Genomic DNA, 56,692 nt, shown 5'->3' with positions numbered 1-56,692 from the left:
TGACCCGGCGCGCGACCCGCACCGACCGTGCGGCACAGGCGCTGGCGGACCTGACGGACTCCGGTCCGCTGGCCGAGTCCGTCGCCGGTACCTCCCGAGGCGGGCGGACGGGCGGCGGCTTCCTCGCCCCGGTCCTCGCCCTCGTCGGCGGGACGATCCTGGTCGTGGACGCGCTGGTCAACGGCGGCACCTGGACGTTCGTCGGCGCGGCCGTCCTCTACGCCTTCCTCGGCGGACTCGCCGTCCGGTCCCCGCTCAAGGGCCCCCTGGACTGGCTGGTGCCGCCCTTCTTCCGGATCGCGGAGTACTGCACGGTCCTGGTCCTCGCGGTCAAGGCGGACGTCGCAGGCGCCATCCCGGCGGCATTCGGGCTGGTCGCAGCGGTCGCCTACCATCACTACGACACGGTGTACCGCATCAAGGGCGGCACCGGAGCCCCGCCGAACTGGCTGGTGCGGGCGGTCGGCGGCCACGAGGGCCGCACGCTGGTGGTGGCCGTTCTCGCCGCCCTGTCGACGACGCTCGACTTCCCTCTCGCACTCACGGTCATGGCCGTGGTCATCGCCTTGGTGGTGCTCGCCGAGAGCATCCGTTTCTGGGTCTCCTCGGGAGCACCCGCCGTACACGACGAAGGAGAACCCGCATGATCGGCCTGGTTTTGGCGGCGGGCGCCGGACGGCGTCTGCGTCCCTACACCGACACGCTGCCCAAGGCCCTCGTGCCCGTGGACGGCGACACCACGATCCTCGACCTCACCCTCGGCAACTTCGCGGAGATCGGCCTCACCGACGTCGCGATCATCGTCGGCTACCGGAAGGAAGCCGTCTACGACCGCAAGGCCGCCCTGGAGGCCAGGTACGGCCTCACCATCACCCTGATCGACAACGACAAGGCCGAGGAGTGGAACAACGCCTACTCCCTGTGGTGCGGCCGCGACTCGATCCGGCACACGGTGATCCTCGCCAACGGCGACACCGTGCACCCCGTCTCCGTCGAGAAGACGCTGCTCGCCGCCCGGGGCGACGGCAAGAAGATCATCCTGGCGCTGGACACGGTGAAGCAGCTCGCCGACGAGGAGATGAAGGTGATCGTCGACCCCGCCAAGGGCGTCAGCAAGATCACCAAGCTGATGGACCCGGCGACGGCGACCGGTGAGTACATCGGCGTCACCCTCATCGAGGGCGAGGCCGCCGACGAGCTGGCCGACGCGCTGAAGACCACCTTCGAGCGGGACCCCGACCTCTACTACGAGGACGGCTACCAGGAGCTCGTCAACCGGGGCTTCCAGATCGACGTGGCCCCCATCGGCGACGTGAAGTGGGTCGAGATCGACAACCACGACGACCTCGCCAAGGGCCGGGAGATCGCGTGCCAGTACTGACCCGCCTGATCCCCTCCCCGCTGACCGTCGACATCTCCCGGGGCGCCCTGGACGATCTCGCCGGTCTCCTCGCGGACCAGCGGATCTCCGGCTCGGGCTGCCTCGCCATCGCCATCAGCGGCGGCTCGGGCCAGGCCCTGCGCGAGCGCCTCGCCCCCGACCTGCCGGACGCCGACTGGTACCCGGTCGCCGACGGCACCATCGACTCGGCGGTCAAGCTCGCCGACGACATCAAGGGCAAGCAGCGCTACGACGCGGTCGTCGGCCTCGGCGGCGGCAAGATCATCGACGTCGCGAAGTACGCGGCGGCCCGCGTCGGCCTGCCCATGGTCGCGGTCGCCACCAACCTCGCCCACGACGGCCTCTGCTCCCCGGTCGCCACCCTGGACAACGACAACGGGCGCGGCTCCTACGGGGTTCCCACCCCGATCGCCGTCGTCATCGACCTCGACGTGATCCGCGAGGCCCCCGACCGTTTCGTACGGTCCGGAATCGGCGACGCCGTCTCCAACATCTCCTGCGTCGCCGACTGGGAACTCGCCCACGAGGTCCACGGCGACCCCATCGACGGCCTCGCCGCCGCCATGGCCCGCCAGGCGGGCGAAGCGGTGCTCCGCCACCCCGGCACCATCCGCGACGACGCCTTCCTCAAGGTGCTCGCCGAGGGCCTGGTCCTCACCGGCATCTCCATGACCGTGGCGGGCGACAGCCGCCCCGCGTCCGGTGCCTGCCACGAGATCAGCCACGCCTTCGACCTGCTCTTCCCCAAGCGCTCCGCGCTCCACGGCGAGCAGGTCGCCATCGGCGCCGCCTTCGCGATGCACCTGCGCGGCGCGGCCGAGGACGCCGCGCTCTTCGCCGACGTACTGCGCAGGCACGAACTGCCCGTACTGCCCGGCGACATCGGCTTCACCGTCGACGAGTTCGTCCAGGCCGTCGAGTACGCCCCCCAGACCCGTCCGGGACGCTTCACGATCCTGGAACACCTCGACCTGTCCGCAGACCAGATCAGGGACGCTTACGCCGACTATGTCAAGACGACCATCAGTAGCTGAACTCCGTCCCGTCGTTCACCCCGCGGGCGTCAAGGACCGGCGCAGCGGCGAGCACTGGGGCGGCCGCCTGTACATGCGCGAGATCTCCCTGCGCGTCGACCGTTACCTGGTCAATACCCGCATCACCCCCAATCAGCTGACGTACGTGATGACGGTGTGCGGCGTGCTGGCCGCGCCGGCGCTTCTCGTGCCCGGCATCTGGGGCGCGGTGCTCGGCGTCGTCGCCGTACAGCTCTACCTCCTCCTCGACTGCGTCGACGGCGAGGTCGCCCGCTGGAAGAAGCAGTTCTCGCTCAACGGCGTCTACCTCGACCGCGTCGGCGCGTATCTGACGGACGCCGCCGTGCTCGTCGGCGTCGGCCTGCGCGCCGCGGACATCTGGGGCACCGGACGCATCGACTGGCTGTGGGCCTTCCTCGGCACCCTGGCCGCCCTCGGCGCGATCCTGATCAAGGCGGAGACCGACCTCGTCGCCGTCGCCCGTCACCAGGGCGGCAAGCCGCCGGTCGCGGAGTCGGCGAGCGTGCCGCGCTCCTCCAAGATGGCGCTGGCCCGCAAGCTGGCGTCCATGCTCCAGTTCCACCGGCTGATCCTCGGCATCGAGGCGACGCTGCTGATCCTGGTCCTCGCGGTCTTCGACGCGGTCCGCGACGACCTGTTCTTCACCCGGCTCGGCGTCGCCGTCTTCGCGGGCATCGCCATGCTCCAGACGCTGCTGCACCTGGTGTCCATCCTCGCCTCCAGCAGGCTGAAGTGAGCGCCGCCCAGGGGCACGGCTCCCTCAAGGTGGGCGCGGTCATCATCACGATGGGCACCCGCCCGGACGACCTGAACGCCCTGATCGACTCCGTCCGCAAGCAGGACGGCGACCCGGTCGACATCGTGGTCGTCGGCAACGGCGCCCCCGTCACCGGCGTCCCCGGCGACGTACGCACCGTGGACCTGCCCGAGAACCTCGGCATCCCCGGCGGCCGCAACGTCGGCATCGAGGCATTCGGACCCTCCGGTTCCGACGTCGACATCCTGCTCTTCCTCGACGACGACGGCCTCCTGCCGAACACCGACACCGCCGAGCTGTGCCGCAAGGCGTTCGAGGCAGACCGCAGGCTCGGCATCATCAGCTTCCGCATCGCCGACCAGGACACCGGCGTCACCCAGCGCCGCCACGTCCCCCGGCTGCGGGCCTCCGACCCGATGCGCTCCTCCCGCGTGACGACCTTCCTCGGCGGGGCGAACGCCGCCCGTACGAAGGTCTTCGCGGAGGTCGGCGGACTCCCGGACGCGTTCTTCTACGCCCACGAGGAGACCGACCTCGCCTGGCGGGCGCTCGACGCGGGCTGGATGATCGACTACCGCGCGGACATGGTCCTGTACCACCCCACCACCTCGCCCGCCCGGCACGCGACGTACCACCGGATGGTGGCCCGCAACCGGGTCTGGCTGGCCCGCCGCAACCTGCCCGCACCCCTGGTGCCGGTCTACGTCGGCGTCTGGCTGCTGCTCACCCTCGCCCGGCGCCCCTCGGGGGAGGCGCTCAAGGCGTGGTTCGGCGGTTTCAAGGAAGGCTGGAAGACCCCCGCGGGTCCTCGCCGCCCCATGAAGTGGCGTACGGTATGGCGGCTGACCCGTCTGGGCCGACCACCCGTCATCTGACAGGCTCGGAACAGCCCTCCCGGGACGGCAAGCATCGGGTTTTGTCTCCCGGGACCCGGATACCCGCGCGCCAGCGCCCACCGGTTCGCGCATCTTTGAAGACGAAAGTTTCCACTTGTGAGTGACACTTCCCAAGACGGAGCGGTCGCTATGAGCGCCCCTCCCTCTCCCGACGAGGGACTGACCCCGGCGCAGCTCGCCGCCAAGTACCACCTCTCGGTGAGCGGCGCCCGGCCCGGACTGCGCGAGTACGTCCAGCAGCTGTGGGGGCGGCGCCACTTCATCATGGCGTTCTCCTCGGCCAAGCTGGCGGCCCAGTACAGCCAGGCCAAGCTGGGCCAGCTGTGGCAGGTGGCGACCCCACTGCTGAACGCGCTGGTCTACTTCCTGATCTTCGGGCTGATCCTGGACGCGGGACGGGGGATGGACAAGGGCGTCTACATCCCGTTCCTGGTCACCGGCATCTTCGTGTTCACCTTCACCCAGAGCTCGGTGATGGCGGGCGTGCGGGCGATCTCCGGCAACCTCGGTCTGGTGCGCGCGCTGCACTTCCCGCGCGCTTCGCTGCCGATCTCGTTCTCGCTCCAGCAGCTCCAGCAGCTCCTGTACTCGATGATCGTGCTGTTGCTGATCGTGATGGCCTTCGGCAACTTCCCGACCTGGTCGTGGCTGCTGCTGATCCCGGCGCTGGTGCTCCAGTTCATGTTCAACACGGGCCTCGCCCTGATCATGGCGAGGATGGGGTCCAAGACCCCTGACCTGGCACAGCTGATGCCGTTCATCATGCGCACCTGGATGTACGCCTCGGGCGTCATGTTCAGCATCCCGGTCATGCTGAAGGACAAGCCCGCGTGGATCGCCGACACCCTCCAGTGGAACCCGGCGGCCGTCTACATGGACCTGATGCGCTTCGCGCTGATCGACGGGTACGGGTCGGAGAACCTGCCGCCGCACGTCTGGGCGGCCGCGGCGGCCTGGGCGGTTCTCTTCGGGGTGCTCGGCTTCGTGTACTTCTGGAAGTCTGAGGAGCGTTACGGCCGTGGCTGAGGACATCAACGACAGCACCGAGGGGCGCGTCCCCACGGTCATCGCCGACGACGTGCACATCGTCTACCGGGTGAACACCGGCGGCGGCGGCAAGGGCGGCGCGACCGCCGCCCTCAACCGCATCCTGCGCGGCAAGAAGACCGACCAGGTGCGCGGCGTACGCAAGGTGCACGCCGTGCGCGGGGTGTCCTTCACGGCGTACCGGGGCGAGGCCATCGGTCTGATCGGCTCCAACGGTTCCGGCAAGTCGACCCTGCTGCGCGCCATCGCCGGGCTGCTGCCCGCCGAGAGCGGCAAGGTCTACACCGACGGCCAGCCCTCGCTCCTCGGTGTCAACGCGGCGCTGATGAACGACCTGACCGGTGAGCGCAACGTGATCCTCGGCGGACTCGCCATGGGCATGTCGCGCGAGCAGATCCGCCAGCGCTACCAGAGCATCGTCGACTTCTCCGGAATCAACGAGAAGGGCGACTTCATCACCCTTCCCATGCGGACCTACTCCTCCGGCATGGCGGCGCGCCTGCGCTTCTCCATCGCGGCGGCCAAGGACCACGACGTCCTGATGATCGACGAGGCGCTGGCCACCGGTGACCGGAAGTTCCAGATCCGCTCGGAGCAGAGGATCCGCGAGCTCCGCAAGGAGGCAGGCACGGTCTTCCTGGTCAGCCACAGCAACAAGTCGATCAGGGACACCTGCGACCGCGTCCTGTGGCTGGAGAAGGGCGAGCTCCTGATGGACGGCCCCACCGAAGAGGTCGTCAAGGCGTACGAGAAGGAGACCGGCAAGTAGCCGGGCTCTGCCCGAGCCGCCGTCAGGGCCCCCGCCGGAACCGGCGGGGGCCCTGACGCTGTGTACACGGGTGAAGGACGACGCCGGGGGTCTCACGGGGCATCAGATTTCGGCCGATCCGCCAACTGGCCGAGCCCCGGGGAAGGTTGGTCCCGATTGGAGTGTTGTTGTAATGCGCGCAACACCCCGCGGAGATGCTTCGCGTTGTACAACGTAAGCTGTACCGGTGCTGATTCGCGGCAAGTGGGGCGATACCCCCTCGGGGCCCCGCCTCAGAGCACTCTCCGCTGTCGGATGACGGGCGGCGTGTCCGAAATGGGATGTTTTGAGTCGGCAGTGTAGAACGGGAGGTGTGACGGCAATGGCAATGGAATATCTCCAGGTCCGAGATGCTTTCGCCGTCCTCGTCGAGGGCGGTCGGCGATGACCGGAGTACGGGAGGCGCACCCCGGCGCCCCTGGGCGCAGCACCCTCGACAAGGCCGCGGACGAGAACTTCCCCGTGGCCCCCTTCTTCCTGCCGCGCGCCTGGCGCGACGACCTCATGGCCGTCTACGGGTACGCCCGCCTCGTCGACGACATCGGCGACGGCGACCTGGCCCCCGGCGGCCGGGACGCCGAACTCCTCGGTCTCGACAAGGAGCAGACAGACGACCGGCTCGCGATGCTCGACGCCTTCGAGGCCGACCTGCACCGCGTGTTCGACTCCACGCCCCGGCACCCCCTGCTGGTGGCACTCCAGCCCACCGTCCGCCGCCGCGGCCTCACCCCCGAGCCCTTCCTCGGACTGATCGAGGCCAACCGCCAGGACCAGACGGTCACGCGCTACGAGACGTACGAGGACCTCCTCGCCTACTGCGAGAAGTCCGCCAACCCCGTCGGCCGCCTCGTCCTCGCCCTCACTGGCACCACCAGCCCCGAACGCGTCCGCCGCTCCGACGCCGTCTGCACGGCGCTCCAGATCGTCGAGCACCTCCAGGACGTGGCCGAGGACCTGGCCCGTGACCGGATCTACCTCCCGGCCGAAGACATGCGGCGCTTCCACGTGTCCGAAAAGGACCTTGCCGCGCCGAGCGCCAACTCCTCAGTGCGCTCACTGGTCGCATTCGAAGCAGAACGCGCCTCCCGCCTCCTGAATGAAGGACCCCCGCTCGTGGGTAGCGTGCACGGCAGACTGAAGCTTCTGCTGGCCGGTTTCGTCGCCGGTGGCCGCGCCGCCCTCAAGGCGGTTCACGCCGCCGGATTCGACGTACTCCCTGGACCGCCCAAGCCCACCAAGCTCAGTCTGCTGCGCGAAGTGGGAGCGACTCTGCGAAGAGAGGGGTGAGCCGGACCATGGAGGGACTCGAAGAGACGCCTGCGCCGGTACTCGCCGCGTACAGCTACTGCGAGGCGGTGACCGGACAGCAGGCGCGCAACTTCGCGTACGGCATCCGGCTGCTGCCCACCGACAAGCGCAACGCGATGTCCGCGCTCTACGCCTTCTCCCGGCGCGTGGACGACATCGGCGACGGCACGCTGCCGCCGGAGGTCAAGGAGAAGCGCCTGGGGGAGACCCGGGCGCTGCTCGCCCGGATCAGCGCCGGGGACATCGAGGAGGACGACACCGACCCGGTGGCCGTCGCACTCACCGATGCCGCCCGCCGCTTCCCGATCCCGCTCGACGGGCTCGACGAGCTGATCGACGGCGTCCTGATGGACGTTCACGAGGCGACCTACGAGACCTGGGACGACCTCAAGGTCTACTGCCGGTGCGTCGCCGGAGCCATCGGACGGCTGTCGCTCGGCGTGTTCGGCACACCGTCCGGCGCACGGGACGCCGATCGCGCCCCGGAGTACGCCGATACGCTCGGCCTCGCTCTCCAGCTCACCAACATCCTGCGCGACGTCCGCGAGGACGCGGGCAACGGACGCACCTACCTGCCCGCCGAGGACCTCGCCAAGTTCGGCTGCGCGGACGGCTTCCACAGCTCCACCCCGCCTCCCGGCTCCGACTTCGCCGGACTCGTCCACTTCGAAGTGCGGCGCGCCCGCGCCCTGTTCGCCGAGGGCTACCGGCTGCTGCCCCACCTCGACCGGCGCAGCGGTGCCTGCGTCGCGGCCATGGCGGGCATCTACCGCAGGCTCCTGGACCGTATCGAACGCGATCCCGAGGCCGTTCTGCGCGGCCGTGTGTCGCTGCCCGGACGTGAGAAGGCGTACGTCGCCGTGCGCGGACTCTCCGGGCTCGACGCGCGTCACATCTCCCGGCAGACCGCCAGGAGGCGTCCTTGAAAGGGGCGGGAAGAGCGTTTCACGTGAAACATTCGAATTCGGTGTGCATGCCGTGCACGGCATGGAACGAGCGAAAGCCGCAGAATTCGCGGAATTCGTCGAACCGGTGCGCAACCCTCCACCGGCCTGACGCGTCCCTGACTGCAACGGCCACGTCGGCGTTCTGCACGGCACATCGCTCGGGGGAGGGTGCATGACTCACGACACCATGCCGCCCACGCCCACCGCGGTCGTCGTCGGCGGCGGCCTCGCGGGTGTCACCGCCGCCCTCGAACTCGCGGGCGCGGGCGTACGCGTCACCCTGCTCGAAGGCAGGCCCCGGCTCGGCGGCCTCGCGTTCTCCTTCCAGCGCGGCGATCTGACGGTCGACAACGGACAGCACGTGTACCTGCGCTGCTGCACCGCCTACCGGTGGTTCCTGGACCGCGTCGACGCGGCCGAACTCGCTCCGTTGCAGCGCCGGTTGGACGTCCCCGTGCTCGACGTCGGCGACCCGCGCGGCCCCCGGCTCGGACGGCTGCGGCGCACCGCGCTGCCCGTACCGCTGCACCTGGCCGCCAGCCTCGCCACGTACCCGCACCTCTCGATCGCCGAACGGGCCTCCGTCGGGCGGGCCGCGCTCGCGCTCAAGGGGCTCGACCCGGCCGATCCGGCGCTGGACGACATCGACTTCGCGACCTGGCTGACCGAGCACGGACAGTCGCAGCGCACCATCGAGGCGCTCTGGGACCTGGTCGGCGTCGCCACCCTCAACGTGCGCGCACCACAGGCATCGCTGGGGCTCGCCGCCAAGGTCTTCAAGACCGGGCTGCTCTCCGACCCGGGCGCCGCCGACATCGGCTGGGCCCACGTCCCGCTCGGCGACCTGCACGACGTCCGCGCCCGCAAGGCCCTCGACTCCGCCGGAGTGCGGACCGAACTGCGCGTCAAGGCCGACTCCCTGACCCGTACGAGGAAGGGCGGCTGGGTCGTCGAGGCGGGCGGGGAGCAGATCGCCGCCGACGCCGTCGTCCTCGCCGTGCCGCAGAAGGAAACGCACGCGCTGCTGCCCAAGGGGGCGCTGGACGGACAGGACCGGATCAAGGAGATCGGCGTCTCGCCCATCCTCAACGTCCACGTCGTCTACGACCGCAAGGTGCTGCGCAAGCCCTTCTTCGCCGCACTCGGCACCCCCGTCCAGTGGGTCTTCGACCGCACCGACGCCTCCGGGCTGACCGGCGGCGGCCAGTACCTGGCGCTCTCGCAGTCCGACGCGGCCGACGAGATCGACGCCCCGGTCGCGGAGCTGAGGGCGCGCTACCTCCCCGAACTGGAGCGGATGCTGCCCGCCACGCGCGGTGCGGAGGTACGGGACTTCTTCGTCACCCGGGAGCGCACCGCGACGTTCGCCCCCACACCCGGCGTCGGGCGCCTGCGCCCCGGTACGCGCACCCGTGCGCCGGGTCTCTACCTGGCCGGTGCATGGACCGCCACCGGGTGGCCCGCGACCATGGAGGGCGCCGTGCGCAGCGGACTCACCGCAGCGCAGGCCGCGCTCTCCACACTCGGCCGCCCTTATGAACTTCCGCCACTGGAGGCGGCATGAGCATCAGTTATGGAACAAGAGGAGAGCCTGTGACCCCGGCGAACCCGGCTGTCGACACCGTGGACATCGCGGCGCTGTTGGAGCGCGGCAGGGCCATGTCCGCCCCGGTGCTGCGTGCCGCCGTGGACCGGCTCGCGCCGCCCATGGACACCGTCGCGGCCTACCACTTCGGGTGGATCGACGCCCAGGGGCGTCCCTCCGACGGCGACGGCGGCAAGGCCGTCCGCCCGGCCCTCGCCCTGCTGTCCGCGGAAGCCGCGGGCGCCACCCCCGAGGTCGGCGTGGCCGGCGCGGTGGCCGTGGAACTCGTGCACAACTTCTCGCTGCTGCACGACGACCTGATGGACGGCGACGAGCAGCGCCGCCACCGCGACACCGTGTGGAAGGTGCACGGCCCGGCCCTGGCGATCCTCGTCGGTGACGCCCTCTTCGCGCTCGCCAACGAACTCCTCCTGGAGATCGGCACCGTCGAGGCGGGGCGCGCGACGCGACGCCTCACCACCGCCACCCGCAAGCTGATCGACGGCCAGGCCCAGGACATCTCCTTCGAGCACCGCGACCGGGTCACCGTCGAGGAGTGCCTGGAGATGGAGGGCAACAAGACCGGAGCCCTGCTGGCCTGCGCCGTCTCCATCGGCGCGGTCCTCGGCGGCGCCGACGACAAGACCGCCGACACCCTGGAGGCGTACGGCTACCACCTCGGCCTCGCCTTCCAGGCCGTCGACGACCTGCTCGGCATCTGGGGCGACCCCGACTCGACGGGCAAGCAGACGTGGAGCGACCTGCGCCAGCGCAAGAAGTCGCTGCCGGTCGTCGCCGCGCTCGCCGCGGGCGGTCCCGCATCCGAGAAGCTCGGTGAACTGCTCGCGGCGGACGCCGAGTCCCAGGACTTCGACACCTTCTCCGAGGAGGAGTTCGCCATGCGGGCGGCCCTCATCGAGGAAGCGGGCGGACGCGAGTGGACCGCTCAGGAGGCCCGCCGCCAGCACGCGGTCGCCATCGAGGCGCTGCACGGTGTCGACATGCCGGAGCACGTGCGGGCGCAGCTCACCGCGCTCGCCGACTTCGTGGTCGTACGAAAGAGGTGACGGCCGCCCGGCGTATATCCGGTCCCGCTGGGGGCTAGCCCCAGACCCCCAGCAGTCGCCGTCCGGGCCGCCTTCAACGGTGGCCCGGACGACGGAAACCCCAGCACAGCAGAAGTCCAACTGCACGTAAGGGGAAACCATGACAGCGACGACCGACGGAAGCACCGGGTCTGTGGACCCCGGAGCGACTTCGGCCAGCCAGACCACCACGAGCACTACTTCTCCGCATACTCCTCCTTCTTCTCCTTCTCCTGCCTCTACGACTTCCCGGACGAGCACCACCACCGTCGCGCCCGACGTCCTCGACGCCGCACGGCGGGCCACGGAACGGGCGGTCGGTCATCTGCTCGACCGGCAGGACGCCCAGGGCTGGTGGAAGGGCGACCTGGAAACCAATGTGTCCATGGACGCCGAAGACCTCCTGCTGAGGCAGTTCCTTGGCATCCAGGACGAGAGGACCGTCCAGGCCGCCGCCCTCTTCATCCGGGGCGAGCAGCGGGAGGACGGAACCTGGGCGACTTTCAACGGCGGGCCCGGAGACCTCTCCGCCACCGTCGAGGCGTACGTCGCGCTGCGGCTGGCGGGCGACCTCCCCGAAGATCCGCACATGATCCGGGCCGCCGCCTGGGTACGGGCCAGGGGCGGGATCGCCGCGAGCCGGGTCTTCACCCGGATCTGGCTGGCCCTCTTCGGCTGGTGGAAGTGGGACGACCTCCCCGAACTGCCGCCCGAGTTGATCTTTTTCCCCAAGTGGGTTCCTCTCAATATCTACGACTTCGGCTGTTGGGCACGGCAGACGATCGTGCCGTTGACGGTGGTCTCCGCGAAGCGCCCGGTGCGGCCCGCGCCCTTCGCGCTGGACGAACTGCACACCGATCCGCGTGATCCGAATCCACCCAAACGCCTTGCCTCGCCCGCCAGTTGGGACGGGCTCTTCCAGCGTCTCGACAAGGCGCTGCACGTCTACCACCGGTTCGCCCCGCCGCCGCTGCGGCGCACCGCGATGAAGTCGGCGGCCCGCTGGATCATCGAGCGGCAGGAGAACGACGGCTGCTGGGGCGGCATCCAGCCGCCCGCCGTGTACTCGCTGATCGCCCTCCATCTGCTCGGCTACGACCTCGAACACCCCGTGATGAAGGCGGGGTTGGAGTCGCTGGACCGGTTCGCGATCTGGCGCGAGGACGGGGCCCGCATGATCGAGGCATGCCAGTCCCCGGTCTGGGACACCTGTCTGGCCACCATCGCGCTGGCCGACGCGGGGCTGCCCGGCGACCACCCGGCACTGGTCAAGGCCGCCGACTGGATGCTCGCCGAGGAGATCGTGCGCCCCGGCGACTGGGCGGTGCGCAGGCCCGGGCTCCCGCCGGGGGGCTGGGCGTTCGAGTTCCACAACGACAACTATCCCGACATCGACGACACCGCCGAGGTCATCCTCGCCCTGCGACGCGTCCAGCACCCGGACCGCGAGCGGATAGAGGGAGCCATCGCCCGCGGTGTGCGCTGGAACCTCGGCATGCAGTCCAAGAACGGCGCCTGGGGTGCCTTCGACGCCGACAACACCAGCGCCTTCCCCAACCGGCTGCCGTTCTGCGACTTCGGTGAGGTCATCGACCCGCCGTCCGCCGACGTCACCGCCCACGTGGTGGAGATGCTGGCCGTCGAGGGCAAGGCCCACCACCCGCGCACCCGGCGCGGCATCACCTGGCTGCTCGCCGAACAGGAGGACAACGGGGCCTGGTTCGGGCGGTGGGGCGTCAACTACGTCTACGGCACGGGCTCCGTGGTGCCCGCACTCACCGCTGCGGGGCTGCCCGGCTCGCACCCCGCGATCCGCCGCGCGGTGGCCTGGCTGGAGTCCGTGCAGAACGACGACGGAGGCTGGGGCGAGGACCTGCGCTCGTACAAGGAGCCGGACTGGGTCGGGCACGGGGCGTCCACCGCCTCGCAGACCGCCTGGGCGCTCCTCGCGCTGATCGCGGCCGGGGAGAGCGACTCCAAGGCCACCGAGCGGGGCATCGCCTGGCTCGCGGAGACCCAGCTGCCGGACGGCTCCTGGGACGAGCCGTACTTCACCGGCACCGGATTCCCCTGGGACTTCTCCATCAACTACCACCTCTACCGGCAGGTGTTCCCGCTCACCGCACTGGGCCGGTACGTCCACGGGGAGCCCGTGTTCCCCACCGCCAGGCCCTGACGGGGCCGCCGCACCACCCCACGGTCCGCACCGGACCACCGTCCACGCCCGCTCAAGGGGGCTGAATTGACCCGAACCCCGGGTTCAGCTGGACCCGGCAGTACCAAGCCGCTGCTGATCGCCTGCGCGCTCGGCATCGAACGCCTCGCCCTGCGCGGCGGCGACCGCAGCGGTGCGGCAGGACCCGTCCTCGTACTCCGTACCGGAATGGGCCCGGAAGCCGCCGACTACGCCATCGCCCGCACTCTCACCGAGGAGGGTCCGGCCAGGGACGCGGCGGTCATCGCGTCCGGATTCTGTGCCGGGCTCGCCGCGGGCATGCACCCCGGCGATCTCGTCGTCGCCACCGAGACCCGCGACCGCCGCGGCAACACGGTCTGTACGGACGTGGAGCTGCTGGCCGACGCGGTAGCCAGAGCGCTGCCGGAACGGGTGGTCCACACCGGGCCACTGGCCGGCAGCGACCACGTCGTGCGCGGGACGGCCGAGCGGGCCGTGCTGCGTGCGGAGGGCGCGATCGGCGTGGACATGGAGTCCGCGGCGACCCTCGCAGGCGCCCTGCGGGCCGGACCGAGGCCCGTTGCCGCCGTCCGGGTGGTCGTGGACGCACCCGAGCACGAGCTCCTGCGGCTCGGCACCATCGGCGGAGGAATATCGGCTTTCCGTGTACTCCGCCACGTTCTTCCGGCGTTCTACGAATGGCACCGTTCTTTGCTGCTCCCCAGGAGGTGAGCCAGATGGCAATGCCGCTCCGTCAGACCATCAGGGTCGGGACATACCTGCTCGAACAGAAGGTCCGCAAGCGGGAGAAGTTCCCGCTGATCGTCGAGCTGGAACCGCTCTTCGCGTGCAACCTCAAGTGCGAGGGCTGCGGCAAGATCCAGCATCCGGCCGGAGTGCTCAAGCAGCGCATGCCGGTGGCGCAGGCCGTGGGGGCGGTGCTCGAATCGGGCGCCCCGATGGTCTCCATCGCCGGTGGCGAACCGCTGATGCACCCTCAGATCGATGAGATCGTCCGGCAGTTGGTGGCGAAGAGGAAGTACGTGTTCCTCTGCACCAACGCCATGCTGCTGCGCAAGAAGATCGAGAAGTTCACACCCTCGCCGTACTTCGCCTTCGCGGTCCACATCGACGGGCTGCGCGAGCGGCACGACGAGTCGGTGGCCAAGGAGGGCGTGTTCGACGAGGCGGTGGAGGCGATCAAGGAGGCCAAGCGGCGCGGCTTCCGGGTGACCACCAACTCGACCTTCTTCAACACCGACACCCCCCAGACCATCATCGAGGTGCTCAACTTCCTCAATGACGAGCTGAAGGTGGACGAGATGATGATCTCGCCCGCCTACGCCTACGAGAAGGCCCCCGACCAGGAGCACTTCCTGGGCGTCGAGCAGACCAGGGAGCTCTTCCGCAAGGCGTTCGCCGGGGGGAACCGGAGGAAGTGGAGGCTGAACCACTCGCCGCTCTTCCTGGACTTCCTGGAGGGCAAGGCCGACTTCCCGTGCACCGCGTGGGCGATCCCGAACTACTCCCTGTTCGGGTGGCAGCGGCCCTGCTACCTGATGAGCGACGGGTACGTCCCGACGTACCGGCAGCTCGTCGAGGAGACCGACTGGGACAAGTACGGGCGCGGCAAGGACCCCAGGTGCGCGAACTGCATGGCGCACTGCGGCTACGAGCCGACGGCCGTCCTCGCCACGATGGGCTCCCTCAAAGAGTCCATCCGCGCCGCCCGCGAGACCGTCGCCGGAAACCGCGGGTGATGTGATGACCGCCGGAGTGCCAGTGCAACTGGGGCTCCCCGCGCTGCCGGCCCGACCGCTGGCGATGCGCCGCACCTCGCGGCGCATCCAGGTCGGGCCGGTGGCGGTCGGCGGGGACGCGCCCGTGTCCGTGCAGTCCATGACCACGACCCGTACGTCCGACATCGGTGCCACGCTCCAGCAGATCGCCGAACTGACCGCCACGGGCTGCCAGATCGTACGGGTGGCCTGCCCGACGCAGGACGACGCGGACGCGCTCGCCACGATCGCGAAGAAGTCACAGATCCCGGTGATCGCGGACATCCACTTCCAGCCCAAGTACGTGTTCGCCGCGATCGACGCCGGGTGTGCGGCGGTCCGGGTGAACCCGGGCAACATCAAACAGTTCGACGACAAGGTCGGCGAGATCGCCCGCGCGGCCTCGGACGCGGGCACGCCCATCAGGATCGGCGTGAACGCGGGATCGCTGGACCGGCGGCTGCTCGCCACGTACGGCCGGGCCACCCCGGAGGCGCTCGCGGAGTCGGCCCTGTGGGAGGCGTCGCTCTTCGAGGAGCACGGCTTCCGGAACATCAAGATCTCGGTGAAGCACAACGACCCTGTCGTCATGGTGCATGCCTACCGGCTCCTGGCGGCGCGGTGCGACTATCCGCTGCACCTGGGCGTCACCGAGGCGGGCCCCGCGTTCCAGGGGACGATCAAGTCGGCGGTGGCCTTCGGGGCGCTGCTCAGCGAGGGCATCGGCGACACCATCCGGGTCTCGCTGTCCGCGCCGCCCGTGGAGGAGGTCAAGGTCGGACTCCAGATCCTCCAGTCGCTGGGACTGCGGGAGCGGACCCTCGAAATCGTGTCGTGCCCGTCGTGCGGGCGGGCGCAGGTCGACGTGTACAAGCTGGCGGACGAGGTGACGGCGGGACTCGACGGCATGGAGGTGCCGCTGCGGGTCGCCGTGATGGGCTGCGTGGTCAACGGGCCCGGTGAGGCGCGCGAGGCGGATTTGGGGGTCGCTTCGGGCAATGGGAAGGGTCAGATCTTCGTGAAGGGGGAAGTCGTCAAGACCGTCCCCGAGTCGAAGATCGTCGAGACCCTGATCGAAGAGGCGATGAAGATCGCCGAGAGCATGGAGGACGCCGGAGTGCCCTCGGGCCGCCCCGACGTCACGGTGAGCTGAACAGTCATCCGAGAGGGGGCCGAACGTGGCGATCTTGGAAGGTATCCGGGGTCCGCGGGACCTGAAGGCGCTGGACGAACCAGAACTCGTCGAACTGGCCGAGGAAATCCGGCAGTTCCTGATCCAAGCGGTGGCCAGGACCGGGGGCCATCTCGGCCCCAATCTCGGCGTGGTGGAGCTGACCATCGCGCTGCACCGCGTCTTCGAGTCACCGGTCGACCGGATCCTCTGGGACACCGGCCACCAGTCGTACGTGCACAAGCTCCTGACGGGACGTCAGGACTTCTCGAAGCTGCGCGGCAAGGGCGGGCTGTCCGGCTATCCGTCGCGCGAGGAGTCCGTGCACGACGTCATCGAGAACTCGCACGCGTCCACCGTGCTCGGCTGGGCGGACGGGCTCGCCAAGGCCAACGAGGTGCTGGACAGGCCCGACCACGTCGTCGCGGTGATCGGCGACGGGGCGCTGACCGGCGGCATGGCGTGGGAGGCGCTCAACAACATCGCCGCCGCCAAGGACCGGCCGCTGATCATCGTCGTCAACGACAACGAGAGGTCCTACGCGCCGACCATCGGCGGTCTCGCCAACCACCTCGCGACGTTGCGTACGACGGACGGCTACGAGCGCTTCCTGTCCTGGGGCAAGGAGGTGCTCCAGCGCACCCCGGTCGTCGGACAGCCGCTGTACGAGTCACTGCACGGCGCGAAGAAGGGGTTCAAGGACGCCTTCGCACCGCAGGGCATGTTCGAGGACCTCGGGCTCAAGTACGTCGGTCCGATCGACGGGCACGACGTCGCGGCGGTGGAGTCCGCGCTGCGCCGGGCCAAGCGCTTCCACGGCCCCGTACTGGTGCACTGCCTCACCCAGAAGGGGCGCGGGTACGCCTTCGCCGAGCAGGACGAGGCCGACCGCTTCCACGCGGTGGGCGCCATGGACCCGCTGACCTGCGAGCCGCTGAGCCCCTCCAACGGTCCCTCCTGGACCTCGGTGTTCGGCGACGAGATGGTGAAGGTGGGGGCCGAGCGACGGGACGTGGTGGCGCTGACGGCGGCGATGCTGCATCCGGTGGGGCTGACCAAGTTCGCCGAGGCGTATCCCGACCGGGTGTGGGACGTCGGGATCGCGGAGCAGCACGGCGCGGTGTCGGCGGCGGGGCTTGCGACCGGCGGACTGCATCCTGTGTTCGCGGTGTATGCGACATTCCTCAATCGTGCCTTCGATCAGGTTCTGATGGACGTCGCCCTCCACAAGTGCGGTGTGACGTTCGTACTGGACCGGGCCGGGGTCACCGGAGCCGACGGGCCCTCGCACAACGGCATGTGGGACATGTCGATCCTCCAGGTCGTACCAGGGCTGCGGATCGCCGCCCCGCGCGACGCCGAGCAGTTGCGGGCACAGCTCCGGGAGGCCGTCGCGGTGGACGACGCGCCGACCGTGGTGCGTTTCCCGAAGGAGTCGGTCGGACCCGAGTACCCCACCCTGGACCGGATCGGAGGACTCGACGTACTGCACCGGGACGACGACCCGCAGGTGCTCCTGGTGTCCGTGGGGGCGCTCGCCGGGGTCGCCCTGGAGACCGCGAAGCTGCTGGGGGAGCGCGGCATCGGGTGCACCGTCGTCGACCCGCGCTGGGTCAAGCCCGTCGATCCGGCGCTCGCCCCGCTCGCCGCCCTGCACTCCCTCGTCGCCGTCGTCGAGGACAACTCCCGCGCCGGAGGCGTCGGTTCCGCGATCGGGCAGGCGTTGCAGGACGCCTCCGTCGACGTACCGCTGCGCACGTTCGGCATCCCGGAACAGTTCCTCGCGCACGCCAAGCGCGGCGAGGTGCTGGCCGACATCGGGCTCACGCCCGTCGAGATCGCCGGCCGGATCGGCGCGGCCACGATCCCGTACGAGACCGGCACAACGGAACAGAAGGAGAACTGACGGAATGACCGAAGACGCGCCCGAGGCTCTCGCGGCTGCCGCGGACACGCCCGCCAAGGGATTCGACCTGGCGGGGCTGCTCGCCGCACGCGGCGGGGAACGGTACGAGCTGCACGCCCGGCACCTCAACCACCAGCTCCCGCGCATGCTCCACACCATCGGCTTCGACCGGGTGTACGAGCGGGCCGAGGGCGCGTACTTCTGGGACGCCGAAGGCAACGACTACCTCGACATGCTCGCCGGATTCGGGGTGATGGGCCTCGGCCGCCACCACCCCGTCGTCCGCAAGGCGCTGCACGACGTGCTCGACGCCTCCCTCGCCGACCTCACCCGCTTCGACTGCCAGCCGCTGCCGGGACTGCTCGCCGAGAAGCTGCTGAGCCACAGCCCGCACCTGGACCGGGTGTTCTTCGGCAACAGCGGTACGGAAGCGGTCGAGACCGCGCTGAAGTTCGCCCGGTACGCGACCGGCAAGCCGCGCGTCCTGTACTGCGCGCACGCCTTCCACGGGCTCACCACGGGCTCGCTGTCGGTGAACGGCGAGAAGGGGTTCCGGGACGGATTCGCCCCGCTGCTGCCCGACACCGCGATCGAACTCGGTGATCTGGACGCGTTGGAAAGGGAGCTGAAGCGCGGCGACGTCGCCGGGTTCGTCGTCGAACCCATCCAGGGCAAGGGCGTCCTGGAATCCCCGCCCGGGTTCCTGCGCGCCGCCCAGGAACTGCTGCACCGGCACAAGGCGCTGCTCATCGCCGACGAGGTGCAGACCGGCCTCGGGCGGACCGGCGACTTCTACGCGTACCAGCACGAGGCGGGCGTCGAGCCGGACCTGCTGTGCGTGGCCAAGGCGCTCTCGGGCGGGTACGTGCCGGTCGGGGCGACCCTCGGCAAGGACTGGATCTTCAAGAAGGTCTACTCGTCCATGGACCGGGTGCTGGTCCACTCGGCCAGCTTCGGATCCAACGCCCAGGCCATGGCCGCCGGGCTCGCCGTGCTCTCCGTGATGGAGGACGAGCAGGTCGTGGCCAATGCGCGGCGGACGGGAGAGCTGCTGAAGTCGCGGCTGGCGGCCCTGATCGGGAAGTACGAGCTGCTGCACGACGTACGCGGGCGCGGGCTCATGATCGGCATCGAGTTCGGGCGGCCGTCCTCGCTGAAGCTGCGCAGCCGGTGGACGATGCTCCAGGCGGCCCGCAAGGGGCTGTTCGCGCAGATGGTCGTCGTACCGCTGCTCCAGAAGCACCGGATCCTGACGCAGGTGTCCGGCGACCACCTGGAAGTGATCAAGCTGATTCCGCCGCTGACGGTGGGGGAGAAGGAGGTCGACCGCTTCGTGGCGGCCTTCACCGCCGTGATGGACGACGCACACGGCGGCGGTGGTCTGATGTGGGACTTCGGCAGGACACTGGTGAAGCAGGCGGTCGCGAACCGCTGAGCCGTTGTGAAGCGGGCAGTCGCGAACCGCTGAGCTGTTTCCGGAGTCCGCCGAACCCCTTCCGGATGCTTTTGCCTCTGAGGCAAGAAGTTTGCCCCAGGGGCAAAGGGTCTGGCTCAATGGAGGCATGACGCCACGCCTCGAAGAGGCGGCCGAGGGCCCGGTGTACATGCCCTCCGTCGCTCCCCACCTGCGAGAACTCCGCCGCACCAGCGGATTCACGCTGGAGGCCGCGGCCCGCCGCGCCGGACTCTCGCCCGCGCACCTCTCCCGCCTGGAGACCGGCCAACGCCAGCCCTCGCTGCCGATGCTGCTCGCCCTGGCCCGTATCTACGGTACGACGGTCTCCGAGGTGCTCGGCGAGACCGTCGCCGACCCGAACGCCGTCATTCGCGCCGGGGAGATGACCGCCCGCGAGGCCGACGGCTGGACGTACCGGCAGGTCGGGAGTCACGGCCGGGCCATGCAGGCGCTGCGCGTCAACGTGCCGCACGCGGCCCAGCAGGATCTCGTACGGGTGCATCCCGGCGAGGAGTGGCTGTACGTGCTCAAGGGGCGCCTGCGGCTCGTGCTCGGGGAGCGCGTGCACACCCTGGACGAGGGCGACAGCGCCCACTTCGACTCGCTCACCCCGCACCGGATCACCGCGGTGACGCCGGACGGGGCCGAGCTGCTTTTCCTCCACACACTGATGCAGAGCACCGTCGCCGGGCTCTGCCTGCCCCAGGAGTCATGAGATGACGGAGTTCGCCGCCCGGCCGCAGGGACTCGCCTCGGCCCAGGGGCTCGGCCAGCCGCAGGGACTCGTGAAGGCCCCGGGGCCCGCGCCCGCGCAGAAGCTCACCGCGTCGCAGACCGCCGCCATGAGCGCGATCGCCCTCGCCGCCGAGGAGGCGGCCCGCACCGACCGGCCCGGCTCGGCCAAGGGCGCCGAGTGGCAGGACGGCGCGGGCAAGGCCGGGCCGGACGGATTCGTCGCGGACAAGGCACCGCACGGGCTCGTGGTGCGGGTCTTCCTCTACGTGGTGGTCGGGCACATCATCGCGGCGTTCATCTTCCTGCTCTTCACGCTGGGCGACGCCTGAGGGCAGACGGCTACTCGGTCAGGCGCTCACGCAGTGCCGCGCGGACCTCGGGGGAGAGTCGCAGGCCCTGTTCCAGGTAGGCGTCCGTGGTGCCCCAGGTCTCCTCGATGGTGTCGAAGGCCGCGTCCAGGTACTCCACGCGGGCATCGAAGAGCGGTGCGAGCAGGCTCATGACCTCGGCGTTCATCGCCTCGGGGGAGTCGCTGCCGCGACGCACCCTGTACCGGCGGTGCGGGTCGTTGGACTTCACGTAGTCCGCGCGGATCGCGTCCGGCTCCACGCCCACGGCCAGCAGCGTCACAGCGATCGCCAGACCCGCCCGGTCCTTGCCCGCCGCACAGTGCATCAGTGCCGGAACGCTGTCCTCCGCGAGCGCGTGCAGTACCCGGCTGTGCTCCGCCGTCCGCTCCGCGATCATGCGGCGGTACGAATCCGTCATGCGGGCCGCGGCCTTGCCGTCGGCGAGGACCTCGCGCAGCTGGTCGATGTTCCCGTCGCGCACCATCCGCCAGAACTCCGTGCCGTCCGCCGGGTCGCTCAGCGGGATGTTCACGTTCCGTACGCCCGTCAGCTCGACGTCCGGACCCTCCAGCCGCTGGTCCGCCGCATTGCGGAAGTCGAAGACCGTGTGGAGGGCGAGGGCGTCGAAGAACGCCGTGTCCGTCTCGGTGGCGTGCGCCAGGTGGCCGCTGCGGAAGAGCCGTCCGTAACGTGTCCGCCCGCCGTCGACGGTCGGCAGGCCGCCCACGTCGCGGAAGTTCCGTACACCTGCGAGATCCGGCTCGGCCGACGGCGATGCCTGCTGCGTCACGAGTGCTCCTCAAGGTCGTTCACCGACGCGGGCACGTCGGCGGACACTGGCCGACAATACGACAGACGTACGCCGATCCACCCCGAAATGGGGGCCCCGGGCAACCAACTCGGGGGATGCGGGAGGGCGAGTGAGCAGAATCATAGGGACGGCAGTGACTTCTGCTGCCGAAGCGTCAAACGGCAGGCCAGAGGCGGGAGATGGCGTCCGGGACGGTTGCTCGCGACCGGGAGAATCGTGGAGAAGGGGTGTCCGGGAGAAGGAGAAGGCGGGAACGGCTTGTTCAGGCGGTCCGCACTCGCTTACGGTCACCGTCAATCCGGGTGGACCGCCGAATCCTGCCACCGCTCGGAGTCCGCACCCACTTTCTTCGTGTGGCAGGAGCGGGGGACCCAGGTAGTACGCCGGACCCGGAGGACGAAAGTCCGCCGGTACGGCTTGGGGTGAAGCAGCGCTCCCACCGGAGCGAGGCCGGGCAGCTCCAGCCCGAACCCGACAGCTCACCTCGCAGGCGCCGGAGAGGAATCCGTCATGCCTGCAAAGGGTAAGCACCGCCGCCCGAAGCCCAGTTCCTCGCTCACCCGCGGCTTCGTCGCCGCCGGTACGGGCGGTGCGGCACTGGCCCTTCCGCTCATCGGCGCCACCGGGGCGCACGCCGTGGACAAGGGTGCGGCGCCTGTCGCGCTGCCGCAGGAGGCGCCGAAGGCGCAGATTCCGCAGCAGCGGACGGCCCCGCAGGCGCAGCAGCCGCAGAAGGCCGCGCCGCAGACCGACACCCGTACGTACTCCGTGGTGAGCGGCGACAGCCTGTCGAAGATCGCGGCGGACGAGGACGTGCGCGGCGGCTGGCAGAAGGTCTACAGCGACAACGAGAAGGTCGTCGGTGAGGATCCGTCGCTGATCTTCCCCGGCATGAAGCTCACCCTCGGCGGCAAGGCCCCGGCCGGGTCCGGCTCCTCGGCCTCCGCCGCCTCCGACCGGCAGGCGTCCGCCCCCGTCGCGCAGCAGCAGAAGACCGAGCGCGTGGAGCGTACGGAACAGCGCGCGGAGCAGCGGGCCGAGAAGCGCGTGGAGAAGAAGGCCGAGTCCCGGCGGACCGAGCGCCAGCAGTCCAAGAGCTCCGGCTTCTCCGCGCCCGTCCCCTCGGGCGTCTCCACCCCGTACCGCGCCTCCGGCGGCAGCTGGTCCAGCGGTTACCACACGGGTGTCGACTTCCGCGCGTCCTCCGGCACCCCGGTCAAGGCCGTCGGCGCGGGCACCGTGGTCTCCGCCGGTTGGGGCGGCGCGTACGGCAACGAGGTCGTCATCCGGCACAACGACGGCCGTTACTCGCAGTACGCGCACCTCTCCGTGCTGAACGTCCGCTCCGGCCAGGGCGTCTCCGGCGGCCAGCAGATCGGCTACTCCGGCTCCACCGGAAACTCCACGGGACCGCACCTCCACTTCGAGATCCGCACCGGTCCGGGCTACGGCTCCGACATCGACCCGCTGGGCTACCTGCGCAGCAACGGCGTCCCGCTCTAAAAGGGAACGGCCACCGGTCCCCAACGGATCGGACACCGGCTCGGCCCCCCGTCCGGCGTACTCGCCCCCGCACCCCTCCCGGTGCGGGGGCGAGCCCCGTTCCGGGACGGGGTGCGGCCCGCTCAGGAGGCGTCACCTGCGTATTCCGGGTTGGATGAATCTTGACCGGTGGCATATATCACGCCCCGTCAACCCCTCCCTACGGTGGCGTAGGTCACTTGCGAAAGTGAAGGATGTGTCGACGTGGCAGACGATTCGAGTTCATTCAGCGCAGGCACCATCGGGTCGTACGCGGCGATCGGGGACAGCTTCACCGAAGGGGTCGGAGACCCTGGTCCCGACGGCGCGTTCACCGGGTGGGCCGACCGGCTCGCCGTCCTTCTGGACGACCGGGTACCCGAACACACCTTCCGATACGCAAACCTTGCCGTACGCGGCAAACTCCTCGACCAGATCGTGGCCGAGCAGGTCCCCCGCGCCAAGGAACTGGCCCCCGACCTGGTCAGCTTCTGTGCGGGCGGCAACGACATCATCCGGCCCGGCACCGACCCCGACGACGTCGCCGAACGGTTCGAGAAGGCCGTCGCCGACCTCCACTCGGCGGTCGGCACGGTCATGGTGACCACCGGCTTCGACACCCGGGGCGTCCCGGTGCTGCGCCATCTGCGCGGCAAGGTCGCCACCTATTCGGCGCACGTACGGGCCATCGCCGACCGGTACGACTGCCCGGTCCTGGACCTGTGGTCGCTGAAGTCCGTGCAGGACCGGCGCGCCTGGGACTCCGACCGGCTGCACCTCTCTCCCGAGGGGCACACCCGGGTCGCGCTGCGGGCCGGTCAGGTCCTGGGCCTGGAGATTCCCGCCGACCCCGACCAGGCGTGGCCGCCGATGGCACCGCGCGGGCGGCTCGAAGCGCGGCGCGACAACATCGACTGGGCGCGCGAGCACCTGGTGCCGTGGATCGGCCGACGGCTGCGCGGCGAGAGCTCCGGCGACCACGTCGAGGCGAAACGGCCGGACCTCCTGCCGCTCTGATCCCTGCCGCCCGTGGGGGATCGGGGCAGGCCGGTGTTGCCGAGAAGAGGAAGAGCCGCTGGTCGTACCGGACTCCGGCTCCCTGTGGCTCTCCACCTCGGCGCCGATTGTCAGACCCCACCCGTAGCGTTCTGGACATGGTCGTCACAGGGGGTGGCGGTCCGGGAGGGGGAGAGCTGTGCACTGGCATGGGGACGTTCTGATCGTGCCGTTGGAGAAGAAGGCGGTGCCCGCGTACGCGGCGGACGCGCCCGGCGAACCGCATGGCGCACGGGGCTGTCTGGTGCTGGCCAGCAGTACGGAACAGGGCGATGGGCAACAGGGGGCGGGGAGTCCGTACGGGCAGGATCTGAAGACACGGGACGTGCACGACTGGAGTGCTGTGGCGGCCGCGACCGGTCCTGCCGACCGGGCCGCGGCGGAGGAAGGGATACGGCTCGCCTACCGCACGGCGGGCCTCGCCGAACCGGAGCGGATCGTCTGGGCGGCCTCGCCCAGGGCCGCCGTCGAGGCCGTCGAGAAGAACGAGGCAGGACGCCTCGACCGGGAGGACGGCCCCGCTCTCGTCTACCCCGACGGGTTCGCGCTGCACGCCTGGCGCGGCATACCGGTGCCCGCCGAGTTCCCCGACGAACTGACCGGGCTGAGCCGGGCCAGGATCCGGGACGAGGAGAACGCCGGACTGCGCCGAGCGATGCTGGAGCACTACGGCTACGAGCGGTACCTGACCGAGTCCGGGGCCGAGCCCGTGCACCGCGGCGAGACCGGCATCCTGTGGCGCATCACCCTGCCGTTCGACGAGGACGTGGTGGTTGTCGAGGCCGTCGACTCCACCCCCGGACCGGACGGCGCCCACCGCACCTCCTGGCTGCGGGTACCGCCCACCACGAGGACCGCGAAGGAGGGAGCCGCCCGGACGTTCGGACCCGGCCCCGACCCCGGACCCGGAACCAGCCCCCGGGCCTCCTAAGCCTCCGGGTCCGCCGCCTCGGGCAGCAGGGCCTCCGGGCCGATGAGCGAGGTGTTGCCCGGGACCGTGCAGGCGTACGCCCCGGCCAGCGCGCCGAAGCGGGCGCTCTCCTCCAGACTCCGGCCCGCGAGGCGCCCGTACAGGAACCCGGAGACGTACGCGTCGCCCGCACCGTTGGAGTCCACCACCGGAGCGGGCGGGACCGTCGCCGGAACCGGGCGAGGGGTGCTGCCGCCGTCGAGGGTCAGCAGGTACGAGCCGCCCGCACCCGCCGTCGCCACGACCGCCTGTGCCCGGCCCTCGCGCAGGATCTCCCGCATCACGTCGCCGATCCGCTCGCCCGCCCCGGCCGCGCTCAGGAACACCAGGTCGGCGCGGAGCGCGAAGTCGCGGTGGTGGTCGGCCACCCCGTCCCAGTCGTGCAGGTCGGTGGAGAGCGGGACGCCGGACGCCACCAGGTCGTCCAGCAGGTACCGGGCGAAGCCCATGATCGAGACGTGGACGTGCCGGGCCCGGCGGACGTGCGGCGCGTAGAAGTCCCGCGGCATGCGCAGGTCGGCCGGGTCGCGGGAGTCGTAGAACGACATCCGGCGGCCCGTCGGGTCCACCAGGTTGACGGCACGTCGCGTGCCCGCGGGCGAGATCAGCGGCTCGAAGTCGACATCCCCCTTGGCGAGCCGCTCCCGCACCTGCCCGCCGATCCAGTCGTCCCCGATGACGTCCAGGAACTTCACGCCGAGACCCAGCGCCCGGCAGCCCAGCGCGACGTTGCCGCCGGTGTGCCCCGGCCACTCGCCGATGGGGGAGACCCCGACCGAGTCCGCCAGCGGCACCGGCAGCTGGTCCACCCGCACCACCGTGTCCACGCCGCTGCCGCCGATCACCAGGACGTCGTACGTGCTGCCCCCGTCAGGACCGTCCTGCTGCTGCCCGTGCTGCCCGTGCTGCGACAACGCGTTCCCCTCTCCGTGCCCGGACCCCCGTCGACGCGCCCAGTATGGCGGGTGCGCGGCGCAGGCCGTGCCGGGTCGCCGACCCCCTTCCCCAGAGGGCCCTGAAGGTGAACTCCGGCACCTCGCCAGAGTGGCGCGGACCGGCCGGGCGCGCGGAGTGCTGGGATGTCCCCCACCCTGTTCCGCCGGGAGCCTCGCAGCCCCGGCCTCCGGAAGGACCCCCATGCCCGTGTTCCCGCCCTCTCCGCGCCGGACCTCATCGCGCGTCCTCGTCGCCACCGCCCTCGCCGGCGGCCTGCTCGTCGCGGGCGCGGTGCCCGCGTCCGCGCTCTCGTCCGCCCCGGTCACGGCCGGTGTCGCCCGCCCCGCACCCGCCACCGTGACCGTCACCGGCTCGGGGGAGGCCACCGCGACCCCCGATACGGCCTTCGTCAACCTGGGTGTCGAAGCCACGGCGCCGACCACCAAGGAAGCGCTCGCCGCCCAGTCGACCGCCGCACAGGCACTGCTTGCCGCGGTCCGGGCACAGGGCGTGGCCGACCGCGACGTGCGCACCGAGAGCCTCTCCCTGAACCCCGTCTACCAGTACGACAACGGCAACCAGCGGCTGACCGGCTACCAGGCCGGGCAGAGCTTCTCGGTACGGGTGCGCGACCTCTCCCGCACCGGTGCCGTCATCCAGGCGGCCATGGACGCCTCCGGCAACGCGGGCCGGGTCGGCGGGGTGACCTTCGACGTCGCCGACGCCGCGCCGCTGCGCGCCGCCGCCCGCCGCGCCGCCCACCTCGACGCCCGGGAGAAGGCCGCCCAGCACGCCAGGCTCAGCGGCCGGTCGCTCGGCAGGCTGGTCTCGCTCACCGAGTCCGACTCCGGCCGCCCGCGTCCGGTGGAGGTGCCCGCGGGCGCACTCGCCGACGCACCGGCGTCCGTGCCTGTGGCCCCCGGCCAGGTGAAGGACGCGGTCATCGTGACCGCGGTCTACGAACTGAACTGATCCCTGCGGCGTCGACGCCCATTCCACGGGGGAGAACGGCCGGGCACGCGACAGCGGCCATGACCGTTCTCCCTGCGGAAGAAGCCCCCTGCCGTGCGGCCGGCCGTCACGGGCCCGTTCCCCCGCCGTCGCACAGGGGTGCACATAATGGAATGAAGCCGACCCCTTGGAGGTGCCGTGACCAGTGCGGATTCCCCGCAGAAGCCGTTGCGCGAAAAGCTGCGAGGGCTGAGGACCGCGGCGTTCGGCGCCGACCCCGCCGGGGAGCGCATGGAACGCATCCGCCGGTCGCCGAACTTCGCCGACGGCGTCTTCCAGAACCCCGAGGGCACCCGGGCCGCCCGGCCCTCGCCCAAGTCCACCTCCGGCCTGATGAAGACGTACTTCCGCAAGGAGGAGCGCGTCCTGCGCGCCCCCGCGGGCACCGTCCCCGTGCACGCCACGACGCTCGCGGACATCCACGAGCCGCCCCCCTCCGGGCTGCGCCTGACCTGGATGGGCCACTCGACCGTCCTCGCCGAGATCGACGGCCGCCGGGTCCTCTTCGACCCGGTGTGGAGTGACCGCTGCTCCCCGTTCGACTTCGCGGGACCCAAGCGGCTGCACCCCGTGCCGGTGCCGCTCGCCTCCCTCGGCGAGGTCGACGTCGTCGTCATCTCGCACGACCACTACGACCACCTCGACATGCCCACGATCCGCGCCCTGAAGGCCACCGGCGCGCTCTTCGCGGTCCCGCTCGGCGTCGGCGCGCACCTGGAGCACTGGGGCGTTCCCCCGGACCGCATCCGCGACCTGGACTGGAACGAGTCGACCGAGGTCGCCGGAATCAGCCTGACCGCCACCCCGGCCCGGCACTTCTGCGGCCGAGGACTGCGCAACAGGCAGCACACCCTGTGGGCGTCCTGGGCGGTCGCCGGGCCCGAGCACCGGATCTACCACAGCGGGGACACCGGCTACTTCGAGGGCTTCCAGGACATCGGCGCGGCACACGGCCCGTTCGACGCCACGATGATCCAGATCGGTGCCTACAGCCCGCACTGGCCCGACATCCACATGACCCCCGAAGAGGGCATGCGGGCCCACCTCGACCTCCAGGGCGGCATCCCGCGCGGCGTGATGCTGCCGATCCACTGGGGCACCTTCAACCTCGCCCCCCACCCGTGGGACGAACCGGGCGAGGGCACCGTCACGGCGGCCGCCGCCGTCGGCGCGGCGATCGCCCTGCCGTGCCCCGGCGAGCCCTTCGAACCCACGTCGGACTCCGTGCCGTCAACACCCTGGTGGCGCGGCGTCGCGGCGCGCGGGCCCGGCACCGAGGCCCCCAGCACCTCGGCACAGCTGACGTCCCCCGTGGTCGTACAGAAGGAGACAGCGGCGTCCGCATAGCTGCATGCGGCATCGCACACCGGTCGTCCCCGCATTCCGGGGGCGGCCGGTTTTCGTCTGTGCGTGCGAAGCCTCATACCAGAGCGGGACGCCGGGCGGGCAAGTTTGGCAACTGCCCCTCACCCATGGAGTGTTCCCGACTACTGTGAGTGCCCGGTGATCAACGGGGGCCCGCATCACCCGAGTTGAGCCCAGCCCTGCTCCGGCCCCGGAAACCGGACCGGACGCAGGCCCTGACACCAGGAGGGCCAGTCACGCCGCATTCGTGGGGCCCCACGTACCAAGGACGCTGATGTCTCAACTTCGCGCACCAGCCGCGCGAGCAGACCGCCGCGAGGGCGGGCGGCACGGCCGGCCGGGAACCCGTCCCCCCGCTGCCTCCGCTCCCGAGGCGCAACTGCGTCCCCAGCTGCTCCGCGCCGCCGTGCTTCCTGCGGTCGTCGTCGCCCTCAGCGGGGCCGGAGCGGTGCTCCACACGGTCCGCACCGCCGGGATCCGTCCGACGCAGAGCTTATGGATCGGGCTCGCGGCAGCCGCCGTGCTCGCCGCCGTCGCCGTGCTCGTCGCCGTGGTGGCGGCGCTGCGGGCGGCCCGTTCGGTCACTCTGCGCTGCACCGAACTGCGCCGCACCAGCGTCCGCCGTCAGGACGAACTCCGTGCCGTCGTCGACGGGCTGCGCCGGGGCGAGGATCCGGACATACGGCGTACGGTGCCGCCCGGCGCACCCCGGGGCGGCGACGAGTTCGACCAGCTCTCGCAGGAGATGGGACGCGCCCACGACGTGGCGGTGACCGCCGTCGTGCAGGCGTCCCAGTTCTCCAGCAGCGCCGGTACGGACCAGAAGGTGGAGGTCTTCGTCAACCTCGCCCGACGCCTCCAGTCCCTCGTGCACCGCGAGATCCAGCTCCTCGACGAACTGGAGAACGAGGTCGAGGACCCGGACCTGCTCAAGGGCCTCTTCCACGTCGACCACCTGGCCACCCGCATCCGCCGCCACGCCGAGAACCTCGCCGTGCTCGGCGGGGCCATCTCACGCCGTCAGTGGAGCAACCCGGTCTCCATGAGCGAGGTCATGCGCTCCTCCATCGCCGAGGTCGAGCAGTACTCGCGGGTCAAGCTGGTGCCGCCGATCGACGGCACCCTGCGCGGCCACGCGGTCGCCGACATCATCCACCTCCTCGCCGAACTCGTGGAGAACGCCACGGTGTTCAGCGCCCCGCACACCACGGTGCTGCTGCGCGCCCAGTTCGTCACCGCGGGCCTCGCCATCGAGGTCGAGGACCGGGGCCTGGGCATGCCGGTCACCGAGCAGAACAAGATGAACGCCCTGCTCGCCGACCCCGACCAGGTCAACGTGCAGCACCTCCTCCAGGACGGCCGGATCGGCCTCTTCGTGGTGTCCGCCCTGGCCCGCAGGCACGGCATCGCCGTCCGCCTCCAGAACAACATCTACGGCGGGGTCCAGGCCGTACTCGTGCTCCCGGAGGGTCTGTTGGGCGAGGAACACGACGCGTCGGGCGCGGGTGCGTCCCGTCGGCCGGCCGGAGCGCACACCGCCGCCGTGCCCGCGCAGGGCGATCCGCCCCCGATATCCGGGGCACCCCTCGCGCAGATGCCCGCCGGGCGGCAGGGCGCCCCGCCCCTGCCCTCGCGCGTACGCGCCCCCGACCCCGGGCACGTACCGCAGCAGGAAACCGCCGTCCCGCAGCCCGCACCGCCCGCCCGCTTGTCCGAGACCGCCGACAACACCCCGCTGCCCGTGCGCGGCGAGCGCGGCGAGCGGCCCAATCCGGCCGCCGCGGTGCCGGGCGTCACCCACGGGCTCACCGCCCCGCCCGAGTTCGTCGTGCCCGCGGAACCCGTGCACAGCACGGCGCGGACCGCGCCCGACGGTGCGGTGCGCGGCCGGGTCAGCAGGCCCCGGCTGCCGAGGCGACGGAGCCAGGAGAACCTCGTACCGCAGTTGAAGGACGGACCCGCCCCGCGCAAGGACGACGAGCAGCCCGTGCTGCACGACCCCGGTCTGATGGCCGCCTTCCAGCGCGGCATCGACCTGGCCGAGGCGGCGGACCCCCGGACGGAGGAGCAGCCCTCCGGCACCGGCCGGTCCGGTTCCGTACAGCCCGATGACACGCACTTCCCCACCCCCAAGGAGTGACCCCCATGGTGAGCGATGCGCCGACCGGCCAAGTGACCGACCTGGACTGGCTGTTGAGCGGACTCGTACAAAGGGTTCCGTACACCCGCAGCGCGGTACTGCTCTCCTCCGACGGACTCGTCAAGTCCGTGCACGGCCTGGACACCGACAGTGCCGACCACATGGCCGCCCTCGCCTCCGGGCTCTACTCGCTGGGCCGCAGCGCCGGAATGCGGTTCGGCGACGGCGGCGAGGTCCGGCAGGTGGTGGTCGAGCTGGACTCGACGCTGCTGTTCGTCTCGACCGCCGGATCGGGCACCTTCCTCGCCGTGCTGGCCGGGCGCGAGGCCGACGCCGCCGTCCTCGGGTACGAGATGGCGATGCTGGTCAAGAGCGTACGGCCGTACCTGGTGACGCCCGCGCGGCAACGGGCGGGCAGTGCGCCGAACGCCCCGGGGCGCTGAACGTGGCGGCCCCGCAGGACGGGCCCTGGCTCGACGACGCGGCAGGCCGGCTCGTCCGCCCGTTCACGGTCAGCAACGGCCGTACCCGCCCCAGCGTCGAACTCGACCTGCTGACCATGGTGATGGCCACCGGAGCCGCCCTGCCCATGCACCTCGGTCCCGAGCACGTGCAGGCGATCGGCCTGTGCGACGACCCCATGTCGGTGGCCGAGATCGCGGCACACCTGCACCTCCCCGCAGTCGTCACCAAGGTCGTGCTGAGCGACCTGGTGGACTGCGGGGCGGTCCTCACCCACGCCCCGATCCTCCAACACCCCACGACCGACCGCGACTTGCTGGAGGCAGTGCTCGATGGTCTACGACGACAACTCTGACTACGGCTCCGGTTACGGGCCCGGGGACGACTACGGCCGCGAGGGCGGGCGCCCGGACCCCGACGAGGTCTTCCCCACCGCGCTGAAGATCCTCGTCGCGGGCGGCTTCGGCGTCGGCAAGACGACCTTCGTCGGCGCGGTCAGTGAGATCGATCCGCTCAGCACGGAGGAGCTGCTCACCCAGGCGAGCGCCGACACCGACAGCCTGGAGGGCGTCGAGAACAAGTCCATGACCACCGTCGCCATGGACTTCGGCCGCATGACCCTCGACAAGGACCACGTCCTGTACCTCTTCGGCACGCCCGGGCAGGAACGGTTCTGGTTCATGTGGGACGAGCTCTCCAAGGGAGCGCTCGGCGCGGTCGTCCTCGCCGACACCCGTCGCCTGGAGGACTGCTTCGCCGCCGTCGACTTCTTCGAGCAGCGCGGCATCGGCTTCGTCGTCGCCGTCAACGAGTTCGACGGGGCCTTCCGGTACGAGCCCGAAGAGGTGCGCGGCGCCCTCGACCTCAACCCGGAGATCCCCATCGTGATCTGCGACGCCCGGCTCGCCAGCTCCGGCATCGCCACCCTCGTCACCCTCGTCAAGCACCTCCTGTCCCACGCGCCCGCCGCCCCCACCACAGCCCACGGAGCCCACCCATGACGGGAGCCCACCTATGAAACACGACAGGATCGGCCATCTGCTCCTCACGCCCGCCGACCAGGAGGGACCGGAACGGGCGCGCAGGCTGCGGGAGTTGGGGTTCGGCGGGCGGCCCGACCCGATGCTGGACGCGTTCGCGGTACGGCTCGCGGAGGCGACCCGCGCACCGTACTCGATGGTCAACTTCATCGACGAGAACCGGCAGTTCTTCGCCGGGCTGCACACCCCCACCGGCACCCACTCCGGCAGCGACCTCGGGGCGGCGGCAGCCGCCGGACGGATCGGTAGGGCCATGGCCCGCGACCACGGTTACTGCCCGCACGTGGTGGCCCGCCGGAAGGCCCTCGTCCTGGAGGACGTCTGCGACTACCCGCGCTTCGCGGGCAACCCCGTCGTCGACGAGATCGGCATCCGCTCCTACCTCGGGGCGCCCCTCATCGACCGGGACGGCATCGCGCTCGGAGCGATCTGCGTGGTGGACACCAAGCCTCGGCAGTGGGGGCGGGAGGGCCTGGAGACCATCAAGGCGATGGCGGCCGAACTGATGGCGCAGATCGAGCGACGCGAGGACGGCGGGATCTAAGGGGGACGAGTTCCTCCGTTTCGTACGGGACGGAGGCGTGACGGACACCTCGCCGGTCGCGGCGCGGACGGCGGTGGCAGCGGGCGTACGGGCCACGGACTCGCTCCGCGACGGGGGCACGCCGCGCCGGGTGCCGGAACTCGACCCGGAGCTGGTGGCGTACTTCGAGCGGGGGCAGGTCAGGGGCTGAGCGAGGCCGGGGTCTGGCATGAGTGTGCGGGTCCGGGGGAGGGTCAGCACCGTACCCCCGCAGCGAGAGCCCAGAGAGGCAGGCCGACCATGACCGACCCCGTCACCCCCGGCACGGCGACCGCGCACGACGGCGTCCAGATCGCCACGTACACCTGGCTGCCCGACAGCGGTCGCCCGCGCGCCCTGGTCCAGATCGCGCACGGCGCGGCCGAACACGCCCAGCGCTACGACCGGTTCGCCCGCCACCTCGTCGCCCACGGGTACGGGGTCCTCGCCTGCGACCACCGGGGTCACGGTGCGACCGCCACCGGCACCGGTGGGCTCGGCGTGGCGGGCGACGACGGCTGGCGGAACATGGTCGCCGACCTGCGCACGGTCGGCGACCAGGCCCGTGCCCTGCACCCGGGCGTGCCGGTGGTGCTGCTCGGGCACAGCCTCGGCGCGATGCTGGCCCGCGACTACGCACAGGAGTACCCGGACGGGCTGGCCGGGGTGATCCTGTCGGGGGTCTTCCGCTCCCTGCCCGGCACCGACCTCGAAGCGGCGGCCACGGACCTGGAGCGGCGGGCCGAGGCGGCGGGCCGGGACTCGATCGCCTCCTTCACCGCGGACCGGTTCGCGAACTTCAACGACGCCTTCACCCACCGCACCGGCTTCGAATGGCTGTCGCGCGACGAGGCCGAGGTCGACGCGTACGCGGCCGACGAACGCTGCGGATTCCCCTTCAGCACGGGCCTCTCGCTCGACTGGGTGCGCGGCATCCGCAAGCTCAACGACCCCCGCAACCTGGCCCGCGTCCCGGCCGACCTGCCCTTCCACCTGGCCGTCGGCACCGAGGACCCCTGCAACCAGGGCATGACCCTGGTGCACGAACTCCTGGAGGACCTGCGGTACGCGGGCGTCGAGGACCTCACCTGGAAGGGGTACGAGGGGGCCCGCCACGAGATCCTCAACGAGACCAACAGGGACGAGGTCCACGACGACCTGACGGCCTGGCTCGACAAGCACGTATAGACGCGGGCGGACAGGCACGGGTGCGCAGGGGCAGGTCGGCGCGGTGGCCGGGCCGATTGTCAGTGGCTGCCCGTACCGTTTTCCCATGACCGATGCCGAGGACGTACGCAGGGTCGCGCTCGCCCTGCCGGACACTGCCGAGAAGCTCGCCTGGGGCAGCCCCACCTTCCGGGTGGGCGGGAAGCTCTTCGCGGCGCTGAGCGAGGACGACACGTCGGTGGCCTTCAAGTGCCCGAAGGAGGAACGCGCCGAACTGATCCAGGCGGAACCGGAGAAGTTCTTCGTCAAGCCCGGACACGACGACAACTACGACTGGCTGCGGGCGAACCTGTCCGCCCTGGAGGACGAGGAGGAACTCCGCACCGTCCTCCTCGACTCCTGGCGGCAGGCCGCCCCGCGCAAACTGCTCGCTCTGCACCCGGAACTGGCCGACCCCGAACGCTGAGCGTCACCGCTGGCGGAGGAACGCACCGATCCGCTCCCGCAGCGAGGCCGCGTCGAGCCCGTGCGCCGCGAGGTGTTCGGTCATGTCCCCGTACCGGCGCAGTTCGCGCTGCCCGACGCCCAGACCGAGCACCCGGTGCGGGAGGTCGGCGAGCGCGTCGTTCGCGGCGGCGGTCGAGGTCCCGGCGAGGTACGGCTCGACGAGGACGACATCGGCGTGCCCGGCGGCCCGCAGTGCCGCGCCGTCGAAGGGCCGCACGGTGGCCGCGTACAGGACGGTCACGTCCAGCCCCGCCACCGCGTCCAGTACGTCGTCGAGCATCGGCCCGACGGCGACCACGGTCCCGCCGCGCCCCTCCCGCACGGTGACGAACCCCCCGTCGCCCCGCACCTCTCGCGCCCGCGCGTTGCTCTGCAACGACAGCCGTACGTAGACCCGCTCGTCCCCGTCGGCCACGGCGTGCCGCAGCAGCTCCTCCGCCTCGTCGGGATGCCCCGGCACGTGCACCGTCCACCCTTCCAGCGTGTCGAGCAGCGCCACGTCGCCCGGCGCCATGTGCGTGAACCCGCCCGCCGGCCAGTCGTAGGAGGCGCCCGCGCTGACGAGTACGCCGCCCACTCCCTGGTGCCCGAAGTCCAGCTTCACCTGCTCGAAGGGCCGCTCCACGAGGAAGCTGGCGAAGGTGTGCACCACCGGCCGCATCCCGGTGAGCGCCATTCCGGCCCCCGCCCCCACGAGCAACTGCTCCCGGATGCCGACGTTCACCACCCGGTCCGGATGCGCGCGCCGGGTGGCCGAGAAGCCGTCCGCACTGATGTCGGCGAGGACGACCGCGACCCTGGGGTCCTCGTCCAGCAGGCGTGAGGTGGTGGCGATGAAGCGGTCCCGCATCGTATCCATGGTCAACTCCTGTGCTCGGCAAGTCTGTTAAGGGGGGCGAGAGGATCAGTTCTTGGGTTCCACGCGGGCCACGACCACGTGCGGGCGGCCCGGGTGCGGGGCGGTGTACGCGGCGTACAGCGCCTCGTGGTCGCGGCCGTCGACCGTGGCGGCGGACCAGCCTGCGGCCTCAAAACGGGAGGCGATCCCGCCGGGCCAGCCGTGTGTGGCGGACGTGTTGTCGATGACGAGCGCGTGCAGCCTGTCGAGTCCGGCCGGTCCGGCGAAGGCGAGCGCCTCGTGGTTGCTGCCCTCGTCCAGTTCCGCGTCTCCGAGCAGCACCCATACGGCGGGGTCGGTGAGCCCCTGCGCCCGCAGCCCCAGCGCCGTACCGACCGCCAACGGCAGACCGTGCCCGAGGGAACCGCTGCCGATCTCGGCTCCCGGGACCAGTACGCGGTCCGGGTGGTGCCCGAGCGGCGAGTCGTACGATCCGAAGCCCGGCAGCAGTTCCTCGCCGAAGAACCCCTTGGCGGCGAGCACCGCGTAGTACGCCATCGGGCCGTGCCCCTTCGACAGCAGGAACCGGTCCCGCTCCCTGTCCTCGGCGGTCTCCGGGGTCACGCGCAACACCCGGTCGTAGAGCACCCAGAGCGCGTCCAGGGTCGACGTCGCGGCGGGACCGTGCTTCTCGTCCCCCGTCATCAGGCCCATCAAGCGCCCCAGGTCCGGGTATCCGTACGCGGTCTGCTTCCCCTGTGTCTGTGTCGTCTCGCGCGTCTGTGTCATCTCGTGCGTCTGTGTCGTCATACACACGACTCTCAGACATCAAGTGGACTTGAGGTCAAGCCCCTCAGGTCGGCGGGGCGGGCCGACCCCGCTGATCGACGCGCATGACCTGGGCAAAGGCGTTCGCAACCACGTCCTGATGTGCGGTATTGTTCTCGTACGAGCTCGGCCGGGGAAAACCCCAGGTCAGGCGAGTATCGGGACGTGGCGCAGCTTGGTAGCGCACTTGACTGGGGGTCAAGGGGTCGCAGGTTCAAATCCTGTCGTCCCGACCAGCGTTTTCGCGGGTCGGAAGTCGTGTCGGAGAAATCCGGCACGACTTTTCTTTTTCCCGGGCCGCTTCGTGCCGGTGGGTGTGGTCCCGGCGCGGGGTGCGGATCTGCTACTCGGTGCGGCCCGAAGCGGTCGTCGCGCTGGAGGAGCTGGTGGCCTCACCGCGCGCTCTGGTGCTGGCGGAGACGGGCTGAGGGCGGCCGGTCTCCGGCAGGGCGAACCGGCGCAACTCCGCGGCCGTGCAGCCGAATTCCTCGCGCAGGGCGCGGGAGAGGTGGGCGCCGTCCAGCAGGCCCCAGTCGGCGGCGATGGAGGTGGCCGTGCGGTGGGACAGGGCCGGGTCGGACAGGTCGCGGTGGATGCGGACGAGGCGTTCGTGGCGGAGCCAGGCGGTGAACGTGCGGTCGCGGCTCTGGAAGAGCTGGTGGAGCCGCCGTACGGAGATCCTGTGGTGGGCGGCGACCGACTCCGCGCACAGGTCCGGGTCGCGCAGGCGGGCGAGCGTGTGCAGGACGATCCGGTCCACGAAGGCGGCGGCGGGGGTTTCGACGCGTTCGCCGGGGATGTCGGTGAGGGTGCTGATGAGCAGGCCGGTCACCGCGTCGAGTACGTAGGCGGAGCGGTTGCCGGAGAGGGTGTCGACCTGGTCGCCGAGGGCCGTGAGGAGGGCCGCGCAGAGGGCGGCCGTGCCGGTGTCGGAGGGGATCGGGATTCCGCTGCGGCGGGCCAGGGTGCGGGCGTACGGGCCGAGCAGGCCGCGGGGGAGGCCGATGACGACGACGTCGCACGGGTCGGGCAGGTGGAGGGCGTACGGGTGGGTGGTGTCCAGGGCGAGCAGGTCTCCGGGGTGGGCTCGGTGTTGTCCGTCGCCCTGTTCGGCGTGGGCGGTGCCGGAGAGGTGGAGGGTGACCTTGAAGAGGTCGGGGTCGGAGGAGGAGATCAGGCCCGGTGTGCGCAGTACGGAGTGCGGGGTGCTGCGGAGGCGGCCCGCGTGGAGGGCGGCGTCCCCCGCGGAGGCGACGGTGGCGTGGAAGGGCGGGCGGGGCGGGGCGGTCACCCGTAGCGGGACGAGGAAGCCGGAAACGGTGTGCTGGAGTTCCTCGGCGTGGGCGAGCGGCGGGGCGAGCGGTGGAGTGAGCAGTGGGGTGGGCGTTGTCGGATTGGCTTCTGTGGGGGTGGCCTCCGAAGGGACGGTGTCGTTCATACGGGCCCCCTTCCGTGGTGTGCCGTCGGCGTTGCGCGGTACGGCGAGTGGTCGTGCGCGCTGTGGCGAGTGCCCCCGCTCCCTTGCTTCTAGCGTGTCAACCAGCGGAAGAGAAGGGGGACTTCCGCGCGGAGGGGGCAGGGGCCGGGCACACGGGGGATGCGGGAGCCTGGCCCCGGCTCCCGCCAGGTGCACCTGCCGGTGGTGTGTTCGGCGCCCGGCCCAGGACGAGCCGCCTCACGGGGGCGCTCGCGGGGTGAGGGAGGAGGGGGCGGGTCCCCGGTGTGACGGTGCCGAGGACGCGGGGGCCTCTCGCCCCGGTGCAGGAGGGCACGTTGCCCGGGAGGCCGTGCAGGGTGAGGAAGCCCAGGAGGGCGAAGGCGCACGCCTCTTTGGCGTCCGAGGGGAGGCCCAGGACGTCGGAGGTGCGGAGCGGGGCGCCGGGGCCTAGTTCGTCGCGGAGGGCCGTCATCAGGGTCGGATTGCGGGTGCCGCCGCCCGAAGCGATCACCTCCGTCGCGCCCAGTGGGCGTACCGCGTCGGCGACGGTCCTGGCAGTGAGGCGGGTGAGGGTGGCCAGGACGTCGGCGGCGGGGAGGGCGGTGAAGTCGGCGAGGGCTGTGCGGAGGTAGGGGAGGTGGAAGAGTTCCTTGCCGGTGGTCTTGGGGGTGGGGAGGCGGTAGTACGGCTCGGCCAGCAGTTGCCGCAGCAACGGGTCGTGTACCTGGCCGGAAGCGGCGAACGCGCCCTCCGCGTCGTAGGCGAGACGGCCGCCGGTCAGGTCCTGGACGGCCGCGTCGAGCAGGGCGTTGGCGGGGCCCGTGTCGAAGGCGAGGGGGGAACTCCCGGTGAAAGCCGTGATGTTGGCGATTCCGCCGAGGTTCAGGGCGACCGGTGTGCCGGGGCGGCCTTGCAGCCAGAGTACGTCCAGGAGGCTCACCAGAGGGGCGCCCTGGCCGCCCGCCGCCAGGTCCCGGGGCCGGAAGTCGGACACGACGGTGAGGCCGGTCGCCTCCGCGATCCAGGCGCTCTGGCCCAGCTGGAGGGTGCCGTACGCCTCTCCTTCCGACACCCAGTGGTAGACGGTCTGGCCGTGCGAAGCGATCAACTCCGCCTGCCCTGCGCAGAGTTCGTCGTTGGCTCGGACGGCGAGGGAGGCGAATGCCTGGCCGATCAAGGTGTCCAGGCGGCACACCTCGGCCAGGGTGGTACGGGACGGGGGGAGCGCCCCGGCGAGGGCGGAGCGCAGGCCGGGGGCGTACGGGGTGCTGATCATGCCGAGGGGTGTGAGCGTCAACACGCCGTCTGCGAGCGTGAGTTCGGTGGCCGCCGCGTCGATCGCGTCGTAGGAAGTGCCCGACATCAGGCCGATGACCTTCATCGCAGTGGCTCCCGGTGGTCGTTTCCGCGCAGCGTCAGCAGGGCGAGCATGCTCAGGGCGCAGGCCCCGGCCGCGTAGTAGGCGGGGATGTCGGCGTCGCCGGTGCGTTTGATCAGTTCGGTGATGATGAGTCCCGCGCACCCGGAGAACACGGCGTTGGACAGGGCGTACGCGAGGCCGAGGCCGGTGCAGCGCACCGACGTCGGGAACATCTCGGCCAGCATCGCGGGGCCCGGGCCCGCCATCAGGCCGACGACGACGCCTGCGGCGAACACCGCCGCTCCCTTGCCGGTGGTGGAAGTGCCGTCGCTCTGGAGGAGGTTGATGAGGGGGAGGGAGAGTGCCGTCACCAGTCCGGCACCCGTCAGCATCACCGTGCGGCGGCCGATGCGGTCGCTCAGCAGGCCCGCAGGGACGATCGAGACGGCGAATCCGAGGTTGGCCAGCACGGTCGCCACGAGTGCCTCCCGGAAGGAGGCGTTGAGCGTGGACTGGAGATAGGAGGGCAGCACGACCAGGAAGGTGTAGCCCGCCGCCGCCCAGCCCATGATGCGGCCCGCGCCCAGGAAGATGGCGCGTGCGACGTCGGCCCTGCGTGGCGGCGGTGGTGAAGTGTGCTGTGCGGCAGCGAAGTTGGGGGTTTCCTCCAGGCGCAGGCGTAGCCACAGGGCGACCAGGCCGAGGGGGAGTGTCAGCAGGAACGGCACCCGCCAGCCCCAGTCGTTCAGGGCCCCCGGAGTGAGGAGGGTGGCCAGGAGCGCGGCCACGCCCGCGCCGCCGAGCAGGCCGAGCGCCACGGTGAAGGACTGCCAGGAGCCGTAGAGTCCGCGGCGGCCCGGCGGGGCGAACTCCGTGAGGAGGGACACCGCACCTCCGAACTCCCCACCGGCGGAAAGTCCTTGGAGGATGCGCAGGAGGGTGAGGAGCCAGGGGGCCGCCGCGCCGATCGTCGCGTACGTCGGCAGCAGGCCGATCAGCGTCGTCGCCGTCGTCATCAGCACGATGACCACGATCAGCGTCGGCCGTCGGCCGATCCGGTCGCCGAGGCGTCCGAACAGGGCGGCCCCCACCGGTCGGAAGAAGAAGGCCAGAGCGAAGGACGCGTACGTCTTGACCAGCGCTTCCGCGTCGCCGCCGCCCTCGGGCGTGAAGAAGTTCGCCGCGATGACCGTCGCGAAGTACCCGTAGACCCCGAACTCGTACCACTCGACGAAGTTCCCGACCGAGCCCGCGACCAGCGCCCGGCGGGAGCGGGCCGGGGGTGCGGTCGAGGGATCGGGCGGGGCGGGGGGTTCCGTGGGTGGGGTCATCCTCCCTGTCTTCCCGGGGCGGGCGCCGGGAAAGCAGGGCGGACGGCGAATCACCTGTCCGGAAGCTCGGCCGCGTACGGTGGTTCCGCGCCCGCCCGGGAGCAGGTCAGCGCCGCCGCTCGGGCCGCGAGGCCCAGGAGGTCCCGCCACTCGTCGCCGTCCAGCGCCGCCACCGCCTCCCCCGACAGCAGTCCGCGTACGGCGAGACCGTGGAGCAGCGCCGCGTTCACGGTGTCCCCGGCGCCGATCGTGTCCACCACGTCGACCCGGACCCCCGGTGCCGCGAACTCACCGCGCGCCGTGAAGGCGGTCAGGCCCTGTGCGCCCCGCGTGACCACCACAGCCGCAGGTCCCGCCGCGAGCCAGCCCGCCACGTCGTGCCCGAGCCAGTCCGCGTCTTCCTCACTCAGCTTGAGGAGCGTGACGTGCGGGAGCCAGGTGCGAAAGCGCGCCCGGTAGGCGTCCGGGTCGGGGATCAGCCCGGCCCTGATGTTCGGATCCAGCGCGACGAAAACGCCGCGTGCAGCTTCCCGCCGCATCAGTTCCTCGTACGCGCTCGCCCCCGGCTCCAGGACGAGGGAGCAGGTACCGAAGGACAACGCGTCGACGGCGAAGGGGAGTTGGCGGGGAGTCTCGAAGAGGCGGTCCGCGCACTCCGCCACGTGGAAGGCGTACGAGGCGGAGCCGTCGGCGTCGAGCGAGGCGACGGCCAGCGAGGTCGGCTCCGGGCCGCGCTGGAGCAGGGCGGTGGAGACGTTCTCCTCGTGCAGCCGCGCCACGAGTGACGTGCCGAAGGCGTCGGTGGAGATCCGTGAGCAGAACGCGACGTCCGCACCGAGGCGGCCGAGTGCGACGGCCGTGTTGTAGGGGCCGCCGCCACGGGCGGGCAGCAGCGGGGCCAGGGCGTCGCCCCGGGTTCCGGGCACCAGGTCGATCAGGGCCTCACCTGCGACGACGATCACGGGACGTTCCTTCCGGGCGCGTGCGCCGTGCGGCGCGGGTGGCGGGGTGTGGGCGCCCTGCGGCGGCGGGTGGGGACGCCTCGGGGCACCGAGCGAGGACGCCTCTCGGCACCGAGGGGGGACGCCTCTCGGCACCGAGTGCGGGCTGCCGGAGCATACCCGCAGCTCAGCGCCGCCCGTGCGGGGGCCGCTGCCACGTGCCCGTACTCACCCCGCGAGCGCGAAGTGACGTACCCCGTCCACCGTGGCCCAGCACAGCACCCCCGTCTCCGCGAGCACCTCCAGATGCGCGTCGATCTCCAGGATCGCCAGCATCCGGTGCTGGCCGGGAAGGTCGTCCAGACGGCGCAGGCGGCGGGTCCACGGAAGGGCGCGGGCCACGTCGTGCGCACTCCGTGCGCCCTTGCGGACCTCGCGGATCACCGCGTCGAGACGTTCCTCGTGGTGCGCGAGGAGTTCGTCGACACGGGTGTGCGTGCTCGTGGTCACCGGGCCGTGGGCGGGGAGGAGCAGCGCGTCCGGCAACTCCCGTACGAGACACAGGGATTGCTGGTACGAGCGGAGCGGCGAGCGCTCCGGACTGTGTTCGAAGCCGATCGACGGGGTGATGTGCGGCAGTACGTGGTCGCCCGCGAAGAGGAGCCCGGCCGCCGGATCGCCGAAGACGACGTGCCCCCGGGTGTGCCCCGGAGTCGCCAGTACCTTCAACTTCCTCTCGGTGAGCGGTACTTCCTCCAGGTCGTCCAGCCAGGCGTCCGGCGGGCCGAACGGCATCGCCCACTCCTCCTCGGTCACCGGCATCGCGGCCACGGCGTCCGCGAGTTCGCGCGCGCCGCAGGAGCGGAGCTGGGCCACCTGTTCGGGGTGGGCGCCCCGGCTCAGGTCGAGGCCCTCGATGGAGTGCCGCTCGCCCCGGCCGATCCGTACGCGGACGCCGAGGGATTCGCGCAGGACCAGTGCCTGTGTGTAGTGGTCCCAGTGGGCGTGCGTCACCAGGATCTGGGCGAGGTCGCCGAGTCCGTGCCCCAGGGGGCGCAGGGCCTCGGCGAGGGCCTTCTCGGTCTCCGGGCCCGCCCAGCCGGAGTCGATGAGGACGGGGCCCTCCCGGTCCTCGACGAGGTAGACGTTGACCGCGTTCAGACCTTCCAGCGGAAGGGGGAGCGGAATCCGGTACACACCCGGGTGCACGAGGTGGGCACCGGGTTCCGTCCAGTCGTCGGGCTGGTCGGGGAGGGTGGCGGGCAGGTCGGGGAGGGGTTGTGCCATGGCGCGCTCCGCTTCCAGTTCCGTGCCAGGTGCTCGGCAGGTTTCCGTGGCCCGTACGTATCCGTGGCCCGTACACACCCATGGCCAGGGCAAATCCATGGCGAGTGCAGGCAATTCGAGCGTAGCCGTGATGCGGCGAAGCGGGCGCTGTCGCCGACGCGTTGAGCGTCACAGTGCGCAGGGGTGGACTGTGCGGCCCGCCCCCGATCTCGAACAAGACGGCGGGCCTGTTGTCCACCGCCCGGTTGTCCCGTGCGGTGCGCTGCTGATGTGTTGTGTCACCGCACCCGCGTACGGACTCGGTCAGGCCCTTTCGTCGCTCCGGCCGGACACCCACGCGAGCGCGTCCCACACCCCCTGGACGTACTCCCTGGGAATGTCGCGGCGTACCGGGTCGGCCAGCTGGTTCTCGGCGGCGGCGAGTTCTGCGGTGATCTGGTCGCCGTCGGGGGCGGCCGAACTCGGGTCGCCGGTGACAGGGGTGGTCTGGGCGCTGCCCAGCGCCCAGACGTAGCCCGCGAGCGCGCCTCGGCCGATCTGGGTCTGCCGGTGCGGGGCGGCGGCCTCCGCCTCCAGGGCGTGGAGGGCCGCCTCGACCTCGGTGCGGGGGCGGACGCCGACGGCGTCGGGCGGGGGAGTTCCTTGGTCTGCGTCGTGGAGGGTCATGCTTTGCGTGTGTCCGGACGGGGCGGGGTGATGTGCGGTGGGCCGGAGTGGACGAGACCCTTGCCGCAGCCGGGTTCGCGAAGGCCGGGATCGACGCCGTTACTGACGGGGGCTGCGCCCCTCGCCCCCTGCACGGCTTCGCCGCGCGTCCTCAAGCGCGGACGGGCTGGAATGGGTCCGCCCGTGCGTCCTCACACGCCGGACGGGCTGGATGTGGTGCGACGCGCAGGACCTCCGCGCCCCCCGATGGCCTACCGTGTGGCCCGTGGAAAGGCACCAGGACAGACTCCCCGGCCCACCGGGGCCCCCGCGCATACGCATGGCCGTCGCGGCACTCGTCGCGGCCGTCGCGGCGGCCGCGGGCGCCTGGGCGTACCACCGTGCGGGCGGCAGCACGGGCGACATCGTCCGCGACCTCGCGGTCGGCCTCGCGTACGCGGGTGGCGGCCTCACCGCCTGGTGGCACCGGCCCGCCAACCGGACCGGGCCGCTCATGGTCGCCGAGGGCGTCAGCTGGTTCGTGGGCAACCTCCAGGGCACCGGGGTGCCCGCCCTCTTCGCGTTCGGCGCCTGGTGGGAGGCGCTCAACATGGCCGTCCTCGTCCACCTCGTCGTCTCCTTCCCCGACGGCCGCACCGGCTCCGCGTTCGCCCGCCGCCTCGTCGTCTTCTCGTACGGACTCGTCGCCGTCGGCGGACTGCTGCGCGCCCTCACCTACGACCCGGCGGTCGTCGCCCTGGAGGCCACGTACCTCTCCTGCAACGACTGCGGGCCGAATCTGCTGAACGTTCCGGCACTGAACGGCCTCTTCACGCCGGTCGACACCGTCTACCGGGCCCTCGGCTGGCTGCTGTCGATCGTGCTCGTCGTCGTCATCGTGCGCCGCTGGCAGCACGCGTCGGTGGCGCGCCGACGGGCGCTGCTGCCCGCCTGGATCGCCATCGCGATCGCCTCCGCGTTCCTGCTCTGGGACCTGCTGCTCCTGTTCCTGCCGACGCCGCCCACCGGCACCTTCCAGGAAGTCGTCTTCCTGCTGTCCGACATCACCCAGGTCGCCGTCCCCGTCGCCTTCCTCGTCGGTCTGCTGCGGATGCGCCTCCAGCGCGCCGAGGTCGGCGACCTCGTCATCGGCCTGGGCAGCGACCCCGACCAGGACGAACTGCGCGCCGCACTCGGCCGGGTCCTGGGAGACCCGGCCCTGCGGCTCGGGCTCTGGACGGAGGAGAAGGGCGCATACGTCGACGGGGCGGGCCAGACCGTACGCGGCGAAGGGCCGGGGCGTACCCGCGTCGACTCCTCGCGGGGCACCCCGCTCGCCCTGCTCCAGCACGACCCGGCGCTCGCCGAGGACCCGGCGCTCCTCGAATCCGTGGGGGCCGCGCTGCGGCTGGCCCTGGAGAACGTATGGCTGCGTACGCAGGCCAAGGAGGTCACCTCCCGGATCGTGCGCGCCGCCGACGCCGAACGCGGACGGCTGGAACGCGACCTGCACGACGGCGCGCAGGCCCGCCTCGTCTTCGCGATGATGGCGCTGCGCCGCGTCGACCGGGGCCTCGTCGACCATCCGGACCCGTCCCTGCGCGCCTCGCTCGGCGAGGTCGAGAGGAGCCTCACCCTCGCCCTCGAAGAGCTGCGCGGCATCGCCCACGGCATCCACCCCGCCGTCCTCACCCGCGAAGGGCTCGGGCCCGCGCTCACCGCGCTCGCCCAGCAGGCCGCCGTTCCCGTCGTGGTCGCCGCCGAACCGCGCCGTTACGATCCGGTCGTCGAGTCCACCGCGTACTTCACGGTGTGCGAGACCCTCGCCAACGCGGCCAAGCACGCCCACGCCCGCGCGGTCAGCGTCTCCGCCCGGCACACCGGCGACCGCCTCGTCGTGGAGACCGTCGACGACGGCGTCGGCGGCGCGGACACCGCCCTGGGGAGCGGGCTGAGGGGGCTGGCCGACCGGCTCGCCGCCGTGGACGGGATACTGCACGTCGACAGTCCCGCAGGTGGCGGGACCAGGATCAGGGCGGAGCTGCCGTGCGCATGACAGTTGGCGGGACCGGGGCGGAGCGGGCGTGAAGGTGATAGTGGCGGAGGACTCGGCGCTCCTGAGGCAGGGGATCGTACGGCTCCTCACCGACGCGGGATTCGACGTCGCCGCCGCACTCGGCGACGCCCGGGCGCTGCCCGCCCTCGTCGACCTGCACCGCCCGGACGCCGTGCTCCTCGACATCCGGATGCCGCCCACGCACACCGACGAGGGCCTGCGCGCCGCCGCCGCGATCCGCGAACGGCATCCCGGGACCGGCATTCTGCTGCTGTCGCAGTACGTGGAGACCACCGACACCGTGCGGGAGCTGGCGCGTGACCCGCGCGGCTTCGGCTATCTGCTCAAGGAGCGCGTCGCCGACATCGACGACCTCGGCAGCGCGCTGAAGAGGGTCGCGGCGGGCGAGAGCGTCCTCGATCCGCAGGTGGTGGCCCGGCTGCTGGCCGCGCCGCGTGCGCCGGGCCCGCTCGACGAGCTGACCGGCCGCGAGCGCGAGGTGCTGGGGCTGATGGCGGAGGGCCGAAGCAACGACGCCATCGCCCGTCATCTGGTCATCGGCGCGAAGACGGTCGAGACGCACGTCCGCAACATCTTCGCCAAGCTGGCGCTGGAGGCGGACCTGCACGACCACCGCAGAGTCCGGGCCGTGCTGACGTATCTGCGCGCCTGAACCGGGACACAGGGCCCGGCTCAGGCGCGGCAGGAAGAGGTACCAGCAATCCGTTCCGGGACGACGTCTCCCCCGAGATCCCCCGTCGTTCCCCCGTCGTCGTCCGCGGAACGGTGCCGGTGAAAGCAACCATAGGCAGCCCGCCGGGGCCTGACATCAGGGTCTGCCCTGAGATCCGGAACCTTCGCGTCCTGCTGGATCAGCAGCTTCCTGGATCAGCGTCATCGCGGCCTACGGGATCAACGGGTCAGACCGAGCCCATGTCCGCGCTCAGCCACCGCTGCGGCCGGATGCGGAACACGACCTGCTCGCCGTGCTCCTTCCACGACCACTCCACGTACCCCGCGACCTTGTCGGCGGGCAGGTAGCGGGCCGACATCTCGGTGAGCTGCTCCTTGGTGGCGGGCTCCTCCGCGACCACGGGCCCCTCCACCGACACGTAACGGACCGTCGGCTCCGTCACGTCGGCCATCAGCGAGACGCGCCCGGCGGCCCGGATCAGGTCCGCCTTGCGGGAGGCGGCCGAGGTCAGGACCCACAGGTCGCCGCCCGGCTCGTACTGGTACCAGATCGGCACGGTCAGCGGGGCCCGCCCGTCGGCGTCGGCGACGGAGAGGGCGCCGATGTGCGGCTCGGCGAGGAATCGGGTGCGTTCTTCCGGTGCGAGTGCCACGAGAGCTCCTTCGGTACGGGACAACGAACACGTCAACCATCCACTACATCACAGCCGTTCCGGGCTCCGGGGTTCGTCCGTACGGGGGAGGCGGTCCGGGTATGGCTGCGGGCGACGCGCAGGCGTTTGAGACTTCCCGTGCCGGACACTCCGCGCTGCCCAGACCGCCGGTCTGCCGCGGGCGTCCCGGGAGGAGCGACGAACCGATGGAAGTGTGGCTGCTGAACCACCTCAGCACGCTCGGCCTCGCCATACTGATGATCGGCGGCGTCTTCGTCTTCGCCGCACTCGGCAGCATGATGACCCGGCGCAAGTTCCCGCAGGTGGTCAAGGGCACCAACAACGACATGGTCGGTGTGCTGCTCGGCATGTACGGCGCGATCTACGGCATCATCCTGGCCTTCGTCGTGGTGGCCGAATGGGAAGGCATAGGGGTCGCCGAGAACATCGTCGCCAACGAGGCCACCCACGCCGCGGAGATCGTCCGCGGCGCGGCCGCCTTCCCCGAGCCGGTGGAGAAGAGACTGATCGCTTCCGTCGGCGACTACACGCACGCCGTCGTCGAGGTCCAGTGGCCGTTGATGCGGGCGGGGAAATCGGACAGCCGGGCCACCGAGAGCGCACTCCAGGGCATCTACCAGGTGCTCCAGAGCTACGAGCCCGTCACCGAGTCCGAGAAGACCTACTACGCGCAGGCCGTCGCGCACCTCGACGACGTCGTCTCCGACCGGCGCGACCGGATCACCGCCTCCACGTCCGAGCTGCCCATACTGCTGAAGGTGCTGGTCTACGGCGGCGCGCTCGTGATGGTCCCGCTGACCTTCCTGTACGGAATCCCCAACAGGAAGGCCCAACTGATGTTCGTCGGCTCGGTCGCCGCGCTGATCGGGGTGAGTCTGCTGCTCACGCTCTCCCTGGACCGGCCGTTCGCGGGCGACCTCGCGGTGCCGCCGACGCCGTTCAAGGAGGGTGCGCTCGCGCAGTTCTGGCAGTAGGCGGGTTGTCTGAGGCTCGCGTGCCCATGAGGGTGCCCCGGGGTCGGTTTCAGCAAGCCGTCGTACGGGTGAACCTCCCGGCCTGGGCGAGGTCCCCCTCGATCCCGGCGACCGCCGACCGCAGTGCGGGCAGCACCTCGGTGCGCACCTCTGCGGCGGTCCGCCGACTGCTGTGCATGGCGACGTTGACGGCCGCCACCGCCACTCCCGTACGGTCCCGGACCGGCACGGCCACCGACCGCAGACCCTCCTCCAACTCGCCGTCCGTCATGGCGTATCGGTCCTCCCGCACCTGCTCAAGGAGGGCTGTCAGCTCCTCGACGGAGGTCCGGGTGCGGGGGGTGAGCGCCTGCGGCGCGGAGGCGGCGAGCAACGCGGCACGCTCGCCCTCGGGCAGGTCGGCCAGCAGAACGCGGCCCATGGAGGTCGCGTACGCGGGAAACCGGGTGCCCACCGTGATGTTGACGTTCATGACCCGGCTGGTGGCGACCCGTGCCGTGTACTGGATCTCCGTGCCGGTCAGCACGGACAGCGACGTCGAGTCGTGCACCCGCTGCGCCAGCGCTGCCAGGTGCGGCTCCGCGATCTGCGGCAGCGACAGCCGCGACAGCGGCGGGAACCCGAGCCCCAGCACCCGGGGCGTCGGCCGGAACATCCCGTCCCGGGCTTCCACGTACCCCAGGTGCACGAAGGTGATCAGCGCGCGCCGTGCCGTCGCCCGCGCGAGACCGCACGCCTGAGCCACGCCCGTCAGCGTCAGCTCCGGACGGCCCGCGCCGAACGCCGTCAGCACGGTCAGCCCGCGCGCCAGCGACTCCACGAAACCGGCGCCCAACTCCTGCTTCGACGCGCTCGTCCAACTCGCCAGTGGGGCGGGGGAGGTGACGGCCTCCTCGACCGGAGACTCGCGCAGCTCCTTCTCCATTTCCCCAACGGCCAGGCGTAGTTGGGGCAGTACGGTCTTGCGCAGTGACGCCGCGCTGTGCCTGCTCGTGTGGCTCACCACGCTCACGGCACACACCGGCCGCCCGGCCGCGTCCCGTACCGGGAGCGCCAGCGCGACCAGTCCCGGCTCGATCAACTGGTCGTCCAGCGCCCACCCTTGTTCCCGAGCCCACCGCGTGCGCTCCGCGAAGTGGGCCTCGTCCGGCGTGTCTTCCAGTGGCGGTACGGCGAGGAAGCCGAGCCCCTGCGGATCGGCCGTGCGGCGCTTCCGCCAGCGCGCCCACGCCGCTTCGTCCCAGTCGGTCGCGAACAGGGCGCCGGGCGCGGTCCGTTCGGCGGGCAGCAGGTCACCGATGCGGAAGCTGAGCGACATCGCGCGGCGCCGCGTCGACTGGTGGACGAAACGGATGCCGTCGCGGTCGGGCACGGCGAGCGACACCGACTCGTCCAGCGCGTCCGCGAGGTGCTCCGCGTGCGGGCCGAGCAGGCCGGGGACGCGGAGCGCGGCCAGATAGGCGTTGCCCAGCTCCATCAGGCGCGGCGTGAGCGCGGCGTCGCGGCCGTCGAGCCGTAGGTAGCCCATCCGGGCCAGGGTCTGGGTGACGCGGTCGACGGTCGAGCGGGCCAGGCCCGTGGACCGTACGAGATCGCCCGGACTCAGCCGCCCGCCCGCGTCGGTGAGGCGGCGCAGCACGTCGACGCCGCGCAGCAGCGGGCCGACGGCCTCGGCGGGCAGGTCGTCGGCGGGGCCTCCGACGGCGGGGCCTCCGTCGGCGGGGAGCGCGTCGTCGGCGGTCGTGTTCGTGTCGGGCATCGGTTCTCCGTGGCTGGTCCGAGGGGCAACCGTAGCCGGACCGCGCCCCGGGGCGGGTGGGGGCATTGACAGGGCGGACGGGCCGCCGCAGACTCTGGACGAGTCAAGTGTGAACTCTAGTTCATCAGGCGAACAGCCTGGGGTCAGGAATTCCTTCATGGACAAGGTCAGGGCCACCGCAGCCGACGCGGTCGCCGACATTCCCGCCGGAGCGTCCCTCGCGGTCGGCGGCTTCGGACTCAGCGGCGTGCCGAACGTGCTGATCCAGGCGCTCTACGACGCCGGACCCGGGGACCTGAGCGTCGTCTCCAACAACTGCGGCGTGGACGGCGGCGGCCTCGGCATCCTGCTCGCCGCAGGCCGCATCGTCCGCGTCACCGGCTCCTACGTCGGCGAGAACAAGGAGTTCGCCCGCCAGTACCTGGGCGGCGAACTGGAGGTCGAACTCGTCCCGCAGGGCACCCTCGCGGAGCGCCTTCGCGCGGGCGGGGCGGGCGTCCCCGCCTTCTTCACCCCCGCCGGAGTCGGCACCCAGGTCGCCGACGGCGGACTGCCCTGGCGCTACGCGGCGGACGGCTCGGTCGCCCTGCCCTCGCCCGCCAAGGAAGTGCGGATCTTCGACGGCCAGGAGTACGTCATGGAGCGCGGCATCCGCACCGACTTCGCACTCGTACGGGCCTGGCAGGGCGACCGGCACGGAAACCTCGTCTTCCGCCGCTCGGCACGGAACTTCAACCCGCTCTCCGCGACGGCCGGACGGATCACGATCGCCGAGGTGGAAGAACTCGTCGAGCCGGGCGAGCTGGATCCGGACGCGGTGCACGTACCGGGCGTCTTCGTGCAGCGGGTGGTGGCACTGACCCCGGAGCAGGCCGCCGACAAGGCCATAGAGCGGCGCATGATCTCCGCGCCTCCGACCCGAGAGACGGTACGTCCATGAGCTGGACCCGAGCGGAGATGGCCGCCCGCGCCGCCGCCGAACTGACCGACGGCAGCTACGTCAACCTCGGCATCGGCCTGCCGACCCTCGTCCCCAACCACCTCCCCGACGGCATCGACGTCGTCCTGCACTCCGAGAACGGACTGCTCGGCGTCGGCCCGTACCCGAAGGAGACGGAGGTCGACCCGGATCTGATCAACGCGGGCAAGGAGACGGTCACGGTCCTCCCCGGCTCCTCCTTCTTCGACTCCGCCCTCTCCTTCGGGATGATCCGGGGCGGGCACATCGACACCGCGATCCTCGGCGCCATGCAGGTCTCGGCAGGCGGCGACCTCGCCAACTGGTCCGTGCCCGGCAAGATGATCAAGGGCATGGGCGGTGCCATGGACCTCGTCCACGGAGCCCGCCGGGTCATCGTCCTCACCGACCACACCGCCAAGGACGGCACCCCGAAGATCGTGGGGGAGTGCACCCTGCCGCTCACCGGCAAGGCGTGCGTGCACCGCGTCATCACCGACCTCGGCGTCCTGGACGTCACCGACGCCGGACTGGTCCTGATCGAGACCGCGCCCGGAGTGAGCGCGGAAGAGCTGATCGAGAAGACGGGCGCCCCCGTGGCCCTCGGGGAGGTGGCGGGCCGATGACGACGCTCCGTGACGTATACGTGGTGGATGCCGTCCGCACCCCGGTCGGCAAGTACGGCGGTGCGCTGGCCGGTGTGCGGCCCGACGACCTCGCCGCGACCGTGCTGCGCCAACTCTGCTCCCGTACACCGGACTTGGACCCAGCCCGCATCGACGACGTGTTCTTCGGCAACGCCAACGGTGCGGGCGAGGAGAACAGGGACGTCGCCCGCATGGCCGTCCTCCTCGCCGGGCTCCCGGTGTCCGTGCCGGGGGTCACCGTCAACCGGCTCTGCGGCTCCGGCATGGAGGCCGTCATCCAGGCGGCCCGCGCCATCGCCGTCGGCGACGCCTCGGTCGCCGTCGCGGGCGGAGTCGAGTCCATGAGCCGCGCCCCCTGGGTGCTGCCCAAGCCCGAGCGCGCCTTCCCGGCCGGTCACCAGCAGCTGTACTCCACCACCCTCGGCTGGCGGATGACCAACCCCCGCATGCCCGAAGAGTGGACGGTCGCGCTGGGGGAGGGGGCCGAACTCGTCGCCGACCGTTACGGCGTGACCCGCGAGGCGCAGGACGCCTTCGCCCTGACGAGTCATCAAAGAGCCGCAGCGGCATGGCGGAACGGCCTGTACGACGGCGAAGTCGTCCCCGTCGAGGGCGTCGACCTGACCCGGGACGAATGCGTCCGCGAGTCCTCCACCATCGAGGCCCTCGCCAAACTGGGGCCCGTCTTCCGCGAGGGCGGCACCGTCACCGCGGGGAACTCCTCCCCGCTCAACGACGGCGCGGCGGCCCTCCTCCTCGCCGACGAGGACGGCCTGCGTGCCACCGGCCGCGAACCCCTCGCCCGCATCAGCGCCTGTGCCGTCACCGGCATCGAGCCGCAGTACTTCGGCGCGGGCCCCGTCGAAGCGGTCCGGCGCGCCCTGAAGAAGGCCGGTCGCGGGGTGGGCGACCTCGACGTCGTCGAGCTGAACGAAGCCTTCGCCGCCCAGGCCCTCGCCTGCCTCACCCAGTGGCCCGGCCTGGATCCCGCCGTCGTCAACCCGCGCGGCGGCGCCCTCGCCGTCGGCCACCCCCTCGGCGCGTCCGGAGCCCGCATCACCGGGGCCGTCGCCCACCAGCTCGCCGCAGCCGGTTCCGGCACCGGGATCGCCACCCTGTGCATCGGCGTCGGGCAGGGCCTCGCACTCGTACTCGAAAGGTGAACACCCCTTGAGCAAACCAGAACTGACGCAGAAGCAGATATGCGCCGAGATGGCGGAGCGGCACGAGGCCGTCGCCAAGGCGGTCGCGGAAGGCGCCCGGGCCCCGCACCACCCGCCGCGCGACTTCACCCCGTACCGCAGCAGCGTCCTGCGCCACCCGCACCAACCGCTCGTCGCCCTCACCGGCGACGGCGACCCGGAGGCCGCCGAGCTGCGCGGTCCCGTCTTCGGTGTCACCGACGTGACGGACCTCGACGCCGACCTCACCCGGCAGCACCAGGGGGAGCCGCTCGGCGAGCGCATCACCGTCAGCGGGCGCGTCCTCGACCGCGACGGCCGCCCCGTACGCGGCCAGCTCGTCGAGCTCTGGCAGGCGAACGCGTCGGGCCGGTACGCCCACCAGCGCGACCAGCACCCCGCACCGCTCGACCCCAACTTCACCGGCGTGGGAAGGTGCCTGACGGGCGATCAGGGGGTGTACTCCTTCACCACCGTCAAGCCGGGCGCGTACCCGTGGCGGAACCATCGCAACGCCTGGCGGCCCGCACACCTCCACTTCTCGCTCTTCGGCACCGCCTTCACCCAGCGCCTGATCACCCAGATGTACTTCCCCGGCGACCCGCTCTTCCCGTACGACCCGATCCTCCAGTCGGTCACCGACCAGGCCGCCCGGGACCGGCTCGTCGCCACGTACGACCACGCTCTCTCGCGCCCCGAACGGTCGCTCGGCTACCGCTGGGACATCGTGCTGGACGGGCCCGCCGCCACACTGCCCGACCCCGAGGAGAACCACTGATGGCCACCTCGCTCCCGCCCACCCCCTCGCAGACGGTCGGCCCGTTCTACGGCTACGCGCTGCCCTTCCGAGGCGGCGGAGACATCGCCCCCGCGGGCCACCCGGGCACGATCACCGTGCACGGACACGTACGCGACGGGAACGGCGCACCGATGCCCGACGCGGTGATCGAGACCTGGCAGGCGGCCCCCGACGGCTCCCTCGACGGCCGTCCGGGCACGCTCCGCCGCGACCCCGTGACCGGCGGCTTCCTCGGCCGCAACGGTGTCGACTTCACCGGCTTCGGGCGCGTCGCGACGGACGCGGACGGGCACTGGGCGGTCCGAACCCTGGCACCGCCGTCCAGCCTCCCGTACCTCGCGGTCTGCGTCTTCGCGCGCGGCCTGACGCACCACCTGTACACCCGGGCGTACTTCACGGACGACGTGCGCGAGGGGCCGCTCGCCGACCTCCCCGCCGACCGCCGCGCCACGCTGCTGGCGGTGCCCGAGGCGGACGGGCTGCGGCGCTTCGACATCCGCGTGCAGGGGGAGCGGGAGACGGTGTTCCTTGAATTCCGCTGAGTTCTCGGCCTCCGGCAACCTCTTCTCGCCCGGCTCGACCGGCGGCCCGGCGGAGGCCGCGACCGGGGACCACGCCTTCCTCCAGGCCCTGCTTGACGCCGAAGCCGCGCTGACCCGGGCGCAGGCCCGCGTCGGGGCGGCCCCCGCGAGCGCCGCGACAGCCGTGACGGCGGCGGCCGAAGCGCACCGGTACGACGTACGGGACCTGGCCCTGCGGGCACGGGCGGGCGGCAACCCGGTGATCCCGCTGATCGCGGACCTGACCGAGCGCGTCGCCCAACTCTCCGCTGCCGACGCGGAGTTCGTGCACCGAGGCGCGACCAGTCAGGACATCCTCGACACGGCCCTGATGCTGGTCGCGGCACGCACCCTGGACCACGTCCTGGCCGATCTGGACCGTACGGCCGACGCGCTGGCCGCGCTCGCCGCACACCACCGGGCGACCCCCATGCCGGGCCGTACGCTCACCCAGCACGCCGTCCCGACCACCTTCGGGCTGAAGGCGGCGGGCTGGCGCTCACTGGTCCTGGACGCGTACGACAGGCTCGTGACGGTGCGTGGGTCGCTGCCCGCGCAACTGGGCGGTGCGGCAGGCACGTTGGCGGCCTTCGGAGAGTTCGGTGCGCCTCCGCTCGACCTGGTGCCGGCGTACGCCTCCGAGCTCGGCCTCGTCGCCCCCGTCCTGCCCTGGCACACCCTGCGTACCCCGGTCGCGGACCTGGCGGGCGCGCTCGCCCTCACCGCGGGGACGCTCGGCAAGATCGCCGCAGACGTGCTGGTGCTATCGCGCACCGAAATCGGCGAACTCGCCGAAGGCTCGGGAGGCGACTCCTCCGCGATGCCGCACAAGAGCAACCCCGTCCGCGCCACCCTGATCGCCGCCACCGCACGCCAACTCCCCTCCCTCGCAGCGGTGTTGTACACGTCCTTGGCGGCCGAGGACGAACGCCCCGCAGGGGCCTGGCACGCGGAGTGGCAGCCCCTGCGCGACGCACTCCGCCTCACGGGCGGCGCGGCCCGGGACGCGGCCGAACTCTGCGCGGGGCTGACGGTCCACCCCGACCGCATGCGCGCCAACCTCGACCGCACGGCGGGGCTGATCGTCTCGGAACGTCTGAGCGCCGCCCTCGCCCCGCTGCTCGGCCGTGCGGAGGCCAAGCAGGCCCTGGCGCGGGCCACCCGGCACGCCACGGAACACGGCACGCACCTCGCGGAGGCGCTCGGCCGGGACCCGGCGGTCCTGGAGGTGTGCACCGCCGAGCGCGTCCGCGACCTCACCGACCCCACCCGGTACCTGGGCTCCGCCCCCGAGCTCGTCGACCGGGCCCTCGCCCGGCAGCCCCTCTCCCACCACCCCCGCACCCCCGGTCAGGACCCCCGATGAACCACCCCCTCCTCCACCACCGCACCGAAGGGCCCGCCGACGCCCCGCCCCTCCTCCTCGGGCCCTCCCTCGGGACCACCCTCGCCGTCTGGGACACCCAAGCCGCCGCACTGGCAGACCGGTTCCGGGTCGTACGGTGGGACCTGCCCGGGCACGGCGGGTCCGCCGCCCAGCTGATCGAACCCGGGGCGACCGTCGCCGACCTCGGGCGGCTCGTACTCGCGCTCGCCGACGCGCTCGGCATCGAGCGGTTCTCGTACGCGGGGATCTCGCTCGGCGGAGCGGTCGGATCCTGGCTCGCCGTACACCACCCCGAGCGCGTCGAGCGACTGGCCCTCGTCTGTACGGCCGCCTGCTTCGGCACACCCCAAGCGTGGCAAAAGCGCGCCCAGTTGGTCCGCCGCGAGGGCATGGAGCCGCTCGTGGCGACCGCGCCGGGACGCTGGTTCACGCCAGGGTTCGAAGGGAGCGCCGCAGCCGAACTGGCCGCAGCCCAGAGGAAAGTGGCCCCGGCCGCCTACGCGGCCTGCTGCGACGCGCTCGCCGCCTTCGACCTGCGCGACGACCTCGGCAAGATCACCGCCCCGACCCTCGTCGTCGCCGGGCGCGCGGACGCCGCGACCCCGCCCGCCGCCGCACGTCTCCTGGCCGACGGCATCCCCGACGCCGGACTCGTTGAGATCCCGCACGCCGCGCACCTCGCCGGAGTCGAGCGACCGAACGCCGTACTCGCCGCGCTCCAGGGGCACTTCACCACCCCGGCCCCCGGCCCCGACCGGACCGAGCGCCGCGCCCACCACGACGGAATGACCGTACGGCGTGCCGTTCTCGGCGACGCCCACGTGGACCGGTCCATCGCCCGGACCACCCCCCTCACCGCCCGCTTCCAGGACTTCATCACCCGCTACGCCTGGGGCGAGATCTGGACCGGCGACACCCTCGACCGGCGCACCCGCAGCTGCGTCACCCTCACCGCCCTCGTCGCGGGCGGCCACCACGACGAACTCGCCCTGCACGTACGCGCCGCCCTGCGCAACGGACTCAGTCACGACGAGATCGGCGAAGTCCTCCTCCAGTCCGCCGTCTACTGCGGCGTACCGGCCGCCAACTCTGCCTTCGGCATCGCCCAACGCGTGCTGGACGAAGCCGTCGAAGAACCCATCAGCGAAACGGACAACTGACCCCATGCACACCACAGTCGGCATCATCGGCGGCGGCCCTGCCGGACTCCTCCTCGCCCGCCTCCTGCACAACGCGGGCATCGACAGCGTCGTCCTGGAAGCCCGCGACCGCGCCTACGTCGAGCAACGCCAGCGCGCCGGAATCCTCGAACAGGGCACCGTCGACGTCCTCCGCTCCGCCGGAGCCGGTACCCGCATGGACGTCGAAGGCATGCCGCACGACGGCATCGAGCTGCGCTTCGACGGCCGCGCCCACCGGATCGACTTTCCCGCCCTCACGGGCGGACGCAGCGTCATGGTGTACGCCCAGACCGAGGTCGTGAAGGACCTGATAGCCCTCCAACTCGCCTACGGCGGACCGCTGTTGTTCGGGGCGGACGTCACCGCCGTCGAGGGGGCCGACACCGACCGCCCCACCGTCCGCTACCGCCACGACGGCGAGGACAAGACCCTCACCTGCGACTACGTCGTCGGCTGCGACGGCTTCCACGGCGTCACCCGCACCGCAGTCCCGGACTCCGTCCGCACGACGTACGAGCGCACGTACCCCTACTCCTGGCTGGGCATCCTCGCCGACGCCCGCCCGGTCTACGACGAGCTGATCTACGCCCACCACGAGCGCGGATTCGCCCTCGCCAGCATGCGCTCGCCCACCGTCAGCCGCCTCTACCTCCAGGTCCCGAACGGCACCGACCCCGCCGACTGGTCAGACACTCGGATCTGGGACGAACTCGACGCCCGCTTCGCCACGGCCGCCGACCCCGGCTGGAAGCTGGAACGCGGCCCGATCACCGCCAAGTCCGTTCTCCCCATGCGGAGTTACGTCACCGAGCCCATGCGGTACGGCCGTGTGCTCCTCGCTGGGGACGCCGCCCACATCGTCCCGCCGACCGGGGCCAAGGGCCTCAACCTGGCCGCAGCCGACGTCGTACGCCTCGCCGAGGCGTTCACCCGGCTGCACACCACCGGAGCCACGGACCTCCTCGACGCGTACTCGGACGCGGCCCTGCGCCGGGTCTGGCGCGCCGAGCACTTCTCGTACTTCATGACGACGACGCTCCACACCGAGCCCGACCAGTCCCCGTTCCAGACCCGGCTCCAGATCTCCCAGCTCGACCGCATCGCCTCCTCGCAGCACGCGGCGGCCGAACTGGCGGAGAACTACG

The 56,692-nt window shown here is 71.5% G+C and carries 54 protein-coding genes, 1 tRNA gene, 1 pseudogene and 1 riboswitch (2 of these 57 running past the window's edge); of the genes and pseudogenes, 44 read left to right on the top strand and 12 right to left on the bottom strand.

The genetic code is table 11. The annotated features are described in order from the left end of the window. From OG897_RS15650 to OG897_RS15560, 19 genes are all read left to right on the top strand, one after another. Positions 1–647: the final stretch of a DUF5941 domain-containing protein gene (locus OG897_RS15650; protein ID WP_266657237.1), read on the top strand. Its footprint begins 946 nt before the window's first position; only the last 647 of its 1,593 coding nucleotides appear in the window; its start codon lies beyond the left edge, outside the window; the stop codon is at positions 645–647. Further along, a complete protein-coding gene (locus OG897_RS15645) occupies positions 644–1,381 on the top strand; it encodes a phosphocholine cytidylyltransferase family protein (RefSeq protein ID WP_266657235.1) in 738 nt (245 codons plus the stop codon). The genes OG897_RS15650 and OG897_RS15645 overlap by 4 nt, the downstream gene beginning before the upstream one ends. Continuing rightward, positions 1,369–2,436 (top strand): iron-containing alcohol dehydrogenase family protein, encoded by a 1,068-nt coding sequence (locus OG897_RS15640; RefSeq protein ID WP_266657233.1) that lies wholly within the window; start codon positions 1,369–1,371, stop codon positions 2,434–2,436. The genes OG897_RS15645 and OG897_RS15640 overlap by 13 nt, the downstream gene beginning before the upstream one ends. Then, positions 2,411–3,193, top strand: a complete 783-nt coding sequence (locus OG897_RS15635; RefSeq protein ID WP_266657231.1) for a CDP-alcohol phosphatidyltransferase family protein — start codon at positions 2,411–2,413, stop codon at positions 3,191–3,193. The genes OG897_RS15640 and OG897_RS15635 overlap by 26 nt, the downstream gene beginning before the upstream one ends. Positions 3,194–3,243: 50 nt before the next feature. After that, the gene (locus OG897_RS15630; protein ID WP_266660198.1) at positions 3,244–4,089 is read left to right on the top strand and encodes a glycosyltransferase family 2 protein; all 846 of its coding nucleotides are present in this window, start codon (positions 3,244–3,246) and stop codon (positions 4,087–4,089) included. Between the two features lie 117 nt (positions 4,090–4,206). Continuing rightward, positions 4,207–5,136 (top strand): ABC transporter permease, encoded by a 930-nt coding sequence (locus OG897_RS15625; protein WP_266657229.1) that lies wholly within the window; start codon positions 4,207–4,209, stop codon positions 5,134–5,136. Beyond that, positions 5,129–5,926, top strand: coding sequence for an ABC transporter ATP-binding protein (locus OG897_RS15620; RefSeq protein ID WP_266657227.1), 798 nt, complete (start codon positions 5,129–5,131; stop codon positions 5,924–5,926). The genes OG897_RS15625 and OG897_RS15620 overlap by 8 nt, the downstream gene beginning before the upstream one ends. Before the next feature lie 423 nt (positions 5,927–6,349). After that, complete coding sequence (gene hpnC, locus OG897_RS15615; protein ID WP_266657225.1) at positions 6,350–7,252, top strand: squalene synthase HpnC; 903 nt, start codon at positions 6,350–6,352, stop codon at positions 7,250–7,252. A gap of 8 nt (positions 7,253–7,260) precedes the next feature. Further along, positions 7,261–8,199, top strand: coding sequence for a presqualene diphosphate synthase HpnD (hpnD, locus tag OG897_RS15610; protein WP_266657223.1), 939 nt, complete (start codon positions 7,261–7,263; stop codon positions 8,197–8,199). Between the two features lie 193 nt (positions 8,200–8,392). After that, positions 8,393–9,784: a hydroxysqualene dehydroxylase HpnE gene (hpnE, locus tag OG897_RS15605; protein ID WP_266657221.1), complete on the top strand. Its 1,392-nt coding sequence runs from the start codon at positions 8,393–8,395 to the stop codon at positions 9,782–9,784. Next, positions 9,781–10,872, top strand: coding sequence for a polyprenyl synthetase family protein (locus OG897_RS15600; RefSeq protein WP_266657219.1), 1,092 nt, complete (start codon positions 9,781–9,783; stop codon positions 10,870–10,872). Before hpnE ends, OG897_RS15600 begins: the two co-directional genes overlap by 4 nt. A gap of 139 nt (positions 10,873–11,011) precedes the next feature. Next, entirely contained in the window at positions 11,012–13,066 is a 2,055-nt protein-coding gene (shc, locus tag OG897_RS15595; protein WP_266657217.1) for a squalene--hopene cyclase, read from the top strand. Between the two features lie 66 nt (positions 13,067–13,132). Next, positions 13,133–13,798, top strand: coding sequence for a 1-hydroxy-2-methyl-2-butenyl 4-diphosphate reductase (locus OG897_RS15590; protein WP_266657215.1), 666 nt, complete (start codon positions 13,133–13,135; stop codon positions 13,796–13,798). Between the two features lie 5 nt (positions 13,799–13,803). Further along, entirely contained in the window at positions 13,804–14,826 is a 1,023-nt protein-coding gene (hpnH, locus tag OG897_RS15585; protein ID WP_266657213.1) for an adenosyl-hopene transferase HpnH, read from the top strand. 4 nt (positions 14,827–14,830) lie between these two features. Beyond that, positions 14,831–15,997: a flavodoxin-dependent (E)-4-hydroxy-3-methylbut-2-enyl-diphosphate synthase gene (gene ispG, locus OG897_RS15580; RefSeq protein WP_266657212.1), complete on the top strand. Its 1,167-nt coding sequence runs from the start codon at positions 14,831–14,833 to the stop codon at positions 15,995–15,997. 25 nt (positions 15,998–16,022) lie between these two features. Then, a complete protein-coding gene (dxs, locus tag OG897_RS15575) occupies positions 16,023–17,921 on the top strand; it encodes a 1-deoxy-D-xylulose-5-phosphate synthase (protein ID WP_266657211.1) in 1,899 nt (632 codons plus the stop codon). Between the two features lie 4 nt (positions 17,922–17,925). Next, positions 17,926–19,356 carry an aspartate aminotransferase family protein gene (locus OG897_RS15570; RefSeq protein ID WP_266657210.1) on the top strand — a complete coding sequence of 477 codons (1,431 nt, stop codon included), beginning with the start codon at positions 17,926–17,928 and terminating at the stop codon, positions 19,354–19,356. 127 nt (positions 19,357–19,483) lie between these two features. Then, positions 19,484–20,092: a helix-turn-helix domain-containing protein gene (locus OG897_RS15565; protein ID WP_266657209.1), complete on the top strand. Its 609-nt coding sequence runs from the start codon at positions 19,484–19,486 to the stop codon at positions 20,090–20,092. A gap of 1 nt (position 20,093) precedes the next feature. Next, positions 20,094–20,441, top strand: coding sequence for a DUF6126 family protein (locus OG897_RS15560; protein ID WP_266657207.1), 348 nt, complete (start codon positions 20,094–20,096; stop codon positions 20,439–20,441). Between the two features lie 10 nt (positions 20,442–20,451). On the opposite strand, the gene OG897_RS15555 is transcribed toward OG897_RS15560, so the two are convergent. Further along, positions 20,452–21,252 carry a tyrosine-protein phosphatase gene (locus OG897_RS15555; protein ID WP_266657205.1) on the bottom strand — a complete coding sequence of 267 codons (801 nt, stop codon included), beginning with the start codon at positions 21,250–21,252 and terminating at the stop codon, positions 20,452–20,454. Positions 21,253–21,571: 319 nt separating this feature from the next. After that, positions 21,572–21,779, top strand: a riboswitch (cyclic di-AMP (ydaO/yuaA leader). Between the two features lie 4 nt (positions 21,780–21,783). Between OG897_RS15555 and OG897_RS15550 the strand changes: the two genes are divergently transcribed. From OG897_RS15550 to OG897_RS15540, 3 genes are all read left to right on the top strand, one after another. After that, a complete protein-coding gene (locus OG897_RS15550; RefSeq protein ID WP_266657203.1) occupies positions 21,784–22,776 on the top strand; it encodes a LysM peptidoglycan-binding domain-containing M23 family metallopeptidase in 993 nt (330 codons plus the stop codon). A 243-nt stretch (positions 22,777–23,019) separates the two neighbouring features. Further along, positions 23,020–23,811, top strand: coding sequence for an SGNH/GDSL hydrolase family protein (locus OG897_RS15545; protein ID WP_266657201.1), 792 nt, complete (start codon positions 23,020–23,022; stop codon positions 23,809–23,811). Positions 23,812–24,160: 349 nt separating this feature from the next. Then, the gene (locus tag OG897_RS15540; RefSeq protein ID WP_266660197.1) at positions 24,161–24,781 is read left to right on the top strand and encodes a DUF6745 domain-containing protein; all 621 of its coding nucleotides are present in this window, start codon (positions 24,161–24,163) and stop codon (positions 24,779–24,781) included. On the opposite strand, the gene OG897_RS15535 is transcribed toward OG897_RS15540, so the two are convergent. Then, positions 24,778–25,668 carry a carbohydrate kinase family protein gene (locus OG897_RS15535; protein ID WP_266660196.1) on the bottom strand — a complete coding sequence of 297 codons (891 nt, stop codon included), beginning with the start codon at positions 25,666–25,668 and terminating at the stop codon, positions 24,778–24,780. The genes OG897_RS15540 and OG897_RS15535 overlap by 4 nt on opposite strands. Before the next feature lie 289 nt (positions 25,669–25,957). On the opposite strand from OG897_RS15535, the gene OG897_RS15530 reads away from it, so the two are divergent. The 10 genes and pseudogenes from OG897_RS15530 to OG897_RS15485 all read left to right on the top strand — a co-directional run bounded on the left by OG897_RS15530 (position 25,958) and on the right by OG897_RS15485 (position 33,969). Next, on the top strand, positions 25,958–26,728 hold the full coding sequence (locus OG897_RS15530) for an SIMPL domain-containing protein (protein WP_266657199.1): 771 nt from the start codon (positions 25,958–25,960) through the stop codon (positions 26,726–26,728). A 177-nt stretch (positions 26,729–26,905) separates the two neighbouring features. Continuing rightward, positions 26,906–28,114 (top strand): MBL fold metallo-hydrolase, encoded by a 1,209-nt coding sequence (locus OG897_RS15525; RefSeq protein ID WP_266657197.1) that lies wholly within the window; start codon positions 26,906–26,908, stop codon positions 28,112–28,114. A 292-nt stretch (positions 28,115–28,406) separates the two neighbouring features. After that, on the top strand, positions 28,407–30,272 hold the full coding sequence (locus tag OG897_RS15520) for a sensor histidine kinase KdpD (protein WP_266657195.1): 1,866 nt from the start codon (positions 28,407–28,409) through the stop codon (positions 30,270–30,272). A 5-nt stretch (positions 30,273–30,277) separates the two neighbouring features. Then, on the top strand, positions 30,278–30,715 hold the full coding sequence (locus OG897_RS15515; protein ID WP_266657193.1) for a roadblock/LC7 domain-containing protein: 438 nt from the start codon (positions 30,278–30,280) through the stop codon (positions 30,713–30,715). A gap of 2 nt (positions 30,716–30,717) precedes the next feature. Further along, positions 30,718–31,089 carry a DUF742 domain-containing protein gene (locus OG897_RS15510; protein ID WP_266657191.1) on the top strand — a complete coding sequence of 124 codons (372 nt, stop codon included), beginning with the start codon at positions 30,718–30,720 and terminating at the stop codon, positions 31,087–31,089. After that, positions 31,067–31,735 (top strand): ATP/GTP-binding protein, encoded by a 669-nt coding sequence (locus OG897_RS15505; RefSeq protein WP_266657189.1) that lies wholly within the window; start codon positions 31,067–31,069, stop codon positions 31,733–31,735. The genes OG897_RS15510 and OG897_RS15505 overlap by 23 nt, the downstream gene beginning before the upstream one ends. 13 nt (positions 31,736–31,748) lie before the next feature. After that, positions 31,749–32,318 (top strand): GAF domain-containing protein, encoded by a 570-nt coding sequence (locus tag OG897_RS15500; RefSeq protein ID WP_266657187.1) that lies wholly within the window; start codon positions 31,749–31,751, stop codon positions 32,316–32,318. Positions 32,319–32,322: 4 nt separating this feature from the next. Beyond that, positions 32,323–32,508 (top strand): annotated as a pseudogene (locus OG897_RS15495) (gfo/Idh/MocA family oxidoreductase); the annotation flags it as partial. Positions 32,509–32,597: 89 nt separating this feature from the next. Next, a complete protein-coding gene (locus OG897_RS15490) occupies positions 32,598–33,524 on the top strand; it encodes an alpha/beta fold hydrolase (protein ID WP_266657185.1) in 927 nt (308 codons plus the stop codon). 85 nt (positions 33,525–33,609) lie between these two features. Next, positions 33,610–33,969 (top strand): MmcQ/YjbR family DNA-binding protein, encoded by a 360-nt coding sequence (locus OG897_RS15485; protein ID WP_266657184.1) that lies wholly within the window; start codon positions 33,610–33,612, stop codon positions 33,967–33,969. 3 nt (positions 33,970–33,972) lie between these two features. On the opposite strand, the gene OG897_RS15480 is transcribed toward OG897_RS15485, so the two are convergent. Both OG897_RS15480 and OG897_RS15475 read right to left on the bottom strand, forming a co-directional pair. Beyond that, a complete protein-coding gene (locus tag OG897_RS15480) occupies positions 33,973–34,869 on the bottom strand; it encodes a transketolase family protein (RefSeq protein ID WP_266657183.1) in 897 nt (298 codons plus the stop codon). 45 nt (positions 34,870–34,914) lie between these two features. Continuing rightward, positions 34,915–35,562: a transketolase gene (locus OG897_RS15475; protein ID WP_266660195.1), complete on the bottom strand. Its 648-nt coding sequence runs from the start codon at positions 35,560–35,562 to the stop codon at positions 34,915–34,917. Positions 35,563–35,835: 273 nt separating this feature from the next. On the opposite strand from OG897_RS15475, the gene OG897_RS15470 reads away from it, so the two are divergent. Next, positions 35,836–35,912: transfer RNA gene (locus OG897_RS15470), tRNA-Pro, on the top strand. A 107-nt stretch (positions 35,913–36,019) separates the two neighbouring features. Here the strand turns inward: OG897_RS15470 and OG897_RS15465 are convergent. From OG897_RS15465 to OG897_RS15440, 6 genes are all read right to left on the bottom strand, one after another. Then, complete coding sequence (locus OG897_RS15465; RefSeq protein WP_266657182.1) at positions 36,020–37,114, bottom strand: helix-turn-helix domain-containing protein; 1,095 nt, start codon at positions 37,112–37,114, stop codon at positions 36,020–36,022. 97 nt (positions 37,115–37,211) lie between these two features. Further along, complete coding sequence (locus OG897_RS15460) at positions 37,212–38,495, bottom strand: anhydro-N-acetylmuramic acid kinase (protein ID WP_266657181.1); 1,284 nt, start codon at positions 38,493–38,495, stop codon at positions 37,212–37,214. Further along, a complete protein-coding gene (locus tag OG897_RS15455; protein WP_266657180.1) occupies positions 38,492–39,805 on the bottom strand; it encodes an MFS transporter in 1,314 nt (437 codons plus the stop codon). The genes OG897_RS15460 and OG897_RS15455 overlap by 4 nt, the downstream gene beginning before the upstream one ends. A 50-nt stretch (positions 39,806–39,855) precedes the next feature. Next, positions 39,856–40,767 carry a carbohydrate kinase gene (locus tag OG897_RS15450; RefSeq protein ID WP_266657179.1) on the bottom strand — a complete coding sequence of 304 codons (912 nt, stop codon included), beginning with the start codon at positions 40,765–40,767 and terminating at the stop codon, positions 39,856–39,858. A gap of 207 nt (positions 40,768–40,974) precedes the next feature. Beyond that, positions 40,975–42,033 carry an MBL fold metallo-hydrolase gene (locus OG897_RS15445; protein WP_266657178.1) on the bottom strand — a complete coding sequence of 353 codons (1,059 nt, stop codon included), beginning with the start codon at positions 42,031–42,033 and terminating at the stop codon, positions 40,975–40,977. Positions 42,034–42,336: 303 nt separating this feature from the next. Further along, positions 42,337–42,699 (bottom strand): hypothetical protein, encoded by a 363-nt coding sequence (locus OG897_RS15440; protein WP_266657177.1) that lies wholly within the window; start codon positions 42,697–42,699, stop codon positions 42,337–42,339. A gap of 265 nt (positions 42,700–42,964) precedes the next feature. On the opposite strand from OG897_RS15440, the gene OG897_RS15435 reads away from it, so the two are divergent. Then, positions 42,965–44,734: a sensor histidine kinase gene (locus tag OG897_RS15435; RefSeq protein ID WP_266657176.1), complete on the top strand. Its 1,770-nt coding sequence runs from the start codon at positions 42,965–42,967 to the stop codon at positions 44,732–44,734. Between the two features lie 34 nt (positions 44,735–44,768). Continuing rightward, the gene (locus OG897_RS15430) at positions 44,769–45,407 is read left to right on the top strand and encodes a response regulator transcription factor (protein ID WP_266660194.1); all 639 of its coding nucleotides are present in this window, start codon (positions 44,769–44,771) and stop codon (positions 45,405–45,407) included. 247 nt (positions 45,408–45,654) lie between these two features. Here OG897_RS15430 and OG897_RS15425 read toward each other — a convergent pair whose 3' ends face one another. Next, positions 45,655–46,080 (bottom strand): pyridoxamine 5'-phosphate oxidase family protein, encoded by a 426-nt coding sequence (locus tag OG897_RS15425; RefSeq protein ID WP_266657175.1) that lies wholly within the window; start codon positions 46,078–46,080, stop codon positions 45,655–45,657. A 206-nt stretch (positions 46,081–46,286) separates the two neighbouring features. Between OG897_RS15425 and OG897_RS15420 the strand changes: the two genes are divergently transcribed. Next, positions 46,287–47,075 carry a DUF4239 domain-containing protein gene (locus tag OG897_RS15420; RefSeq protein WP_266657174.1) on the top strand — a complete coding sequence of 263 codons (789 nt, stop codon included), beginning with the start codon at positions 46,287–46,289 and terminating at the stop codon, positions 47,073–47,075. 49 nt (positions 47,076–47,124) lie between these two features. Here the strand turns inward: OG897_RS15420 and OG897_RS15415 are convergent, their stop codons facing one another. Next, positions 47,125–48,834: an IclR family transcriptional regulator C-terminal domain-containing protein gene (locus OG897_RS15415; RefSeq protein WP_266657173.1), complete on the bottom strand. Its 1,710-nt coding sequence runs from the start codon at positions 48,832–48,834 to the stop codon at positions 47,125–47,127. 157 nt (positions 48,835–48,991) lie between these two features. Between OG897_RS15415 and OG897_RS15410 the strand changes: the two genes are divergently transcribed. The 8 genes in view from OG897_RS15410 to OG897_RS15375 are tightly spaced (at most 49 nt apart) and all read left to right on the top strand, a layout consistent with a single transcriptional unit that may run on beyond the window. Beyond that, the gene (locus OG897_RS15410) at positions 48,992–49,774 is read left to right on the top strand and encodes a CoA transferase subunit A (protein ID WP_266657171.1); all 783 of its coding nucleotides are present in this window, start codon (positions 48,992–48,994) and stop codon (positions 49,772–49,774) included. Further along, on the top strand, positions 49,771–50,418 hold the full coding sequence (locus OG897_RS15405; protein WP_266657169.1) for a 3-oxoacid CoA-transferase subunit B: 648 nt from the start codon (positions 49,771–49,773) through the stop codon (positions 50,416–50,418). Before OG897_RS15410 ends, OG897_RS15405 begins: the two co-directional genes overlap by 4 nt. After that, positions 50,415–51,602: a thiolase family protein gene (locus OG897_RS15400; RefSeq protein ID WP_266657167.1), complete on the top strand. Its 1,188-nt coding sequence runs from the start codon at positions 50,415–50,417 to the stop codon at positions 51,600–51,602. The genes OG897_RS15405 and OG897_RS15400 overlap by 4 nt, the downstream gene beginning before the upstream one ends. Before the next feature lie 49 nt (positions 51,603–51,651). Next, on the top strand, positions 51,652–52,398 hold the full coding sequence (gene pcaH, locus OG897_RS15395; RefSeq protein ID WP_266660193.1) for a protocatechuate 3,4-dioxygenase subunit beta: 747 nt from the start codon (positions 51,652–51,654) through the stop codon (positions 52,396–52,398). Continuing rightward, positions 52,398–52,961, top strand: coding sequence for a protocatechuate 3,4-dioxygenase subunit alpha (gene pcaG / locus OG897_RS15390; RefSeq protein ID WP_266657165.1), 564 nt, complete (start codon positions 52,398–52,400; stop codon positions 52,959–52,961). Before pcaH ends, pcaG begins: the two co-directional genes overlap by 1 nt. Beyond that, entirely contained in the window at positions 52,948–54,345 is a 1,398-nt protein-coding gene (gene pcaB / locus OG897_RS15385) for a 3-carboxy-cis,cis-muconate cycloisomerase (protein WP_266657163.1), read from the top strand. Before pcaG ends, pcaB begins: the two co-directional genes overlap by 14 nt. Next, complete coding sequence (gene pcaD, locus OG897_RS15380; RefSeq protein WP_266657161.1) at positions 54,342–55,526, top strand: 3-oxoadipate enol-lactonase; 1,185 nt, start codon at positions 54,342–54,344, stop codon at positions 55,524–55,526. Before pcaB ends, pcaD begins: the two co-directional genes overlap by 4 nt. 4 nt (positions 55,527–55,530) lie before the next feature. Continuing rightward, on the top strand, positions 55,531–56,692 hold the 5' portion of the coding sequence (locus OG897_RS15375; protein WP_266657159.1) for a 4-hydroxybenzoate 3-monooxygenase. Its footprint extends 23 nt past the window's final position; the window shows 1,162 of its 1,185 coding nt (coding positions 1–1,162); it begins with the start codon at positions 55,531–55,533; the stop codon falls past the right edge of the window.

The sequence above is a fragment of the Streptomyces sp. NBC_00237 genome, assembly GCF_026342435.1.
Taxonomy (GTDB): domain Bacteria; phylum Actinomycetota; class Actinomycetes; order Streptomycetales; family Streptomycetaceae; genus Streptomyces.
This window is presented reverse-complemented; position numbering and strand designations above follow the sequence as displayed.

Coding starts and splice junctions, on each gene's coding strand:
- OG897_RS15645 (WP_266657235.1), top strand. CDS start 644: ATGATCGGCCTGGTTTTGGCGGCGGGCGCCGGACGGCGTCTGCGTCCC.
- OG897_RS15635 (WP_266657231.1), top strand. CDS start 2,411: ATGTCAAGACGACCATCAGTAGCTGAACTCCGTCCCGTCGTTCACCCC.
- OG897_RS15630 (WP_266660198.1), top strand. CDS start 3,244: ATGGGCACCCGCCCGGACGACCTGAACGCCCTGATCGACTCCGTCCGC.
- hpnC (WP_266657225.1), top strand. CDS start 6,350: ATGACCGGAGTACGGGAGGCGCACCCCGGCGCCCCTGGGCGCAGCACC.
- hpnD (WP_266657223.1), top strand. CDS start 7,261: ATGGAGGGACTCGAAGAGACGCCTGCGCCGGTACTCGCCGCGTACAGC.
- hpnE (WP_266657221.1), top strand. CDS start 8,393: ATGACTCACGACACCATGCCGCCCACGCCCACCGCGGTCGTCGTCGGC.
- OG897_RS15600 (WP_266657219.1), top strand. CDS start 9,781: ATGAGCATCAGTTATGGAACAAGAGGAGAGCCTGTGACCCCGGCGAAC.
- shc (WP_266657217.1), top strand. CDS start 11,012: ATGACAGCGACGACCGACGGAAGCACCGGGTCTGTGGACCCCGGAGCG.
- hpnH (WP_266657213.1), top strand. CDS start 13,804: ATGGCAATGCCGCTCCGTCAGACCATCAGGGTCGGGACATACCTGCTC.
- ispG (WP_266657212.1), top strand. CDS start 14,831: ATGACCGCCGGAGTGCCAGTGCAACTGGGGCTCCCCGCGCTGCCGGCC.
- OG897_RS15570 (WP_266657210.1), top strand. CDS start 17,926: ATGACCGAAGACGCGCCCGAGGCTCTCGCGGCTGCCGCGGACACGCCC.
- OG897_RS15565 (WP_266657209.1), top strand. CDS start 19,484: ATGACGCCACGCCTCGAAGAGGCGGCCGAGGGCCCGGTGTACATGCCC.
- OG897_RS15560 (WP_266657207.1), top strand. CDS start 20,094: ATGACGGAGTTCGCCGCCCGGCCGCAGGGACTCGCCTCGGCCCAGGGG.
- OG897_RS15550 (WP_266657203.1), top strand. CDS start 21,784: ATGCCTGCAAAGGGTAAGCACCGCCGCCCGAAGCCCAGTTCCTCGCTC.
- OG897_RS15530 (WP_266657199.1), top strand. CDS start 25,958: ATGCCCGTGTTCCCGCCCTCTCCGCGCCGGACCTCATCGCGCGTCCTC.
- OG897_RS15520 (WP_266657195.1), top strand. CDS start 28,407: ATGTCTCAACTTCGCGCACCAGCCGCGCGAGCAGACCGCCGCGAGGGC.
- OG897_RS15515 (WP_266657193.1), top strand. CDS start 30,278: ATGGTGAGCGATGCGCCGACCGGCCAAGTGACCGACCTGGACTGGCTG.
- OG897_RS15505 (WP_266657189.1), top strand. CDS start 31,067: ATGGTCTACGACGACAACTCTGACTACGGCTCCGGTTACGGGCCCGGG.
- OG897_RS15500 (WP_266657187.1), top strand. CDS start 31,749: ATGAAACACGACAGGATCGGCCATCTGCTCCTCACGCCCGCCGACCAG.
- OG897_RS15490 (WP_266657185.1), top strand. CDS start 32,598: ATGACCGACCCCGTCACCCCCGGCACGGCGACCGCGCACGACGGCGTC.
- OG897_RS15485 (WP_266657184.1), top strand. CDS start 33,610: ATGACCGATGCCGAGGACGTACGCAGGGTCGCGCTCGCCCTGCCGGAC.
- OG897_RS15480 (WP_266657183.1), bottom strand. CDS start 34,869: ATGGATACGATGCGGGACCGCTTCATCGCCACCACCTCACGCCTGCTG.
- OG897_RS15475 (WP_266660195.1), bottom strand. CDS start 35,562: ATGGGCCTGATGACGGGGGACGAGAAGCACGGTCCCGCCGCGACGTCG.
- OG897_RS15465 (WP_266657182.1), bottom strand. CDS start 37,114: ATGAACGACACCGTCCCTTCGGAGGCCACCCCCACAGAAGCCAATCCG.
- OG897_RS15460 (WP_266657181.1), bottom strand. CDS start 38,495: ATGAAGGTCATCGGCCTGATGTCGGGCACTTCCTACGACGCGATCGAC.
- OG897_RS15455 (WP_266657180.1), bottom strand. CDS start 39,805: ATGACCCCACCCACGGAACCCCCCGCCCCGCCCGATCCCTCGACCGCA.
- OG897_RS15445 (WP_266657178.1), bottom strand. CDS start 42,033: ATGGCACAACCCCTCCCCGACCTGCCCGCCACCCTCCCCGACCAGCCC.
- OG897_RS15440 (WP_266657177.1), bottom strand. CDS start 42,699: ATGACCCTCCACGACGCAGACCAAGGAACTCCCCCGCCCGACGCCGTC.
- OG897_RS15420 (WP_266657174.1), top strand. CDS start 46,287: ATGGAAGTGTGGCTGCTGAACCACCTCAGCACGCTCGGCCTCGCCATA.
- OG897_RS15415 (WP_266657173.1), bottom strand. CDS start 48,834: ATGCCCGACACGAACACGACCGCCGACGACGCGCTCCCCGCCGACGGA.
- OG897_RS15410 (WP_266657171.1), top strand. CDS start 48,992: ATGGACAAGGTCAGGGCCACCGCAGCCGACGCGGTCGCCGACATTCCC.
- OG897_RS15405 (WP_266657169.1), top strand. CDS start 49,771: ATGAGCTGGACCCGAGCGGAGATGGCCGCCCGCGCCGCCGCCGAACTG.
- OG897_RS15400 (WP_266657167.1), top strand. CDS start 50,415: ATGACGACGCTCCGTGACGTATACGTGGTGGATGCCGTCCGCACCCCG.
- pcaH (WP_266660193.1), top strand. CDS start 51,652: ATGGCGGAGCGGCACGAGGCCGTCGCCAAGGCGGTCGCGGAAGGCGCC.
- pcaG (WP_266657165.1), top strand. CDS start 52,398: ATGGCCACCTCGCTCCCGCCCACCCCCTCGCAGACGGTCGGCCCGTTC.
- pcaD (WP_266657161.1), top strand. CDS start 54,342: ATGAACCACCCCCTCCTCCACCACCGCACCGAAGGGCCCGCCGACGCC.